Below are 57,334 nucleotides of genomic sequence, written 5' to 3'. Positions count from 1 at the left end.
CGGGCTTGAGGAAACCGGAGGACCAGACATATGAAGGCCATCACCTACAGCCGGTTCGGCGGTCCCGACGTCCTGGAGTACACGCCGGACGCCCCGGATCCCACGGTCGGGCCCGACTCCGTGCTGATCAAGGTGCGGGCGGCGTCGGTCAACCCGGTGGACTGGAAGTGCCGCGAGGGCCACCTCGCCGGCCTCCTGGACGCCGTCTTTCCGGTGACCCCGGGCTGGGACGTCTCCGGGGTCGTGGTCCGCCCGGGCATCTCCGTCTCCGAGTTCGCCGTGGGCGACGAGGTCATGGGCTACGTACGCGAGGACTTCCTCTCGCGCGGCACCTTCGCGGAGTACGTCGCCGCCCCGGTGCGCACCCTCGCCCGCAAGCCCCGCAACCTCTCCTTCGAGGAGGCGGCCGGGCTGCCGTTGGTCGGGCTCACCGCCTATCAGGTGCTCGCCAAGGCGCTCGGCGTCCGCACGGGCGAGACCGTCCTCGTGCACGCGGCGGCGGGCGGGGTCGGCTCCGTCGCCGTCCAGCTGGCCCGGCGCCATCTGGGCGCGGCGCACGTCATCGGCACGGCGAGCACGCGCAACCACGACTTCGTGCGCGAACTGGGCGGCGACCCGGTGACGTACGGCGAGGGGATGGCCGACCGCATCCGGAAACTGGCCCCGCGAGGCATCGACGCGGTGTTCGACACCGTCGGCGGCGACACGCTGAGGGACTCCGTGGACCTGCTCGCTCCCGGGGGCCGCCTGGTGTCGATCGCGGATCCGGAGGTCGTCGGCTTCGGCGGGCGCTACTACTTCGTACGCCCCGACGCCGCGGATCTCGCGCACCTCGCCGACCTGGCCGAACAGCAGGTGTTCTCGCTGCATGTGTCCGACACGTTCCCCCTGGAGCGCGCGGCGGAGGCGCACAGGCTCAACTCGGAGGGCCGTACGAAGGGCAAGATCGTCGTCACCGTGGACTGGGCCGAGGAGGCCCAGTAAGCCGATAGGGATCAGTCCTGGGAGCCAAGGGAACTGCCCTGAGCCTCACAGGACAAGCAGCGTCCCGCACACCGCCAGGGCGACCGTGCACAGGGCCGCCGCGGCGGCGTGCCGGGCGGCGAGCGGCGGCGGACCGGTGCCGTCCGGCTCCGAGAGCGTGCGGATCCTGCGGTGGGCGACGGCCAGGAAGCACAGCCACAGGGCGCAGCACACCGCGCAGACGGTGACCCCGACCGCCGACGGCCCCCCGTGCAGCGCGGTCCTCCCGGCGAGCAGGGCGGCGACGGTGCTCGACAGCGTCGTACGCCGCCACGCCAGCCGGGTCCGCTCCGGTTGCAGCCCGGGATCCCGCGCCCCCGCCACGCTCACCCCGGCCTCGTTCACCCGTTCCCCCGGGCCAGCACGACGACCACCATGGCGACCGCGACCACGGCGACCGCGAGGCTCAGCAGCGCCGGGAAGCGGGACACCGGCAGGTTCTCGCCCCGCCGCATCGCCCGCTCGCACCGCACCCAGTGGTTGACGGCCCGCAGTGAGCACAGCACACCGGCCGCCAGCAGCGCGAGGGCCAGCCCCACGCGCCAGGCCCAGCGCAGGTCGGGCAGGAACTGGTCCACGGCGAAGCCGCCGCCGATCAGTGCCAGCGCGGTACGCAGCCAGGCCAGGAACGTGCGTTCGTTGGCCAGGGAGAAGCGGTAGTCGGGGGTGCGGCCCTCCTCGCCGATCTCCTGGGGGGCGAACCACAGGCGGACGTTCCGTGCGAAATCGATCACGTGTAGGAACCTTACGGCTTCCCGGTCGAGCGGTACGCCTTGAGGTGCTCGTACGCCGCCAGGCCGTCCGGCACCCACTCCCACTCGCCCAGCCGCCGTTCCACCTCGTCCTCCGGCAGGAACGCGTGCCAGGCGACCTCCTCCACCTGCGGGTGGACGGGCAGGTCGCAGCGGACCTCGTACACCGCCGACCACCAGCTCCGGCCCGCGCCGTCGTCGTACAGGAACGTGAGGAGGGGCTCGGGGCGGGGCAGGCCCGTGACGCCGAGTTCCTCCTCGGCCTCCCTCAGGGCCGCGCCGTCGTACGACTCGCCCGCGCCCACGACGCCGCCGACGAACATGTCGTACAGGGAAGGAAAGACCAGTTTGGTGGGGGTGCGGCGGTGCACGAAGATCCGGCCTTGGGCGTCCCTGGCCTGGATGAAGACGCAGCGGTGGCGCAGCCCGCGCGCGTACGCCTCGCCCCGGGGTGCCTGGCCGATGACCTCGTCGTTCTCGTCGACGATGTCGAGGATCTCGTCAGCGGGAGTGTTCATGCCGTCCATCCAAGCCCATCCCGCGCCCCCCGCTCCTCTCCATTCCCGTGCGGTTCAGCGTGGCTGGAGGTCGCGCCCGGGTCTGCTCGGTGTGGTGCCGCTCGGCATCGCCGGGTGGAGGCCCAGGAGGATGATGCCCACGACCACCGCCGCGAGGCCCGCCGCCTCCCACGCCAGTGCCCCGGTGTCCGTCCGCAGCCGGTCGCCGAGGAGGCCGACGCCGCAGACGATGCCCGCCAGGGGCTGGGCGGCCGTGAGGGCGGGCAGGGACATGCGCAGCGGGGCGGTCTCGAAGGCGCTCTGGACCAGGACCAGGCCGGTGAGACCGAGGAGCACCACGGCGTACGGCTGCCAGCCGGTGAGGAGGTGGGGCAGGCCGCCCGCCGAGAAGCGCTCGCCGCTGACCCGCGTCAGGGCGTCCTGGACGCCGTAGAGGAGGCCCGCTGCCAGGGCCAGCAGTACGGGGCCGGCGCTGAGGCGGGAGCGTTTCGCGTACGTCGTCAGGAGCAGGGCGAGGCCCAGCATGGTGCCGATGATCAGCCAGTGGCGCCAGGGGTTCGTGACGGCCGTGCCGCCGCGCGGTTCGCCCGCCACGATGAACGCGGTCACCCCGCCCGCGAGGAGCGCGAGGCCGGCCCAGCCCTGGCGGCCCAGTGGCTGCTTGGTCTGCCGGCGGGAGAGCGCGAGCGCGAACAGCAGGTTCGTCGCGAGCAGCGGCTCCACCAGTGACACCTCGCCCTGGCTCAGCGCGATCGCGCCCAGCACCATGCCCGCCACCATCAGACCGATGCCGCCGAGCCAGCGGGGCATCCGCATCAGGTCCAGGAGCAGCCGCGGGGAGAGGAAGTCGCTCAGGGGTGCTTGGCGGGCCGCGTTCTGCTGGAGGACGAATCCCAGGCCCAGGCAGCACGCGGCGCACACGGCGAGAGTCAGAACCAGAACGGACACGCGGGGTACCTCGAAGACGGGGCAGATTGTGGGGTCTGGTAATAGCCGACTGTAGCCGCCCCGGGTCGGTCCCGCCCCGGAGATGTGACGGAATCGTGTGCGCCCCGGCCGCGACCGCGTTCCGGTGGTGACTCTGTCGCGACTCAACGTGATATCGCCGGGGATGGCGGTGTGTGCCGGGCTATGTCAGCCCTCAGGTCAACTGTCCGCTACCCATGGGTAATTGACACGCGTGGCATCCCTGACCGGCCTTGACGTGAAGCATTCGTGGAGGGTTTGCTGTCCGTGATCAATCGACGGCCGTCGTTCGACCACCGTCAGCTAACCGCGTCGTGTGAGGAAGTTCCCCGCGGTGTCTCCACCTCCACCACCCCTGGGCCGTGGCCGCAGACGCGCCGTCCAGGCCTTCGACGCCGCGCTCGACGACGCCGAACTCGTCGTCGCGCGCACCGCGCTGGCCCAGGGGCGCTGGCAGGCCGTCCGCGCGCTGCTCGCCACCACCGGCGACGACTGGGACCGCCGGGGGCACCGGGTCACCGTCCTCGCCCTGGAGTCCGGCACCGCCGCCTGGGCCCGCGACTGGCTCCTGGCCGAACCGGAGTCCGGCGACGCCGCCGTCCTGCTCGCCGCGGCCACCGTCCAGCGGAGCCTCGCCGGCAAGGACAAGCCGGACCTGGCCCGCGACGCCTGCCACTCCGCCGCCGCGCTCGTGCCCGATGACCCCACGCCCTGGCTCGGGCTGCTCCAGCTGGAGCGGAACGTGGGGGCCGAGGACGTCGTCGTACGACTGTTCGACGAGGTCCGGCGCCGCTCCCCGGAGCATCACCACGCCCACCATCTGATGATCGCGCGCCTCGCCGAGCGCTGCGCCACCGCCGGGCCCGACCCGCTGCACGAGGTGTACGACTTCGCCCACTGGGCCGTCGAACAGGCCCCCGCCGACTCGCCGTTGGCGATCCTGCCGGTCGTCGCACACGCCGAGCGCTACCGCGTTCTCGCCGCCGCCGGGCTGGAGTCCACCGACCCCGCGTCCTCCGGGCACTGGGTCGGGCGCCGGGCCCGCCAGGTGATGAAGGCCGCCTTCGACTGGTGGCTGGAGTGGGAGCGCGACGACCATCCGCGCCGCCTGATCGACCTCAACTTCCTTGCTCACGCCAAGTTCTGCGAGGGCCGGGGTGCGGAGGCCGCCGCCCTGTTCCACCGCATCGGCCCGCACCAGACCCCGGAGCCGTGGTCCTACCCGGACCGCGACCCGCACACCGCCTTCCGTGCCGCCCGCGCCGGCGCGCTCGGCACGGCGTAACGCCCCCGCGGCCGGCCACACCTCGCACCACGGAAATTTCCGTCGCCCCCGAAAGGACAACCCCGCGATGACGACGGGCAGTTCGAGCACGAGCAGACCAGGCGCCGACAGCGGCGGCATCAGTACGTTCAAGGGTCAGGACCGCGCACTGCGCGCCGACCGGCTCGGCACCGGAGGGCTGCTGCTCTCCGTGCTCGCCGCGACCGCGCCCCTCATGGTGGTCGCTGGTGTCATGCCCACCACATTCGCGGTGATGGGCATCGTCGGCCAGCCCCTCCTCTTCGTCGTCCTCGGCGTCGTTCTCGTCCTCTTCAGCGTCGGGTACGCCGAGATGAGCCGCCACGTCCACAACGCGGGCGCCTTCTACGCGTACATCTCGCGCGGCCTCGGCGGCACCGCCGGGGCAAGCGCGGCGATGCTCGCCCTCGTCGCGTACAACGCCCTCCAGATCGGCATCTACGGCATCTTCGGGTTCGAGGTGTCCGGGCTGTTCTCCACCTACCTGGACACCGAGATCGCCTGGTGGATACCGGCGTTGCTCGGCGTGCTGGCCGTGGGCACACTCGGTTGGCTGAAGATCGACGTCAACGCGCGGGTGCTCGGCGTGCTGATCGTCATCGAGGTCGCCCTCGTCGCCATCTTCGACATCGCCGCCGTCGCCGACCCGGCGAAGGAGGGCCTGTCGCTGCACGCCTTCAACCCGGACACCCTGACCGGCGCGGGCGTCGGCACCGCCCTGTGCTTCTGCATCGCCGCGTTCACCGGCTTCGAACAGGCCCCCGTGTACGCCGAGGAGACGAGCCGGCCGCACATCCTGGTCCCGCGCGTGATGTTCCTCGCCGTCAGCTTCGTCGCCGTCTTCTTCGCGATCAGCTCATGGGCGTACACCGTGGCCGCGGGCCCCTCCGCGATCGTCGGCAGCGCGCGCAAGGAGAGCGCCGGGCTGCTGTTCACCCTCACCGAGTCCCGCCTCGGCGCCACCTTCACGGACGTCCTGCACGTCCTGTTCGTCACCGGCATGTTCGCGGCGCTGCTCAGCTTCCACAACGTCGTCGCCCGGTACGCCTTCGCCATGGGCCGCGAGGGACTGCTGCCCGCCACCTTCGGCCGCACCACCGGCGCGAGCGGCGCGCCCGGCACGGGTTCGCTCCTGCAGACCGGCGTGGCCGTCGTGGTCGTGACCGCCTTCGCGGTCGCCGACGACGGGCCGGTGGGCGACCCGACCACTCCGGTCCTGAAGCTGTTCACCTGGCTCGGCAACATCGGCGCCCTGGGCGTGATCCTGCTGATGGCCGCCGCCTCCCTCTCCGTCATCGTCTTCTTCGTCCGCCGCGGCGCCGCCGCCGCACAGGCCCGGCGACTGGCCACGGCCGCGCTCTCCGGCATCGCGCTGCTCGTCATCGCCTTCTACACGGTCAAGGACTTCGACGTCCTGGTCGGTACGGGCCCGGACTCCTCCCTCACCTGGCTGCTGCCCGGCATCATCGCCGCCGCTGTGCTCGGCGGCCTGGTCCAGGGCCTGGTCCTGCGGTCCCGCAAGCCCGAGGCCCACGCGCGCATCGGGCTCGGCAACGAGGCGTTCCAACTGGAGAAGGCGGCGGACTCGGCCTCCTGAGCGTCATTTCCGGAGTCGGCGCCACTTCCGGCGGGGTTACGGAAGTCTGACGTGCACCCGCGATTCCTGGCTCGAAAGGGGTCGCGGGTGTTCGAATGGATACGTGAACTCCGAACGACCCGAAGAATCCGCCGATCCCGGACGGTCCGACCCTCCGCAGGACCGGGGTAAGCCCATCGGCCGCCGGGTCCTTCTCGGCACCCTCGGGCTCGGCGCCCTGGGTGTGGTCGCCGCGCCCGGTCTCCAGCGCGGCATGGAGTCCTTCCTCGCCGGCGCGGCGGAGAAGGACCCCACCGGCCTGACCGGCCTCCTCCCGAACGGCGGCGGCTTCCGCTACTACTCGGTGACGTCCTCCGTCCCCCGTAAGAACGCGGAGAACTACCAGCTGAAGATCGACGGTCTCGTGGACCGACCCGCCACCTACACCCTGGCCGACCTGCGCGCGATGCCCCAGACCAGGATGGTCAAGGACGTCCAGTGCGTCACCGGCTGGCGAGTGCCCGGCACCCCCTTCGAGGGGGTAAGGCTGTCCCGGCTCCTGGACGCCGCCGGAGTGCGCTCCTCGGCCGGCGCGGTCCGCTTCACCTGCTTCGACGGCGCCTACACCGAGAGCCTCACCCTCGACCAGGCCCGCCGCGCCGACGTCCTGGTGGCCCTGCGCATGCAGGACAAGGACCTCGGCCACAGCCACGGCGGCCCGGTCCGCCTCTACGTCGCCCCCATGTACTTCTACAAGTCCGCCAAGTGGCTCTCCGGCATCACGGTCACCGAGGACGTACGAGCCGGATTCTGGGAGAACCGTGGGTACGACATCGACGCCTGGGTCGGCAGATCGAACGGACGCGACGATGAGCCCACGAGCTGACGCCCCGGCGCACCCCACGTCCGAGGTGCGCCGCTTCGGCCGTTCCCAGAAGTGGGTGCACCGCGCGACGGCCGCGCTGATGGGCGTGTGCGTGGCGACGGCGGCCTGTCTGTACATCCCCCAGTTCGCGGAACTGGTCGGCCGCCGTGAACTGGTGGTCCGGGTCCACGAGCTGGCGGGCCTCGCGCTGCCGGTACCCGTGCTGGCCGGCCTCGCCTCCCGTGGCTTCCGCGCGGACCTCGGCTTCCTCAACCGCTTCGGCCCGCACGACCGGGTCTGGCTGCGCGCGGCCCTACGACGCGACAAGCGGCACTCCGCACGCCCGGCCGGCAAGTTCAACGCGGGCCAGAAGATCTACGCGTCCTGGATCGCGGGCGCCACCCTGGTGATGCTGGGCACGGGTCTGCTCATGTGGTTCACCCACCTCACCCCGCTGATGTGGCGCACCAGCGCGACCTTCGTCCACGACTGGCTGGCGCTCACCATCGGCATCGTCCTGGCCGGCCACATCGGCATGGCCCTAGCCGACCCGGAGGCCCGCAAGGGCCTACGAACGGGCTCCGTGAGCAAATCCTGGGCAACCCGAGAACACCCCCTGTGGCACCCCGAGAACAACAACCACGCCGACCCCGACTGACGCATCCCAGGGCCGCCAGAGGCGCCCTGAAGGGACGCGGGGAACTGCGCAACCACCCACGACGGACCCGCACCCGACCATGGCACCGCCAGCCCCCCGGGCGACGGGCGTGAGCGCTCTCTCCTCCGGCGCCAGGGCCGCCCCTATAGGGGCGCGGGGAACTGCGCGACCACCCACGACGGACCCGCACCCGACCATGGCACCCCCATCCCTACGCCCTGGCATCGAACGCCGAGTCACCACGAAGACGCCGCCGGCCGCGCCTCGGGCCCGTCGAGCTCGCCAAGCGCGGCCATGGCACGGCCGGCGATCTCCTCAGGGCCGCCGACCACACTCACCGCGACCCCCACCTCGTCCGCGTCGAGCGGCTCAAGCGCGGCGAACTGGGACTCAAGCAGCGCCGCCGGCATGAAGTGCCCCTGCCGGTGCGCCATCCGCTCCTCGATGAGCGCCCGGTCACCGGCGAGATGCACGAAGACCACGCCGGGCGCGGCGCCCCGCAGCCGGTCCCGGTACGCCCGCTTCAGCGCCGAACTGCTCACCACCCCACCGAGCCCGGCGCGGCCGTGCGCCCACTCGCCGATGGCGTCCAGCCAGGGCCACCGGTCGTCGTCGGTCAGCGGCGTACCGGCCGTCATCTTGCGGATGTTGGCCGCAGGATGGAAGTCGTCGCCCTCGGCGTACGGAACGCCGAGCCGGGCCGCGAGCAGGGGACCGATCGTGGTCTTCCCGGTGCCCGCGACGCCCATGACCACGACGACATGAGGGGTACGTGTCTGCTGCATGGACGCAATGAAACGCATGAGGTAAGACAAATTCAAGGCCCATGTTGAATAAGTCTGACTTTATAGAGGCGTGACGTGCCCAGTACTCTGAGTACATGAGCACACCGGGTCGAGGGCTGCACGGCCACGTACTGGAAACCCTCGGACCCGCGATCACCGCAGGCGAGTACCCCCCGGGCAGTGTTCTGCGCACGGACGAACTGGCGCAACGGTTCGACGTGTCACGCTCGGTGATGCGGGAAGCGGTCCGCGTCCTCGAGTCGATGCACCTGGTCGAGTCCCGCCGCCGGGTCGGCGTCACGGTCCGCCCCAAGGCCGAGTGGAACGTGTACGACCCTCAGGTCATCCGCTGGCGGCTGGCCGGCACCGACCGCCCGCAGCAACTGCGCTCCCTCACCGTCCTGCGCTCCGCGATCGAACCGGTCGCCGCCGGCCTGGCCGCCAAGTTCGCCACCGCCGAGCAGTGCGCGCGGCTCACGGAGTGCGCACTGGGCATGGTGGCCACCTCGCGCGGCCACCAGCTGGCGGGCTACCTCGTCCACGACATGGCCTTCCACCGGGCGATCCTGGAGGCTTCCGGCAACGAGATGTTCGCCCGCCTCGGCGATGTCGTCGCGGAGGTCCTGGCCGGCCGCACCCACCACGAGGTCATGTTCGAGGACCCCGACCCGGCCGCCGTCACCCTGCACGTACAGGTCGCGGAGGCGGTCCGCGAGGGCGACGGCGAGCGGGCGGAACGGCTCGCCCGGGAGATCGCGGTCGGGGCCCTCCAGGAACTGGACATCCTCGCGCCCTAGAAGGCCGAGCAGGCCTAGAAGCAACGCCGTACGGCGTTGGGCCTAGAAGTCCTGGGCGCCCTGTTCGCCCTCGTCGACGTCCCCGTCCACGTACACCCACGCCCCGTCGACCCGCTCGAACCGGCTCCGTTCCCGCAGGCATCCGCCCCGGTAGGAGGCCCGGAAGGTCACCGTGCCGATGGTGTGGAACGCCGTACCGTCGCCCGTCTCGAGGATCTCCAGGCCCGTCCACCGCATCCCCGGGTCGAATTCGACCCGGGCGGGACGGGTACGCGGATGCCAGGTGCGCAGCAGATACGGCTCGTCCCGCTTCACGAAGGCGCTGTATCGGGAACGCATCAGGGCTTCGGCGGTCGGCGCCGTCGCCTCACCCCGGAGGAATCGGCCACAGCACTTCTCGTACGTCTCCGCGAGACCGCACGGACATGGGGAGCTCTGAACAGGGGCGGAGGGTCGCTGGCGCCTGGGACGCGCGGTACGTCGGGACATGGCCGCCATTCTGCATCCCCACGCCCCCGACAGGGGCGCGGGGAACTGCGCGACGAGCCACAACGCACCCGCACCCAGCACTACGCAGTGGCGGACGGCGGATAAGAGGGCCGGGCAGGCACCCGTGGCCCTCCCCCCGACGGCGAAGGCGAGGGTGACGGTGACGGCGCCGGCAACGAAGGCAACGCCCCCTCATAAAGCCACGCGGCGAACAACTCGTCCAAGGACTCCGGAGTGAACCGGGACGCATACGCCGTGAACGTAGCCGTACTCACCGACCCACCCCGATGCAGCCCGGCCCACCCGCGCAGCATCCGGAAGAACGCCTCGTCGCCCAGAGCGCACCGCACCGCGTGCACGGCGAGCCCGCCCCGCTGGTACAACCGGTCGTCGAACATCAGCTTGCGCCCGGGATCGGCGAGCCGCAGGTCCTGCGGCCGCCCGGACAGCAACCGATGCGCGATCGCGGCGAGTTGCTGCGCACTGCGCCCCCCGGACCGCTCCGACCACAACCACTCCGCGTACTTGGCGAACCCCTCGTTCAGCCAGATGTGCCGCCAGTCCGCGATGGACACACTGTTGCCGAACCACTGATGGGCCAGCTCGTGCGCGACGAGGCGTTCCGAACTCCGGGCACCGTCCACATGGTTGGCGCCGAACAGCGACAACCCCTGCGCCTCGACGGGCACATCGAGTTCCTCCTCGGTCACCACGACGGCGTACTCACCGAACGGATACGGCCCGAAAAGCTCCTGGAACAGCTCCATCATGGCGGGCTGGCGCGCGAAGTCCCGGGAGAACTCAGGGAGCAACTCGGCCGGGATGTGCCCGTGTTGGGGCACACCGCCCAGCCCGGGGTCACCGAGCAGCACGGTCTGGTACTTCCCGATGGACAGCCCGATGAGATAGCTCGACGTCGGCGCCGACTGCTCGTACACCCACGTGGTGGTCGACGCCTTGGTCGTCCGGGTCAGCAGCCGCCCGCCCGCCACCACCGCGTACGCGGACGGCGTGGTGATCGAGATCTGGTAGGACGCCTTGTCGGCGGGCCGGTCGTTGCACGGGTACCAGGAGGGCGCCCCGATCGGCTGGCTCGCCACCAGCGCCCCGTCCTCCAGCTCCTCCCAGCCGAGCCCGCCCCAGGGACTGGCGACCGGCTTGGGATTGCCCGCCCAGTGCACCTCGACGGTGAACGCGGCCCCCGTCCGCAGCGGCTTCGCGGGGCGGATGCGCAGCCGGCCGCCCCGGAGCGTGTAGTGGGCGGCCTTGCCGTCCACCCGTACCCGGCCGATCTTGAAGTCGCCCAGGTTCAGCTGGAACTCGGCAAGCGGGGACCGGCCCGCTATGGCGTTGATCCGGGCCGTGCCCGCCAGCCGGTTCGGGCCGGGGCGGTAGTCCAGCGCGAGTTCGTACCGGTGCACCCGGTAACGGGCGTCACCGTTGGCCGGAAAGTACGGGTCCGAACCCACTGTCTGCTGAACGCTCACTGCTGAGTCTGCTCCCTGCGCTGTGCTCGAACGTGGTGCCGGAGATGAACCCATCCCCGCTCCGGTACCCGAACGAGCCGCGCCCACCGTTTCAGGAACGCCATGACTCGATCGGGTTGCCCAGCCAGCGGGTGTCGTCGGGAACGGACTCCGCCGCCATGACCAGCGACGCGGGACCCAGAGTGGACCGGGCCCCGACCGTGGAGCCGGGCAGGACGATCCCGCCAGGACCCAGCGTCGCGCCCTCACGGAGGACCACAGTATCCGTCCGCAAGATCCGGTCGTGGAAGAGGTGTGTCTGGAGCACGCATCCGCGGTTGACGGTGGACGCGTCCTCCAGGGTCACCAGGTCGGTCTCGGGCAGCCAGTAGCTCTCCACCCAGACCCCCTTTCCGATGTGCGCGCCGAGCCCCCGCAGCCACGCCGACAGCACGGGCGTACCCGGCACGGCACCGGCCAGCCACGGCACGGCGACGACCTCGACGAAGGTGTCCGCCAGCTCGTTGCGCCACACGAACCCGCTCCACAGCGGATGCTCACCGGCGCGGTGGCGCCCCACGAGTACCCACTTGGCGACGATGGACAGCAGACAGGCGAGAACGCCGACAGCGAGCAGTACCAGTCCGCCCACCAGCCAGAACCACGCGCCGAGCACACTGAACGCGGCCACCGTCAGCACGGCCAGTCCCGCCGAGCAGAACACCGGCACGATCCGGAACAGCTCCACCAGCGCCCGCGCCCACAGCAGATGCGCCGGGGGATCGTACGTACGGCTCTGGTCGCCGCCGCTCGCCGACCGGGGCAGCTTCATGGGCGGCAGGCCCAGGTACGAGCTGCCCTTCTTGGCCTTCTTCGGGGTGGCCGAGAGGACCCCGACCAGGCCCCCGTCGGGCACCGACCGGCCCGGCGCGGTCATCCCGGAGTTGCCCAGGAAGGCCCGCCGCCCGATCTCGGCCCGCCCGATCCGCAGCCAGCCACCACCGAGCTCGTACGGCGCGGTCAGCGTGTCGTCGGCCAGGAACGCGCCCTCGCCGACGGTCGTCAGGCTCGGCAGCGCCAGCACTGTCGACACCTCGGCGCCCCGCCCGATCCGCATCCCCAGCAGCCGCAGCCACACCGGCGTGATCAGCCCGGCGTACAGCGGGAACAGCGTCTCGCGGGAGCGGTCCATGAGCTGCGTGACCGTCCACGCCTGCCAGCCGATCCGGCTGTGCGTGGGATGCGTACCCTCACGCAGACCCAGACTCAGCAGCCGTACGGCGATCAGCAGCATCAGCGCGTACGCGAGACCGAACGCCAGGGTGGCCGGCACCAGCGCGAGCGCGATGCCCCGCAGAGCGGTCCCGAGCCCGGCGTCCGGGTCGACGAACAGGCCCGTGACCAGCAGCGCGACCGCGCCCGCCAGGACCGGCAGCGCGCTGAGCGCGAACCCGGCGAGGCCGTACATGGCCCGCCAGGCGCGCCCGCGCTGCGGACGCTCCTTGGGCCAGTTCCGCTTCGCCTTGCCGAGCTTCACGGCCGGCGCCCCGGCCCAGCGCTGCCCGGTCGGCACCGTCCCGACGACCGCCGAACCCGGCGCCACCTCGGCCCGCTTACCGACCCGCGCCCCCGGGAAGAGCAGGCTGCGCGTCCCGACGACAGCGTCGGCACCCACCTTGACCTGCCCGATCTCCAGCCGGTCCCCGTCGAGCCAGTGCCCCGACAGATCGACCTCGGACTCGACGGCGGCCCCACGCCCCAGTTTGATCATCCCCGTGACCGGGGGCAGCGAGTGCAGATCGACGTCCGCGCCGACCTTGCCGCCCAGCGCCCGCGCGTACCGCTCCAGCCACGCACCGGTCAGCGAGGTCGCCCCGCTGAACTCGGCGAGCCGCTCGGCGGTCCACAGCCGCAGATGCACACTGCCACCGCGCGGATACCGCCCCGGCTTCACACCGCGCAGCAGCAGCCGCGCCCCGCCGGCGGCGAGAGCGAGCCGTCCGGGTGGGGAGAAGAGCACGGCGGCACCGACGGTCACCGCCCACCACGAGGTCACCGGCGCCCACGGATAGGCCCCGAACCAGTGCAGTACGTTCCCGGCGGCGGCCAGCGCGACCGCCCACCGCAGGCCCATCAGCGTGAACAGCGGCACCAGCAGCAGCAGCTGCACGGCCTTGGCACGCAGGGGAACCGGCGCGATGACCCGGTCGGCGGCGTCGTCCTGCGCGGACTCCTCCAGATGCCGGGCGAGCTTGCGCAGCACGGGCTGCTGGTAGATGTCGAGGACGGCCGCGCTCGGATAGCGCATCCGCAGGCGCGTGGTCAGCTGGGCGGCGCCGAGACTGCTGCCGCCGATCGCGAAGAAGTCGTCGTTCGCGCTGCCCACGGGGATGCCGAGGATCTCGCCCCACTGCTCGGCGAGCCAGGCCTCGGTGCCGTACAGCTGGGCGGCGGGACCGGTCTCCATGCCCTCCAGCGGCCACGGCAGGGCATTGCGGTCGACCTTGCCCGACGTGCGCGTCGGCAGCTCGGCGACCGGCGCGAGCAGCGGCACCAGCGCGGCGGGCAGCTCGGCCCGCAGCCGCTCCACGGCGGCCGCCTGGTCCCAGCCGTCCTGCGTCACGACATAGCCGACCAGCAGCTGGTTGCCGCTGCGGGCGGTCCGTACGGCGGCGGCGGCACCGGCGACGCCGGGCAGCCCCTGGAGCGCCGAGTCGACCTCGCCCAGCTCGATACGGCGCCCGCCGAGCTTGATCTGCTCGTCGGCCCGCCCAAGGAAGATCAGCCCCTCGGGTTCGGCCTTCACGAGGTCACCGCTGCGATAGGCCCGCTCCCACCCGAGGGATTCGAGCGGCGCGTACTTCTCGGCGTCCTTCCCGGCGTCGAGATACCGCGCGAGTCCGACACCGCCGATGACCAGCTGGCCACTGGCGCCCATCGCGACGGGCTCCCCGGCCTCGTCGACGACCGCGAGCTCCCAGCCGTTCAGGGGCAGCCCGATCCGGATCGGTTCCGCGCCGGTGAGCAGGGAGGCACAGGCGACGACGGTGGCCTCGGTGGGCCCGTAGGTGTTCCACACCTCGCGCCCCTCCGTCACCAGCCGCTGCACCAGCTCGGGCGGACAGGCCTCCCCGCCGAAGATCAGCAGCCGTACGTCGTTGAGGGTCTCCGGCTCCCACAGCGCGGCCAGCGTGGGCACGGTGGAGACCACGGAGATCTCCTGCTCGACCAGCCAGGGCCCGAGGTCGGCGCCGCTGCGCACCTGGGAGCGCGGTACGGGCACCAGACAGGCCCCGTAGCGCCAGGCCAGCCACATCTCCTCGCAGGAGGCGTCGAAGGCCACGGAGAGGCCCGCCATGACCCGGTCGCCGGGTCCCACGGGATCGTCGGTGAGGAACAGCGCGGCCTCGGCGTCCACGAAGGCGGCGGCGCTGCGGTGGCTGACGGCGACGCCCTTGGGCTTGCCGGTCGAGCCGGAGGTGAAGATGATCCAGGCGTCGTGCTCGACGCCGGGCCGCCGCGCGGGCAGTTCGCTGCGGGCGCCCGGAACGGTGATCTCGTACGCGGCCCCGATGACGGCCCGTACACCGGCCTCCCCGAACACCAGCTCGGCCCGCTCGTCCGGGTCCTCGGCGTCCACGGGAACGTAGGCCGCCCCGGCGGCCAGCACGGCCAGGATGGCGACGTACAGCTCATTGGTGCCGGACGGCACCCGGACCCCCACACGGTCCCCGAGGCCGACGCCGGCGGCGCTCAGCCGGCGCCGTACGCTCTCCACCTCGGTGGCCAGCGCCCGGTAGGTGAGCGCGGTGGTGCCGTCGTCGAGGGCGGGCTCGGTCGGGTACGAACGTACGGCTGCGTCGAAGACGTCGACGAGCGTGCGCGGCGAGGCGGCGGGCCCCGCGGAGAAACGTGCAGTGTCGCCGAACCGCTCGCGGATCTCTTCGTCGAGCAGACCGAGAGCGTTGCTCTCGTGTATGGCTGCCATCAGTCCTCGCGTCTCGTTCCCGGAAACCTCCGGGTCGCTGGCGGGGCCCGCAGGAGTGCCTGGGGTTGTCCGATTCCAGCTCCGTTCCGTAACAAGCCGGAAATTTTAGTACGAGGCTAGGGTCGCGAGCACGCTTCTGCCAGGTGAGAGCGCCGCAAGGGGGTCCCGGCGGGGAGTGCCGGGGGCTTTGGCCGACGCCCTGACCTGGTGATCTTCATGGTCGCGCGAGCGGACGAGATATCGCCCACACCCGGCGAAAAACGGCTGACCGTTCAGCGCGCCGTCCACTTCTGGTTGGGCTGACCGTTGCACGTCCACAGCTGGAGCCGGGTGCCGTTGCTCTTCTTCTGGTCCTTCACGTCGACGCATTTGTTGGCCTGCGGATTCACCAGGTCGTTGGGCCCGGCGAGGATGAACCGCTGGGCCGGGTTGCCGCTGCATCTGGCCAGCTGGATGACCGCGCCCTCCGCGGAGGACCCCCAGGCCACGTCCATGCACAGGCCCATGGCGCGCACGGTGCCGTCCGACTTGAAGATCCACTTCTGCTGGGCCTTGCCGTTGCACGACCAGATCTCCAGCGGGGCGCCGTCCTTGCCCTTGTCGCCGACGACGTCGATGCACTTGTTGGACGCGTGGCTGAAGATGATCGCGCCGGGCACGACGGCGGGGGCCGGGGCGGGCTTGGTACCGCCGCCGCTGCCACCGCTGCCCGAACCGCCGCCGGTCGTCCTCTTGGGAGCGGATCCCGAACCGCCGCCCTTCGAACCGGAGGAGTGCTTGGACGTCTTGGGGCCGCTCCCGGAGCCCACGGGCCGGCTCTTGCTCCCGGTGCTTTCCTTGTGCTCGCTGGTTCCCTTGCCGCCTGAGTTCCCGCCCCTTCCGGCGCCCGAGGCAGCGCCGCCCGCCGCGTGCTTGTCGTCTCGGCTCGCTGGGCTCTGCGAGGCCTTCTTCGACGGCGTCGCCCGGTTCGCGTCCGGCGTCGGCTCGGCTGTCCCGACGGTGCCCGAAGTCACCGCGTCCAGCGGGTCGCTCAGTACGGTGTCCGCCGTACTGCCTCCGGCAGTGGTGCGGGCCGCGGTGTGGTCGTTGCCACGGTTGCTTATCAGGAACGGCACCGATATCAGGAGCGCGCCCGCGATGGCCGCGGCGGCCAGCATCGGCCGGGACGGCCGGCCCGGGTGGCCGGCCTGAGCTGCGGCGGCGCCGCCACCGTCGGAGTCGTCGCCGACGGTCACCACACCCGGCATGGCGACCGTGCCTGCCGTACCGGCGCCGACCGGAGCCTCACCCTCCGACTCCGCGTCCGCTCCGGGCGCCGGCTCCGGCTGTGACTCGGGGTCCGGCGCGGCCTCGGGGGCCGGCTCCGGGGAGGACACCGCTCCCGAGGCCGGCTTGGTCACCGGCGGGGCAACAGCCGCGGGGGCGGCTGCCGTTGAGGTCGGGTCCGGCGCCGGAGCTGCGGCACCGGAGTCCGGCTCGGCGGCTGCGGGCTGCCCTTGGGGAGCGTGTGCGGCGGTCATGACGTCCTCCTGGCGGAGCGGCAGTGGGGGGCCCGCTGGGGCATCGGGGTGCTAGGGCGTGCCAGGCGTCTCGAGGCAGGCGGGACTTTGCGGACACGGCCTAGGACCGTCGGCGATGACGGTCGACCCGGCCCAAGGGTATGCGCCACCGGTGCGGCACCCGTCGGGGAGATCCCCGAATACGGCCGTTCCAGGGGGAGTTGGACGTCGTGAAACGCAAAAAACCCCACAAAATGTGGGGTCTCGGCGACTGACGAGAGTAAGTGTCCGAGGGGGGACTTGAACCCCCACGCCCGATAAAGGGCACTAGCACCTCAAGCTAGCGCGTCTGCCATTCCGCCACCCGGACAAGGTGTCTGTCGCGCGGGGTTCCCCCCGTGGCGACGAAGGAAACATTACCAGGCTTTCCGGGGTGGCCGATCACCCCCTGTCGCGGCGTGAACGGTGTGTGACGGGCCTGGACCGGCCTTGGGGTGCGGCGGCCGGAGGGGGAGGATGAGGCGAGGACCACCAGCGGGAACAGTGGGAGGTAGCAGCGTGAGCGGGACGGGCAGGACGGACGCGGCGACGAGCGTCACCGGCGAGGACGAGGTCGTGGACCTCTGTCGCGAACTCATCCAGATCGACACCAGCAACTTCGGCGACCACTCGGGACCGGGCGAACGCAAGGCAGCCGAGTACATCGCCGAGAAGCTCGCCGAGGTGGGTCTGGAGCCGCAGATCTTCGAGTCGCACAAGGGGCGCGCGTCCACCGTGGCGCGTATCGAGGGTGAGGACCGGTCGCGGCCGGCGCTGCTCATCCACGGCCACACCGACGTCGTACCGGCCAACGCGGCGGACTGGACCCACCACCCCTTCTCCGGCGAGATCGCGGACGGATGTGTGTGGGGCCGGGGCGCGGTCGACATGAAGGACATGGACGCGATGACCCTCGCGGTCGTCCGGGACCGGCTGCGCACCGGCCGCAAGCCCCCGCGCGACATCGTCCTCGCCTTCCTCGCGGACGAGGAGGCGGGCGGTACCTGGGGCGCGCGGCACCTCGTGGACAAGCACCCGGACCTGTTCGAGGGGGTGACCGAGGCGATCAGCGAGGTCGGCGGGTTCTCCTTCACCGTCAACGAGAACCTGCGCCTGTATCTCGTCGAGACGGCGCAGAAGGGCATGCACTGGATGAAGCTGACCGTCGACGGCACCGCCGGACACGGTTCGATGATCCACAAGGACAACGCGATCACCGAGCTGTCGGAGGCCGTCGGCCGCCTCGGCCGGCACAAGTTCCCGGTCCGGGTCACCAAGACACTGCGGCACTTCCTCGACGAACTCGGCGACGCGCTGGGCACCGAGCTGGACCCCGAGAACATGGACGCGACGCTCGCGAAGCTCGGCGGTATCGCCAAGCTGATCGGCGCCTCGCTGCAGAACACCGCCAACCCGACCCAGCTGGGCGCCGGTTACAAGGTCAACGTCATTCCGGGCCAGGCCACCGCGCACGTCGACGCCCGCTACCTCCCCGGCTACGAGGAGGAGTTCCTCGCCGACCTGGACCGCATCCTCGGCCCGAACGTGAAGCGCGAGGACGTGCACGCCGACAAGGCGCTGGAGACCTCCTTCGACGGGGCGCTCGTGGACGCCATGCAGACCGCGCTGGTCGCCGAGGACCCGATCGCCCGGGCCGTGCCCTACATGCTCTCGGCCGGCACCGACGCCAAGTCCTTCGCGGACCTCGGCATCCGTTGCTTCGGCTTCGCACCGCTGAAGCTGCCGCCGGAGCTGGACTTCGCGGGCATGTTCCACGGTGTTGACGAACGGGTGCCGGTCGACGCGCTGAAGTTCGGGGTGCGTGTGCTCGACCGCTTCATCGGGGCATCCTGAATCCAGCGCCAGGTCTGGCTTCCAGCCTGGGTTCCAGCCTGTGTTCCAGGGGTTTCGGCGGGGGCCCAAGGCCCTTGAAAACGCCCGGAATTACCCGATTGAACGACACTCCAATAATCGTCCGCACGTGCGTGGCTGACTGAGAAGAGTGAATGCGCTCATAGGGTCGTAGCCCTAATGCCCCCTCCTCGTTACTGGTGATGCGGTCCGCTACTCGGGATCGCATTGCCAACAAGGAGGAATAATGATCAAGAAGGTCGTCGCCGCTGCGGCTGCCACTGGTGGTCTGGTTCTCGCGGGTGCGGGCCTGGCCGTCGCCGACGCGGGTGCCCAGGGTGCTGCCGTGCACTCCCCGGGTGTCCTGTCCGGCAACGTTGTTCAGGTTCCCGTTCACGTCCCGGTGAACGTCTGCGGCAACACGATCTCCGTGATCGGGCTGCTGAACCCCGCCTTCGGCAACACCTGCGTCAACAACTGATGCTGCGCCTCACCTCATGAGGTTCTGACTCCCAGTGAGTCTGAGCCTGTCGGCCCCGGAACGCGTTATGCGTGCCGGGGCCGACAGGTCGTTCCGGACAGTTCGCGACAGATCATTTGAAGGCAGGGATGTAGTAATGCGACAGGTCACCCGCAAGGGCCTGATGACCATGGCCGCCGCGACGGGCGTGATGGCCGCCGCGGGCGGCGCCCAGGCGCACGCCGACTCGGGTGCGAACGCCGCCGCCTCGAACTCACCCGGCGTGCTGTCGGGCAACTCGGTGAGCGCGCCGGTGAACGTGCCGGTCAACGCCTGCGGCAACACCGTGAGCGTCGTCGGTCTGCTCAACCCGGCGATGGGCCACAAGTGCGCCAACGGCGGAGGCGGCCACGGCTCCCCGGGCGGACACGGCAACCAGGGCAACCACGGCGGTCACGGAAACCAGGGCAACCACGGCGGTCACGGAAACCAGGGCAACCACAGCGGCCAGGGAGGCCACGGCTCGTCCGGTGGGTACGGCGACGAGGGCGGGCACGGCGGGTACGGCTCGCCCTCCGGGTACGGCGGTCACGACGGCTATGGCGGCCACGGTGGCTACGGGGACTCGGGCGCCCCGGGTGGCTTCGGGTACCCGGGCAGCCCCGGCGGCTCCGGCGACTGGCACGGTTGGGAGGGCTCGTACGCCGGCGGATACGCCACCGACTCACCGGGCGTCGCGTCGGGCAACCACGTGGAGGCACCGGTCGACGCACCGGTGAACGTCTGCGGCAACTCCGTCAACGTGATCGGCATCGGCAACGCGGTGGCGGGCAACGACTGCGCGAACACCGGGGACCACGCGGGCGGAGGCCACCCGGCGCCGCCTCCGGAGACCCACGGCCCGTCCACACCCCCCGGCGGCGGTCACCAGACCACGCCCCCGCCCGGACCGAGCGGCCACGAGCAGCCCGGCAAGCCGCAGCAGCCGCAGAGCCCCCAGGCTCCGGCCGGCCCCGCACATCCGGGAACCCCGGCCCAGCCCGCCACCCCGGCCCGGCCGGCTTCCCCGGTCGCACCGCCCGGCATCTCGCACGGTGTGACCCCGCCGGCCGGCCCCACGTACGTCGACCAGAGCGGTGTACGGACCGTTCCGCAGCCCCGGAGCGGCGCCCAGCTCGCGCACACCGGCGGTGACCTGCCGCTGGGCCTCGCCCTGCCGGTGGGCGCGGGCATGCTGCTCGCGGGCACCGTCCTCTACCGCAAGGCACGCCCCTCTGCGTAGACACGTACGCGTGCGCAACGGAGCGGGCCCCGCAGACGCGGGGCCCGCTCCGTTTTCGCCGCCTCATCTCACCAGGTGGCCCGCACCTGGCGGATGATGCGGCGCCGCATCCGCACTCTGCGACTGCCGTCGTGCAGCAGGCTGAGGCGGTCCAACTCCCAGTGTCCGTACTCGGCATGGTCCGTGAGCAGACGTGTGGCTTCCTTGCGAGTGACCCCGCGCGGTACGTACACGTCGACAAATTCGTATTCCGGCATCGCATCTATTGTGCGGGCAGAGCCCTGGTACGGATAGCGTCTGCACTATGTCTGATGCTGCGCAGCCCACCGCTGCCGAGGTACGCGCCGCCGCCGAGGCGGTCAAGACCGCGCTCGACCGCCACCTGGCGGCGGTCGAACGCCGGTCGGGGGAGGACGACCCCGATGTCTATGAGGCGTTCAACCAGCTGGCCGCTGCCGCCGAGGTGTACGACGAGCTGCTCTACGACCGATATGACGAGGTCACCCCCTTCGAGATCCCTGGTTCCGACGACGCGCTGCCGCCGTACGCGGGCCCCGAGGAGCCGAACGCGCTGAGTGTGCTCATCCGCCGCGACTACGCCGTGGTGGAGCCGCAGCGGCTGCTGGCGCAGGCGCAGCGGGTGGAAGCCGTGGACGACGACGGTGCGGGCGCCGACGTCTCCGGCACGGTGCACGGGGCGCTGGGTATTTTGTTCGGCGAGTTCGAGCCGGACGAGATCGCCTCCCGGCACAAGGAGTTCGGCCTGGAGGAGGGCGACTCCACGCTGTGGGTGACGGCCGCGGACGAGGCGGCCGACCCCGGCGAATGGCTGGAGGCCCCCTTCGACCAGGTCGACGCGGAGCGGGTGGTGTGCCGATTCGATGTCAGCGCTGTCTTCGACGACGACGCGGACATCGTCGAGGACGACGACCTGCTGGAGGACGAGATCGATCCCGACCTGGTGGCAGTGGGCCTGGACGAGGACGAGGATTTGGAACCACTGGACGCCGATCACCGGCGATAGCCGGCGATTGGTTGCCTCGGCAGCGGCGGTCAGGGGAGGCAGAGCTTCCCCTGACCGCCGCTTCCGTTCGTCCCGGTTCGGCCTGCCTCGCTCAGACAGCCGGCGGCACCTGGGCTCTGAACAGGCCCGGCAGCCGCGTCGTACGGGCCTTCGCCGGGACCTCCGCGACCGCGCGGGCCAGCGCCTGGTCCACGCCGTGCACGACGGACAGATGCCGCTCCGCGCGGCCGAAGGCCGTGTAGACCCAGGGCCGGGTCAGCGACGAAGCCGTGTCCCCGGGCAGCACCACCACGGCGGCCGGCCAGTGCAGCCCGACCGCCTGGTGCGCGGTGAGCGCCCACCCGTGCCGCACGCTCAGCTCGACCCGCTCCTTCGGTACGACGACGGGGACGCCGCCGCACTCCAGGTGCAGCCCCTCCGCGTCGGCCTTGACGACCTGCCCCGGCACCGTGCGCCCCGGCGCGGGGGAGTACGCGATCCGGTCGCCCGGGTCGAAGCCGCCGAAGCGGCCCGGGCCGGGGTTCAGCCGCTCCTTGAGCGCGGAATTCAGCGCCCGGGTGCCGGCCGCGCCGCCGTGCCCCGGTGTGATCACCTGGGTCTGCTCGGCCGGTACCCCGAGGGCCCTGGGCACCGAGTCCGCGACGAGCTGCACGGTGCGGTGCACCGCCTCGCCCGCGTCCCGCACGGGGACGATCACGACCTCCTTGCCGGGCGCCTCGACCTGGGTGAGCTCGCCGACGGAGACACCCGAGACGAGTTCGCCGATCGGGCCGGGGTCGGGCGTGCGCGAGACGACGTGCGGGCAGGTGCGCGCGGCGACCAGGTCGGCGAAGACCCGCCCCGGCCCGGCCGACCACAGGACAGCCGGATCACCGCTCAGCAGCAGTCTGGCCCCGTCCGGCAGTGACTCCACGACCATCGCCGCGCTCTCCACGTCGAGCTGCGGCGCGTCCAGCACGACCAGCAGATCGAGCAGGAACGCCCCGTCGGCGTCCCGCCCGGGCCCTTCGGTGCCGGCCAGCAGCCCGGCGACGGTGACGACGGACTCCGACTCCGGGTCCGGGTCCGTACCGGAGTGGGTCTCGGGTGCGAGAAGGGCCGCGAAGCGGCGGCGGCCGACGGGAGTGTGGGCCGCCGCGCAGACCCGCAGGCCCAGCGAACGGGCCGCGGCCACGAGGGCGGCCGGTTCGGCGCGCGCCGCGTCACCGCCGGTGTGCAGCACGAGCCCGTGTCCCGCGACGGCACGGATCAACTCGGCCGCGGAACCGCGCCCCGAGGACCCGGCCGACGACTCCCAGTCCTCGGGCGCCTCCTTGGGCAGCGAGTTGACGATCCGGGCCAGCCCGTCGGCGAGGCTCTCCTCGGCCAGCGCGTACCGCTCCAGCCCGATGAGCACACGTACGGGACGTTCCTGGGCCTCTTCGGCCTCGTCGTCCTCTCCGTCCGCCTCTCTGTCCGCAGCGGCCTGCCCGGCGGCTTCCTCGATCGCGTCCTGGAACTCCAGGGCCTCGCCCTCCGCGACCGTGCTCTGGACGGCGGTGTCCGGATCGGGCACCCCGCGCTGGGTGAGCGCGGCGGTGAGCGCGGCGGCGTCCAGGACGGTGTGTCCGGCCAGGGCCGCCTGCTCCAGCAGCCACAAGGTGACCGCCCGGCCCCGCCGCTCGTCGTCCGGGGCGCACTCGGCGCCGAGCAGGGCCCGCGCGAACCCGTCGGCCTGCTCGGGCCGCACCCCGGCGACCCGGAGCAACTGCCAGGGATCGGCGCGCAGTTGCCCGTCCGCGCCGTCGCCAAGGGCCGAGACGACCTGCGGCGCGAGCGTGTCCGGTGCGCCCCCTTCGGCCAGCACGCCCCGCACGGCCTCGACGGCTTCCGGCGGCGCGGCGACGGGCGCGGCGGGCTGGGGCTGCCGTACGGGAGCGGGCGATGCGGAAGGGGAGGGGGCGGCCGCGGGGCGCGTGGCAGGGGCGCCGGTCGTGGTCCTGGCGTCCGGCGCCGGTGCGCGGAAGGCGATGGCCGCCGCGGGCTTCTCCCCGCTTTCCACGGCCCGGACGGCCGCCATCAGGTCGGCGGCCGTGCCGCTCAACTTGGTGCCGCTCGCGATCGGCCCCTGCTTCTCGGCTTTGCGCCGCTCGATCCGCTCCCGGAGTTCCCGCTGCGCGGCCAGCTCGGCCTCCGCCTCGGACGGCTGCTTGGCGTCACCGGCGACGGTCTCGGCGCTTTCACCGGTCCCGGCTTCCTCGGCCGACGCATCGTCCGCCGCGTCCTGGGCGGCCTCCTCGGCGGCGCCCGGGGTGCCCGGCTCGGCTTCCTCCGTGGTGTCGGGCTCCGTGCTCACAGCGTGCTCCAGTCGTGATCGGGATAGCGGTGCACAGGCGCTGACACGTCGTCGAGCGCCCGGCAGATCTCGTCAGGAAGACTAAGGGTCTCCACTGACAACGCGGCCGTCAGCTGCTGCGCGTTGCGCGCGCCGACGATGGGGGCGGCCACGCCCGGCCGGTCACGGATCCAGGCGAGCGCCACCTGCAACGGCGTCACCGCCAGTCCGTCCGCCGCGGTCTGTACCGCGTCCACGATGCGGCTCGCCGTGTCGTCGAGATACGGCGCGACGAAGGGCGCGAGGTGTTCCGAGGCGCCCCGGGAGTCCGCAGGGGTCGCGTTGCGGTACTTGCCCGTGAGGACGCCGCGTCCGAGCGGCGAGGAGGGCAGGAGCCCGATGCCCAGGTCGAGGGCGGCGGGCAGGACCTCGCGTTCGATGCCGCGCTGGAGCAGTGAGTACTCCAGCTGCGTGCTGGACAGCCGCGTACGTATGCCCGGTGCCGCGAGCTGCCAGGTCGCGGCCTTGGCGAGCTGCCAGCCGCAGAAGTTGGAGACGCCGGCGTATCGGGCGCGTCCGCTGCTGACGGCGAGGTCCAGGGCCTGGAGTGTCTCCTCCAGGGGGGTGTCGGGGTCGTAGGCGTGGATGTGCCAGACGTCGACGTACTCCGTGCCGAGGCGGGCGAGGGAGGCGTCGAGAGCGGCGAGGAGATGACCGCGGGAGCCGTCGACACGGCGGTCGGGGTCGGGGACGCTGCCCGCCTTGGTCGAGATGACCAGGTCACGGCGCGGGACGAGCCCTTCCATGAGCTGCCCGAGCAGGTACTCGGCCTCTCCGTCGCCGTACACGTCCGCGGTGTCGACGAGGGTTCCGCCCGCTTCCCAGAACGTCTTCAACTGGTCCGCGGCGTCGTGCTCGTCGGTGTCCCGACCCCAGGTCAGGGTGCCGAGCCCGATCCGGGACACGCGCAGGCCGGTACGGCCGAGATGCCTCTGCTCCATGAACGCCGAGATTACTGGCCATAACTGACCCAGTGGGTTGCCTGTGGACAACGGTTTCCCGGGCCGAGGAGACGTACGCCCCACCGCCACCTCCCCACCTACGCGCTAGGGTCGGTCGCACAAGGGACGTTACTGATCGGTAAGGGGAATCGGCCATGCAGCTCGGGATCAACCTCGGCTACTGGGGTGCCGGAATGGACGGCGACAATCTGGCCGTCGCGCAGGAGGCGGACCGCCTCGGATACGCCGTCTGCTGGGCGGCCGAGGCCTACGGGTCGGACGCGGCCACCGTGCTCACCTGGGTCGCCGCCCACACCGAGCGCATCGACGTCGGCTCGGCCATCTTCCAGATTCCGGCCCGTCAGCCCGCGATGACCGCGATGACCGCCGCCACCCTCGACTCGCTCTCCGGCGGCCGGTTCCGGCTGGGCCTCGGCGTCTCCGGGCCGCAGGTCTCCGAGGGCTGGTACGGCGTCAAGTTCGACAAGCCGCTGGCCCGCACCCGCGAGTACGTGGAGATCGTCCGCAAGGCGATGAGCCGTGAGCGGCTGTCCCACGAGGGTGAGCACTGGACGCTGCCGCTGCCCGGCGGCCCGGGCAAGCCTCTCAAGCTGACCGTGCACCCCGAGCGCGAGCACATCCCGCTCTACATCGCCGCGATCGGCCCCAAGAACCTCGAACAGACCGGCGAGATCGCCGACGGCGCGCTGCTGATCTTCCCGTCCGCCGCGCACCTCGAGGACACCGCCGTCCAGTACCTGCGTGCGGGCCGCGAGAAGGCCGGCAAGACCCTGGAAGGGTTCGACGTCTGTCCCACGCTGCCGCTCGCCGTCGGCGACGACAAGGACGTGGCGAAGCTCGCCGACACCTTCCGGCCGTACACCGCCCTGTACGTGGGCGGCATGGGCAGCCGTAAGCAGAACTTCTACAACCAGCTCGCCCAGCGCATGGGCTACGAGAAGGAGGCCGCCGAGATCCAGGACAAGTACCTGTCCGGCGACAAGGCGGGCGCCGCGGCCGCCATTCCGCACGACCTGATCGACCAGACCACGCTGCTCGGCTCGGTGGACCGGATCGCCGACCGGATGCGGGCCTACGCGGCAGCCGGTGTCACCACGCTCACCCTCGCCCCGGCCGGCCTCACCCTCGACGAGCGGATCGCCTCGCTCCGGGCGGGCACCGACGCCCTGGAGCGCGCCGGACTCGCGTAGGCGGCAAGGGGGAAAGTTCCGCGGCCGTGGTGGGGGCTCGGGGGTCCACCCCGCCACGGCCGTCACGGAGCACAACGCGCCGCGGCCCCGGCGGTTACGCCCTCCGAGCCCTCGTACTGACGTCCCGCCGTGCCCCCTGCCGGCCATCCGTTCGGCGCAGTCGCCCGCCTCCTGTGTTGCGGCACCTCCGGCCTCGCACTTGACTCGTTCTTCGCGAAGCCCCGCAGATCGGCGAGAGGTGCCCTGATGCTTTCGGCCAGGAGTCTGTTCCAGGAGATCCTCGACAACGACGACTCCTTCCGTCTCTTCTGCTCCATCGCGGCCAGCGGTGAATCCCAGGGCGGCTGGGAGAACGCCCGTATCGCCGCGCTCGTCCCGGCGAGCGAACGCGCGCTCGCCCCCAGGATCACCCGCCACGGCGCGGACGAGGACAAGCACGGGCGGATCTTCAGGGCCCTCATGAAGAAGCGCGGCCTGCACCCCGTCGACGTCCCGGCCGACACCGACTACACGATGCTCCTGGAGCGGCAGGGCATCGGTCTCGCGCACGACAAGCTCAGAGGCGACGAACCGCTGACCGTGCGGGACGTCGTCACCTACCTCGCCCACAGCCGCGTGACCGAGCAGCGCGCCTCCGAGCAGATGGAGCTGCTGCGCAGGTACTTCGGCGACCATCCCGACCTCGGCCGCGCGGTGCGGATGATCTCCGACGACGAGGACAACCACCTCGCCTACTGCCACGAGGAACTCCTGCGCTTCGCCGCCGCCGGCCACGGCCGCACCATCCAGCGGACCCTGCGCGCGTGCGCGCTCGCCGAGATCCGCGTCTACCGGGACGTCAGCCTCGCGGTCATGGCCCACATGGGACGCGTCCTGGGCTGGCCGCGCTCCAAGGCGGCCGTGCTCGCGGCGGCCATCCACGCGGTGTACGTCTACGAGCGCGCCCTCGGCTGGCGCCGCATGGTCTCGCTGCGGATGCCCGAGCGCCGCGACGCGCTGAGCGGCCCGGTGACCACGGCACCCGAGTTCGCCTGAGGGCGGCGTCGGCCCTACAGCCAGCCCCGGCGCTTGAACATCCGGTACAGCAGGACCTCCACCAGGACCATCGCCACGAGCAGCGCCGGGTACGACCAGATCCAGCGCAGTTCCGGCATGTGCCGGAAGTTCATGCCGTAGATCCCGGCGACCATCGTGGGGAACGCGGCCATGGCGGCGAACGCGGAGATCTTCCGCATGTCGTCGTTCTGCCGGACACTCATCTGCGCGAGGTGCGCCGACAGCACATCGGAGACCAGGCGGTCCAGGCCCTCCACGGACTCGTTCACGCGCGTGAGGTGGTCGCTCACGTCCCGGAAGAAGGGCTCGGCCTTCTCGTGGACGAAGGGCACGCGCGTGCCGAAGAGACCGGTGCCCGCGAGCCTGCCCAGCGGCGCGGCCAGCGGGCCCGTGGCGCGGCGGAACTCCAGGATCTGCCGCTTGAAGGTGTAGATCCGGGACGCCGTGTGACGCGAGCCGCCGTCGGCCGGCGAGAACACCTCCGTCTCCAGCTCCTCCAGGTCGGTGCCCAGCTCGTCCGCAACCTCCACATAGTGGTCGACGACGGCGTCGGCGATCGTGTAGAGCACCGCCGTGGGGCCGTGCCGCAGCATCTCCGGCTCCGCCTCCAGCCGCTGCCGTACGGCGGCCAGAGGCGCCTCCTCGCCGTGTCGCACGGTCACCACGAAGGAGTCGCCGATGAAGACCATGATCTCGCCGGAGGAGACGACGTCGGACTTCGGCTCGTACCCGACCGGCTTGAGCACCATGAACAGCGAGTCGTCGTACACCTCCAGCTTCGGCCGCTGATGCGCGTTGAGCGCGTCCTCGACAGCCAGCGGGTGCAGCCCGAACTCCTCCGTGACCTGATCGAACTCGCCCTCCGTGGGCTCGTACAGCCCGACCCAGACGAACGCGTGACCGGCCCCGTCCACACGGCACTCGTCGAGGGCCTCGGAGAAGTCCGCCGGGCCGTCCGTGCGGCGCCCGTCGCGGTAGATGGCGCAGTCGACGATCACGGTGCGCATTCTCCCGCCGTTCGCCCGGAAACGCATCCCCCCCCTGCCACCGGGGGCCCTGCGCCTACCCTGGGCCGCATGCCCACGCTGATCCTCGTCCGGCACGGACGGTCCACCGCCAACACCTCTGGTGTGCTCGCCGGCCGCACACCCGGCATCGCCCTCGACGAGCGGGGCGCCGCGCAGGCCGCCGCGCTGCCCGGACGGCTCGCCGAACTGCCGATCTCCGAAGTCGTCACCAGCCCCCTCGAGCGCTGCCAGGAGACGATCCGGCCGCTCCTCGAAGCCCGGCCGGAACTGCGTGCGCACACCGAGGAGCGCATCTCGGAGTGCGACTACGGCGACTGGTCCGGGCGCAAGCTCGCCGAGCTGATGGACGAGCCCCTGATGCAGATCGTCCAGGCACACCCGTCCGCCGCCGCCTTCCCCGGTGGCGAGTCCATGCGGGCCATGCAGACGCGCGCGGCCGAGGCCGTACGTGAGTGGAACGCGCGCGTGGAGGCCGATCACGGCGCCGACGCCGTCTACCTCATGTGCTCGCACGGCGACGTCATCAAGTCCCTTGTCGCGGACGCGCTCGGGCTTCATCTCGACCTCTTTCAGCGGGTGGCCGTCGATCCGTGTTCCATCACGGCGATCCGTTACACCCGTCTCAGGCCATTTCTCGTTCGCCTCGGGGACACCGGTGATTTCGCCGTCCTGGCGCCGCGCGAGGAACCCCCGGGCGAGGACGCCGCGGTCGGGGGCGGTGCGGGCGCACCGTGATCGTCGGCAGCAGTAGGGTGAAGCGGTCGCGGCAGCGCCGCCGATGCCGAAAATCAGTCGATCCATCATTCGATCCAATGGAGACAGGACGTGTCCCGTCAGGTGTTCCTCTACGATCCCCCGGACCGCTTCGTGGCCGGTACGGTCGGGCTGCCCGGGCGCCGTACGTTCTTCCTCCAGGCAACCGCCGGCCCCCGGGTGACCAGCGTGGCCCTGGAGAAGACCCAGGTCGCCGCGCTCGCCGAACGCATGGACGAACTGCTCGACGAGGTCGTACGCCGTAGCGGGGGCAACGCCCCGGTCCCGGCGGTGGCCCCCACCGAGGTGTCCGACACCCGCCCCCTCGACAGCCCCGTCGAGGAGGAGTTCCGCGTCGGCACCATGGCGCTCGCCTGGGACGGCGACGAGCAGCGCATGATCGTCGAGGCGCAGGCCCTGGTGGAGCTGGACGCCGACTCCGAGGAGGACCTCGTCGAGGCCGAGGAACGCCTCCTCCAGGACGAGGAGAACGGCCCCCCGATGCTGCGCGTCCGGCTCACCGGCGCACAGGCCCGCGCGTTCGCCAAACGCGCCCTCGACGTCGTCAACGCCGGCCGGCCGCCCTGCCCGCTGTGCAGCCTCCCGCTCGACCCGGAAGGACACGTATGTCCGCGCCAGAACGGATACCGCCGCGGAGCGTGACGACCACCCGCACGCCCGCCGAACTGCTCGCCAAGGGCGAACTGACGGTACGCGGGCGCATCCAGGAGGCGTCGAACGCCGCGCTGTACTGCACGGTCTCCTACGAGGGGCAGGAGGCCGCCTGCGTCTACAAACCCGTGGCCGGTGAGCGGCCCCTGTGGGACTTCCCCGACGGCACCCTCGCCGAGCGCGAGGTGGCGGCGTACGAGGTCTCCGAGGCGACCGGCTGGGGGCTCGTACCGCCGACCGTGCTGCGCGAGGGGCCGTACGGCGAGGGGATGTGCCAGCTGTGGATCGACGCGGTCGCGGACGACGGCGACGGGCTGCTCGCCCTGGTCGACAGTGAGGAACCCGGGCCCGGGTGGAAGGCCATCGCCTTCGCCGAGGTGGGCGAGGGGAAGACGGCACTGCTCGTGCACGCCGACGACGAGCGGCTGCGGCGCCTCGCCGTGCTGGACGCCGTGATCAACAACGCGGACCGCAAGGGCGGGCATCTGCTGCCGGGTGACCAGGGGCGGCTGTACGGGATCGACCACGGGGTCACCTTCAACGCCGAGAACAAGTTGCGGACATTGTTGTGGGGGTGGGCCGGTGAGCCGCTGACGCCGGAGGCGGTCGAGGTGCTGACCGGGCTGAAGAGCGCGCTGGCCCAGGGCGGGGCGCTGGCCGTGCGGCTGGCGGAGCTGGTCACCGGCGACGAGCTCGAGGCCACGCGGGTACGAGTGGACGCGTTGCTGTCGTCCGGACGGCATCCGGAGCCCAGCGGGGAGTGGCCGTCGATCCCCTGGCCGCCGGTGTGAGGGCGCGTGGGGCTGAGCACGCGCGCGTGACCAGCCCTGTCGAGCCCTTCGGTTAGGGCACTGAGAGGAATCTCGCAAGACCGCCTTCCCGGCCGTCTGGACCCGGTCCGGCTCGTATACGGAACATCCGTCCGGTTACGCTCATGACATGCATGCCTGGCCCGCTTCCGAGGTCCCCGCCCTGACTGGTCAGGGCCGCGACCTGAGGATCCACGACACCGCCACCGGTGCCCTGGTGACCCTCGACCCCGGTCCCGTCGCCCGTATCTACGTCTGCGGCATCACTCCGTACGACGCGACCCACATGGGTCACGCGGCGACCTACAACGCGTTCGACCTCGTCCAACGCGTGTGGCTCGACACCAAGCGGCAGGTTCACTACGTCCAGAACGTCACCGACATCGACGACCCGCTGCTCGAGCGGGCCGTGCGCGACGGGATCGACTGGGCGGGACTCGCCGAGAAGGAGACCGCGCTCTTCCGGGAGGACATGACCGCTCTGCGGATGCTCCCCCCGCAGCACTACATCGGCGCCGTCGAGGCGATACCCGGCATCGTCCCGCTCGTCGAGCGACTGCGGGACGCGGGCGCGGCCTACGAGCTCGAGGGGGACGTCTACTTCTCCGTCGAGGCCGACCCGGACTTCGGCAAGGTGTCCAACCTGGACGCCGACGCGATGCGGCTGCTGTCCGCCGAACGCGGGGGCGACCCCGACCGGCCGGGCAAGAAGAACCCGCTCGACCCGATGCTCTGGATGGCCGCCCGGGAGGGCGAGCCGAGCTGGGACGGCGGTTCGCTGGGCCCCGGTCGCCCCGGATGGCACATCGAGTGCGTCGCCATCGCCCTCGACCACCTCGGTATGGGCTTCGACGTGCAGGGCGGCGGCTCCGACCTCGTCTTCCCGCACCACGAGATGGGCGCCTCGCACGCCCAGGTGCTGACCGGCGAGTTCCCCATGGCCAAGGCGTACGTCCACGCCGGCATGGTCGCCCTCGACGGCGAGAAGATGTCCAAATCCAAGGGCAACCTCGTCTTCGTGTCCGCGCTGCGCCGCGAAGGCGTCGACCCGGCGGCCATCCGGCTCGCCCTGCTCGCCCACCACTACCGGGCCGACTGGGAGTGGACCGACCAGGTTCTCGAGGACGCCGTGGCACGGCTCGGACGGTGGCGGGCCGCCGTGTCCCGGCCCGACGGGCCGCCCGCCGACGCGCTCGTGGAGGAGCTGCGCGAGGCTCTCGCCGACGACCTGGACGCCCCGGCCGCGCTGGCCGCCGTGGACGGCTGGGCGGCCCTCCAGGCGGAGCGCGGCGGTACGGACGAGGGCGCCCCCGGCGTCGTCTCCCGCGCCGTGGACGCCCTGTTGGGCGTCGCGCTGTAGCGGAGGACGCGTAGGGAGCGTACGGAGTGGGGCGCCGGGGCGGCGGGTTCAGCCGCCCGGCGCCCCCGTCGCGTTCCCGGCCCTCGGCATTGCGGAGGCGAGCCCTCCGTTGCTGTCGAAGTGCTGTCGACTCCCTGGGGAACCTGTGGCGCGAGTGAACATGTGATCTTGTGGCAGGGCCAGTTGACCCGCAGGACCGGCCAACCCTCGGTCCCTTCCTGGAAGGAAACCCCCGTGGCACCCATACACGGTTCCTCCGCTCGCCACGTCAGCCGTCGCGGACTCCTCGCGGCGGGTGCCGCCGCCACCGTCTCCGCCGCCCTGGTCGCCTCCCCGGCCGCCGCCGCCCCGAAGGCCCTGCCGACCCTGATACCGCTGCCGGACGGCTTCTTTCCGGAAGGCATAGCCACCGCCGGCCCCTACGCCTACCTGGGCTCGCTCACCGACGGTTCGATCTACCGGGCCGACCTGCGCACCGGCGCCGGCGAGATCATCTCGCCCGGCGCCGGCACAGCGTCCGTCGGGCTCGAACTCGACGGCCAGGGGCGCCTGTTCGTCGCCGCCCGCGGCGAGGGCGCCCGGGTCGTGGACACCCGTACCGGGGCGGTCCTCGCCTCGTACGCCTTCCCCACCAGCACGCCCATCTTCATCAATGACGTGTTCCTGACGCCGCACGCGGCGTTCTTCACCGACTCCCTGAACCCGACTCTGCACGCGCTCCCGCTGTGCCCGGGCGGCGCGCTGCCGGGCGCCGACGAGGTCGTACGGATCCCCCTGGGCGGCGACTGGAACCAGCTGCCCGGTGACGTCCTCCAGGCCAACGGCATCACCGCCACGCCCGACGGAAAGGCGCTGCTCGTCGTTCAGTCCGGCGTCGGCGCGCTGCACCGGGTGGACCCGCGCACCGGGGTCACCCGGCTCGTCGACCTGGGGGACGCCGCCCCGCTCACCGACGGCGACGGGCTGCTGCTCCTCGGGCGCATCCTGTACGTCGTGCAGAACATGCAGAACGCGATCGACGTGTTCACGCTGTCGGCGGACGGGAGCCGCGGGGTCTTCCGACGCCGCATCACCGACCAGGCCTTCGACGTGCCGACCACGGTGGCCGCGTACCGGAACCGGCTGTATCTGCCCAACGCCCGGTTCACCACGACGCCGACGCCCCAGACGACGTACGCCGTGGTCTCCGTGGAGCGCTGAGGGCCGCTGAGCGCCCGTACGCGGGCGGACACAGGGACGGGGAAGGGCCGGTGCGCGTCGTGCGCACCGGCCCTTCCCCGTATCCGACGCTCACTCCTCGGGGGAGTCCTCGTCGTCCGTGCTCGGCAGCTGGGGCGGCTTCGGCGGCTGCGGTTTCGGGCGGCCGGCCGGGTTGTCCCGGAGATACGACGCGCTGTCCGTGCCGTCCGCCGTGGCGTGGCCGCCGGAGGCCGGGCCGGGGCCCGCCGGGCCGGTGCCGTCACGGCGACGCAGATAGCGTTCGAACTCGCGGGCGATGGCCTCGCCCGTCGCCTCGGGCAGCTCGGCGGTGTCCCGGGCCTCCTCCAGCGTCTGCACGTACTCCGCGACCTCGCTGTCCTCGGCGGCCAGCTGGTCCACGCCGACCTGCCAGGCACGCGCGTCCTCGGGCAGCTCGCCCAGCGGGACACGGATGTCGATCAGGTCCTCCAGCCGGTTCAGGAGGGCCAGCGTCGCCTTCGGGTTGGGCGGCTGCGACACATAGTGCGGGACTGCCGCCCACAGCGACACGGCCGGGACGCCCGCGTGCGTGCACGCCTCCTGGAGGATGCCGACGATGCCCGTGGGGCCCTCGTACTTCGTCTCCTCCAGATCCATCCGCTGGGCCAGATCCGCGTCGGACGTGACCCCGCTGACCGGAACCGGACGGGTGTGCGGGGTGTCGCCGAGCAGGGCGCCCAGGATGACCACCAGCTCCACACCCAGCTCGTGCGCGAAGCCCAGCAGCTCGTTGCAGAACGAGCGCCAGCGCATCGACGGCTCGATGCCCCGGACCAGCACCAGGTCACGGGGCTTGTCGCCGCCGACCCTGACCACGGACAGCCTGGTCGTGGGCCAGGTGATCTTGCGCACGCCGTTGTCCAGCCACACGGTGGGGCGGTTGACCTGGAAGTCGTAGTAGTCCTCGGCGTCGAGCGCCGCGAACACCTCGCCCTTCCATTCCCGGTCCAGATGCGCGACAGCGCTGGAAGCGGCGTCGCCGGCGTCGTTCCAACCCTCGAACGCGGCCACCATGACTGGGTCGATCAGCTCGGGAACCCCCTCCAGCTCGATCACCCAGCGCCTCCTTCCGATGTGCCCTCGCTTGACCACCCAACCTTACGGCGTGCGGCGGGGGCGCCCGCAGCCCCCTGCACGGGGGAGTGAACGGATCACTGCCCCGATAGACACCCCGAAACACCACCCATGAGCCACCCCGCACCGCCCCGATCATTCATCCGAGCGGTCGAACAGCGCTGCGCGGGTGTCGCCGGCCGTCTCCCGATGTCGTCGGCTGACGCCGCCGCCGGGAGTTCGGCAACGACAGGGCCTAGAGAGTCGACCTCAGCCACTGCTCCACGCTGGCGATGTGCACCGTCGCCCACGAGCGCGCCGCCTCGGCGTCCCGGTCGCGCAGGGCGGCCAGGATCGCCCGGTGCTCGCGCAGGGTGCGGCCGACCGCGTCCTCCTGGGTCAGCCCGCGCCAGATCCTCGCCCGGGTGGTGGGACCTGACAGGCCGTCAAGGAGCGAACACAGCACCGAGTTGCCGGAACTCTGCACGATCCCCCGGTGGAACTCCAGGTCGGCGGCGACCAGTTCCTCCACCGACGGCTGTCCGCCCAGCCGTTCCAACTGGGCGGACAGCGCGTCCAATTGCTGCTCGCTGATGCGCGCCGCCGACATCGCGGTGGCGGCCGGCTCCAGGATGCGGCGTACGGCCAGGAATTCCAGGACCGTGTCGTCGCGGTGGAAGTCCACGACGAAACTCATTGCCTCGAGCAGGAGTTGGGGGTCCAGGCTGGTGACGTAGGTGCCGTCGCCCTGCCGTACGTCGAGAATCCGGATGAGCGACAGGGCGCGCACCGCCTCGCGCAGGGAGTTGCGGGACAGGCCGAGATCGGCGGCCAGCTCGCTCTCCTTGGGCAGCCGGTCGCCGGGGCGCAGCGACCCGGAGACGATCATTCCCTTGATCTTTTCGATCGCCTCGTCGGTGACTGCCATGGCGGGCCTCCCAATCGTTCAGACATCCGATGTCTCAGGCCATTATGACGGTTCAGTGGGCTGAACGGGGCACAAAAAGCGATGTCAGCCCGTACGAGGGTCCCCTACGGGTGGCCGGAAGGGTACCCACGTGCGGGTGCCGGATGCGCGGCGTCAGAGCAGTGCTTCCAGCTCCGCGAGCGCTGCGGCCTCGTCCAGGGTGGTCAGCTTCCGGTTCCGCATCAGCACCTGGCCGTCCACGACGGTGTCCCGGACGTCCGCCGAGTGCGCCGCGTACGCGAGCGTCGACCACGGGTCGTGCCGGGGCCGCAGATGGGGGCCGCTGAGGTCGAGCACGATCAGGTCGGCCCGCTTGCCCGGCTCCAGGGAGCCCAGCCGATCGCCCAGGCCCAGCGCCTTCGCGCCCTCGGCGGTCGCCATGCGTACGGCCTGTTCGGCGCCGACCGCCGTGGGGTCGCCGCCCGCCTTGTGGACGAGGGCCGCCTGCCGCACCGCCCCCAGCACGTCCAGCGTGTTGGAGCTGACGGCGCCGTCCGTACCGAGCCCGACGGTCACACCGGCGCTGAGCAGCCGGGGCACGGGCGCGATGCCGCAGCCGAGCTTCAGGTTCGAGACGGGACAGTGGGCGACGGACGTGCCGGTGCGGGCCAGCGCCGCGATCTCGGGGCCGGTGAGGTCCACGGCGTGGGCCAGCAGCAGGTCGGGGCCGAGGAGGCCGAGCGAGTCGAGCAGTTCGACGGGGCGCTTGCCGTGCCGCACCTCGACGGTGGCGACCTCGGTCGCGTTCTCGGCCGCGTGGATGTGCAGCAGGGCGCCGAACTCCCTTGCCAGCGCGGCGATTTCGACAAGCTGATCGGGGGAGAGGGTGTACGTGGAGTGGGCGAAGAGGATCGGACGGTGGCCGGGACGCGGGGTGCCACGGGCGGCCAGGTCCTGGCGGGCCCACGTCAGCCGGTCCTCGTAGGGGATGCCGTCGGGCGGCTGCGGTACGTCCATGAAGGTGGGGCCGGTGTGCAGCCGCCAGCCCGTCTCGCGCGCCACCTGCTCGGCCGCCTCGTGGAACCAGTACATGTCGAGCGCGGAGGTCACCCCGGCTCGTACGCTCTCGGCGACCGCGACCCGGACCGCCGCCGCCACGTTCCGCGGCGACAGCAGCTGCGCCTCCCACTTCAGCACGCGCTCCAGGAAGCCCTGGAGGGTGACGTCGTCGGCCCGGCCGCGCAGGAACGTCATCGCGAGATGGGTGTGCGTGTTGACCAGGCCGGGCAGGACGAGGCAGTTCGCGGCGTCAAGGGACTCGTCGGCTGTGAACCGGGTGGTCAGCTCTTCTGCGGGGCCTACGGCGACGATCTCGCCGTCCCGGACGGCAACCGCGCCGTCCTGTACGACGGTTCCGGCCTCGTCCACGGTGAGTACGTCACCGCCGTGCACCAGCAGGTCGATGCGCTCGCTCATGCGAGGGGCTCCTCGTCCTCGGCCAGCAGGCGCAGCGCCTCCAGCGACACGACCGCGCCGCGTTCGACGCCCTCCGCGACGACCTCCCGGTGGGGGTTGTAACCGCCGGTGGCGGTCTCGTCGACGAGTTCGTCGGCGTTCGCCCCGTCGACGACGACCACTCCGCCCGCGACCAGTCCGCGCAGCGAGGCCGTCACCAGCAGGGCGCTCAACTCCATCTCGATGGCGGCGAGTCCGGCGCCCTCGTAGGAGAAGAGGGGGAGCAGACCGGGCTGGAAGGCGGCCCGTGTCCACACGATGCCCCGGTGGTGCGGGGCGCCCGCCTCGCGCGCCGCCCGCTGGAGCGCGAGCACCGCCTCGGGGGAGGAGACCGCCGGGTACTCCGGGGGCAGCAACTGCTGGGTGACGCCGTCGTCGCGGACGGCCGCCTCGGCGATGACGAGGTCGCCGTCGCCGATTCCCGGCTTCATCGCACCCGCCGTACCGAACCGCAGGAAGGTCCGCACACCGGCGTCCGCCAGCTCCTGGAACAGCAGGATGGCACCCGGGGCGCCCACCCCGTGCGAGGCGACCAGCACCGGCACGCGCTTCCAACTCCCCGTGAACACACGGTATTCGCGGTGGTACGACAGCTCCCGCGCGTCTTCCAGCCTGGCGCTGACGAGAGCGGCGCGCTGCGGGTCGCCGACGACCAGCGCTCGCGGCGGCAGCCCCGTGCGGGGTATTCGGGTGACGGGCGACAGATCCTGGGTCATGAAACGGCTCCAGCGGAAGGGGAAGTGGAAGAGGAAGGGGACGTGTCAGGGGTGCGGTGACGGCGTCGGGCCGTCGTCAGGAAGAGGGCGCCGAGTGTGACGACGTACGGCGCGGCGTCGGTCGCCTGCTGCGGCAGACCCAGGCCCTGGAGACGGAAGCCGGCCGCTTCCGCGAGCCCGAACAGCAGCGCCGCCAGCAGCACACCGAGCGGCAGCGCCCGGCCCAGCATCACCGCGACCACGGCGATCCAGCCGCGCCCCGCCGTCATGTTCTCGGAGAACAACGTGACGTTGCCGAGGGCGAGTTGGGCCCCCGCGAGCCCGCACAGCACACCGGAGACGAGCACGGCCCCGTACCGGTACCTGACCGGACTCACCCCGAGCGTGGCCGCCGCGTCGGGCGCCTCGCCGACCCCGCGCAGCCTGAGCCCCCACACATGCCGGGACAGCGTCAGCGCGGCCGCACCGACCGCCGCCCACGCCAGATACGCGAGCGGCGAGAAGCCACCGACCAACGGCAGCCCGGCCAGTGACGGATCGTCAAAAGTGCCCTGCACGCCGAAGACGGTACGGAGGAGGAAGCTGGTCAGGCCAACTGCCAGGAGATTCAGGGCGATTCCCAGCACCACCGGGTCGCCGCACAGGGTCACCGCGCCCACGGCCAGGATCAGGGAGTACGCGGCGGAGGCGAGGGCCGCCGCCAGCACGCCGAGCCAGGGGCTGTCGGTGAACCAGCTGGTGGCCACGGCGGTGAAGCAGCCCATCAGCATCATGCCCTCGAGGCCGATGTTGAAGACGCCCGCCCGTTCGCAGATCGCCCCGCCGAGCGCCGCCAGCAGGATGGGCGTCAGCGCGCGCAGCGCCGACATGAGGAGATCGGAGTCGAAGAACATCAGGTCAACTCCCCTTGCCGGACGGGGTTGTTCTCACGGTGGCTCTCAGGGTCGTTCTCACGGTCGTTCCTACGCTCGTTGTCGTGTTCGCGGGCGAGGCGCGGGAAACGCAGCCGGGCCGCCAGGAACACGATCACGATCGCCTGGAGCACCTGGGTCAGCTCGCGCGGTACCTCGGTCGTCCGCTCCATCGACAGGCCGCCCACCTGGAGCACGGCGAAGAAGAAGGAGGCGAGGACCGTCCCGACGGGCGCGGCGCCGGCGAGCAGGGCCGCCGTCAGACCCGTCCAGGTGTAGCCGGACGCGGTGAGCGAGCCGTCGAGGAAGCGGTACGGAAAGCTCAACACCCCTATGGCGCCCACGAGTCCGGCCAGCGCTCCCGACACCGCCATCAGTCGGAGCGTCAGGCCCCCGCGCTCGACGCCCGCGTATGCGGAGAACCGGGAGCTGAGGCCGGTCATCCGCATCTCGTAGCCGAACGCGGTGCGCCGGTCGGTGAACCAGTACGTGGCTGCGGCCAGGACGACCAGCAGCAGCCCGACCGTCACCGTCGACGAACCGAACGTGGGCAGCGCGACCCCGTCCGGCAGTTGCCGGGTCTGAGGGAGGCTGGAGCCCGGTTCCTTGAGCGGGTAGCGGGCCAGCCAGGAGGCGAGGGACGCCGCCGGATAGCTGAGCAGCAGGCTGCTCACCAGCAGCGGTACGCCGAACCGGTTCTCGCACAGGGCGGCGAGGGCCGCGTACCCGGCACCGGCCGCCATGCCCGCGAGCAGCGCGAGGACGACGGTGAGCGGCGCGGGCAGCGGCGAGTACAGCCCCGTCACGGCCGCCGCCATCCCGCCGAGCACCAACTGCCCGTCCCCGCCCAGGTTGATGAGCCCGGCGCGCAACGGCACGGCCAGCGCGAGGGCCAGGCCCAGGACGCTCGTCAGGGTGGTGAGCGTCGCCCCGATGCCGTCGGCGCCGAGCGAACCGCTGAGCACCGCGCCGTACGCGGCGACCGGATCCGCGCCGGTCCCGACGAGGAACAGGCCGCCGATGACGACTCCGGCGAGCACCGAGAAGGCGACGGGGGAGCGGACGGCTTTCGTGATGTGGTTCATGTGGTTCATGTCAGTCCCCGACCTCTACCGGGGCCGGCGGAGCCGGACTGCCGGCGCCGCCGCCCGCCATGGCGAGGCCGAGCGTCCGCTCGTCCGCCGCCTTCTCGTACGACGCCGTCACGCGGCCCTCGTACATCACCAGGACCCGGTCGGCGAGCCCCCGGATCTCGCTGAGCTCGGCCGAGACGAGCAGGACGGCGTGGCCCGCGTCGCGGTAGGCGATCAGCTGGTCGTGGATGTTCTGGACGGCGCCGATGTCGACCCCGCGCGTGGGCTGCTCCACGAGCAACAGCGGGGCGTCGTGGGCGAGTTCGCGCCCGATGAGCAGCTTCTGCAGGTTGCCGCCGGACAAGGAGGACGCGGGCACCTCCGGGGACGCCGCCTTGATGCCGAAGCGCTCGATGAGACGCCGTGCGTGACCTCGTACAGCGGCGGGCGGAAGCAGTCCGCGGGAGGACAGCGACGTACGGTGGTGGCCCATCGCCAGGTTGTCGGCGACCGACGCGGCAGGCGCCGTACCCACGGCGTGCCGGTCCTCAGGGACGTAGGCGAGGCCCTTGGCGCGGCGCTCGGTCGCGGAGGCGTGCGTGATGTCGCCGCCGAGCAGCGCGACCCGGCCGGCGGACACCGGACGCAGTCCGGCCAGCGCCTCCACCAGCTCACTCTGGCCGTTGCCCGCGACGCCCGCGATCCCGACGATCTCACCTGCGCGCACGGTGAGTCGAACGTCCCGTACCCCGTCCGTGGCCAGGTCGGTGACGTCCAGAATCACGTCGCCGGGGGTGCCCGGGGCGTGGACGCGGTCGAGTTCCACGGCGCGGCCGGTCATCGCGGCGGCGATCTCGTCGGCGGACGTCTCGGCGGTGACCAGCCCGGCGACGACCCGGCCGTCCCGCAACACCGTGACGCGGTCGCTGCCTTCGAGTACCTCACGCAGCTTGTGCGTGACCAGGATGACCGAACGTCCTTGTGCGGCAAGGGACTTGAGGACCGCGAAGAGGGCGTCCGCCTCGGTCGGCGTCAGGACGGCGGTCGGCTCGTCGAGGATGAGCGTCCGGGCGCCCCGGTGCAGCAGCTTCAGGATCTCGACGCGCTGGCGCAGCCCCACGGGCAGGTCACCGACCCGGGCGTCCGGATCGACCGCGAGCCCGTGCTCCTCGGCCAGTTCACGCACCCGGCGGCGGGCCGCACCCCGGTCCACCAGGCCGAAACGGCGCGGCTCGGCGGCGTACACCACGTTCTCGGCGACCGTCAGCGAGTCGAACAGCTTGAAGCTCTGGTGGACCATGCCGAGCCCGGCGGCCATCGCGTCGCCGGGATCGGCGAAGAAGACCTCGCGCCCGTCGACCCGGACCGAACCGGCGTCCGGGCGCTCCATCCCGTAGAGGACCGACATGAGCGTCGACTTGCCGGCACCGTTCTCGCCCATCAGGGCGTGGATCTCGCCGCGCCGGACGGTCAGGTCGACGGCGTCGTTGGCGAGCGTGCCGGGGAACCGCTTGGTGATTCCCCGGAGTTCGACCGCCGCCGTCTGCGCGTCAGCCGGCGACGGAGGGGTCATCGACCGTCAGCTTTCCGGACACGATCTGGTCGCGCAGCGCCTCGACCTTCTTCAGGACGTCGGGGTGCTGGGCGATCACGCACTGGGACGAGGCGACGCCCTTCTCCAGGCCCGTGAGGCTGATGCCGCCCTCCTTCAGGCCGTACGAGGCGGTCGTCCCCGTCTGGCCGCCGAGGACCTGCGAGATGCCCTTCTCCACGGCGATGTCGGTGCGCTTGATCACATTGTCGACGACCGTGCCGGGAGCCGAGGGGCACTGGTTGACGTCGACGCCGTACGCGAACGCGCCCTTGGCCTTCGCCGCCTCGAACACGCCGTAGTTGCCGGCCGCGGCAGCCGCCATCAGCTGGTCGTAGCCCTTGGACAGCAGGTCGTTCGCCTGCTCCTTGGCACGCGCCGAGTCGTCGAACGGGGACTGGCCGCCGACGAAGCGGGTACCGGTCTCCGTGTTCGGCGCGACCTGCTGGGCGCCGGCCGCGAACGGGTCGCTGAAGCGGCGGAACACCGGAGTGTCCATCACGTCCACCGCGCCGACCTTGCCGCTCTTGCTGAGCAGCCCGGCCTCGGCACCGGCGAGGAAGACGCCTTCGTGCTCGCGGAAGACCCCGCAACTGACGTTGCCGAACGCCTTCGTCGTGCACGCGTCGATCATCAGGAACTGCTGCTTGGGGTGCGCCTCGGCCTGCTGCGCGACCAGGTCCGCGAACTCGAAGCCGACCAGCACGACGACGTCGGGCTTCGCGTCGACGGCGGCCTGCACGTTCTGCTGCTGGGAAGCGGTGTCCGAGGACTCGAACACCTTCTCGGTCCCGTTGTGCGCCTTCGCGGCCGCCTTGACGCCGGTCACCGCCAGCTTGAGGAACTCGTTCTGCCCCACGGCGTCCGGTGTGACAAGCGTGAACGACGCGCTGCCCGCGCTGCTGTCGGAGGACGCGTCGTCCTTCGCGGCGGCGTTGCACGCCGTGGCACCGGCGACGAGCAGCGCCGTCATGGCGGCGAAGGGGAGCGTACGGCGGGATCTGCGAGGCATCGGGGAGACCTTCCGGAGCTGCGTACGGCACAGCCCGCGCTCTGCACTGAGCACGGGGCGCGGAGACAAAGGGGAAGCGCGACGGCGCCGCCGAAGGTGACGGATCAGCGTTGACAGCCGTCGCTCGCACAGTGGCCCTGGTCGAGGAAGCGGCGCATGGTCAGCAGCATGCGTCCTCCTTCACATGGGCCCCAACGGGTGCGGGTGCTGGACTCTAACACCCGGGCCCGCGGCAGTGGTCCGGCCGTCTCGAACTGTGGTTCACCGAGGTCATGTACGGTGTCGCGCACCGCCGGAACTTCAGGAGTGTCCCGCTATGCCCCAGGACCTGCGCGCCGTCGGCTGGACCGGAAACAGCCTGGCGCTCATCGACCAGACCCTCCTGCCGCACCGCTACGAGACCAGGGACGTCCGCGATGTGGACACCCTGGTGGACGCGATCCAGCGGCTCGTCGTGCGCGGCGCCCCCGCGATCGGCGCGGCGGGCGCGTACGGGGTCGCCCTCGCGCTGCTCCAGGGCGAGCATGAGGGCTGGACGGAGGAGCAGGTGCGCAAGGCCGTGGCCCGGATCCGCTCGGCCCGGCCGACCGCTGTCAACCTCATGGCGTGCGTGGACCGGGTCATGACCCGCTTCGAGGAGGGCCTGGCGGCGGTACTCGACGAGGCCGCCGCCGTCCAGCGCGAGGACGTCGAGGGCAACCGGGCGATGGGCGCGCACGGCGCCGACTGGCTGCTGAAGCGCGTCGCCGACGGTGTGGGCGAGCGCCCGCTGCGCATCCTGACCCACTGCAACACCGGCGCGCTCGCAACGGCCGGATGGGGTACGGCACTTGGCGTCATCCGCGAACTGAACGCACGAGGCCGGCTGGAGGTCGTGTACGCCGACGAGACGCGCCCGCTGCTCCAGGGGTCGCGCCTGACCGCCTGGGAGCTGGTCCAGGAGGGCATACCGCACTATGTCCAGGCCGACGGGGCCGCCGCAGGAACGATTCTTCGCGGTGAGGTCGACGCGGCGATCGTCGGCGCCGACCGGATCGCGGCCAACGGCGACACCGCCAACAAGGTCGGCACGGTCGGGGTCGCACTGGCCTGCGCGGACGCCGGAATCCCGTTCCTGGTGGCGGCGCCGACGACCACGGTCGACCTGGCGACGGCCACCGGCGCCGACATCCACATCGAACTCCGGGGCGAGGACGAGGTGTTGGAGTGGTCGGGCGTCCGCACGGCTCCCGCCGAGTCACGCGGCCACAACCCGGCGTTCGACGTCACGCCGGGGCGGCTGGTGACGGGACTGATCACCGAGCGGGGAGTGTTGGAGGTTTCCGCCGGTGAACTCCCGGGCGACCGCCTGAAGTAGCGAGCCCCGCGCCCCCAACAGGGGTGCGGGGCTGCGGCCTTGTGCGCCCCCGACAGTGGTGCGGGGCTGTGACCAGCCTCGACCGGCCCGCCTTCGGCTACCGTCCGTCCTGCGGAGCGCTGAGCTCCAACTCCAGCAGCCACTCCACGACTTCGGTGTGGTGCCGGGCCTGACGGGGGTTGTCCCCCCACACGTACAGCCCGTGCCCCGCGACCACCACGGCCGGCATCCGCGGGTCGCGCGCCGCCTCCAGACGGTCGCCGAGCACCTTCATGTCCTGGCTGTTGCCGATGACCGGCAGGGTCACCTCGACGTCGTGGGCGGGCACGCCCACACCCTTGAGCATCTCGATGTCCTGGAACACGATCCCGCCGGGCGCGCGCCGGCCCATCGCCACGGACGCCACGGTGTGCACGTGCACCACAGCACCGGCCCCCGTCAGCGCGGCGACCCGGGCATGCAGCTCGGCTTCGGCGGACGGCTTGCCGCCGTTCACCGCCGCGCCCCGCGCGTCCACCAACACCACGTCGGCGGGCGTGAGTTCACCCTTGTCGTGGCCGCTCGCGGTGACCGCGAGAAGCAGTGGATCGCGGGACAGCACCACGGACAGGTTCCCGGAGGTGCCCCGCATCCAGCCGAAGGAGGCGAAACGGGCGGACTCGGCGGCGAGCACCGCCCCCGCCTCCTCGAGGTCGAGCGCGTTGATGCCGGCGGTCACGTGATGCTCCTCGTCGTGCTGATGCTGATCTCGTCGAACGTGCCCGCCCGCGCGTGGTCGCCGACGCCCTGCTCGTAGTACGGCTCCCCGGGCCGACTGATCCCGGCGGTCCGCCACCCGGCGGCGCGCGCCGCGTCCAGCTCGCCCGGCCGGTCGGAGAGGAAGAGGAGACGGCCCGGGTCCGTGGTACCGGTGGCCTCCGCGATCCGGCGGTAGGACTCCGGCTCCTGCTTGGGCCCCGCGTTCTCGGTGTCGTACAGGCCCGAGACGAGCGGCAGCAGGTCGCCCTCCGGGGTCGACGCGAACCACGCGCGCTGCGCGGCGACCGACCCGGAGGAGTAGACGTACAGCCGCAGACCCGCCGAGTGCCAGGCGCGCAGCGCGGGCAGGACGTCGTCGTAGAAGTGCGAGACGAGGTCGCCGCGTGCGAAGCCCTCGGACCAGATGACGCCCTGGAGCGTCTTGAGGGGCGTCGCCTTGCGGTCCTCGTCGAGCCAGGCGTTGAGGGTCTTCTCGACGAGTACGGCGTCGGCGCCGGGCTCTCCGATCAGCTCACGCACCTGCGCGACCGCCCGCACCACCTCCGGATCACCGCTCCGCTCCGAGAGCAGTGCTCCGAAACGAGAGCGCGAGTACGGATACAGCACGTCGACGACGAACCCCGTGGCGCTCGTGGTGCCCTCGATGTCGAGCACCACGGCGTCCACCTCGAACACCGTTCCCGGCAGGGTCACGCGGCGGCCCTGTCCTGCTGGAAACCGGCGTCGATCGTGTCGTAGTCCGGGAAGCGGGAGGCGATGGTCGAACCGGTGAAGTTGCCGATCCAGCCGTCCTCCTCGTGGAAGAAGCGGATCGCGGTGAAGGCGGGGCTGGTGCCCATGTCGAACCAGTGCGTCGTACCGCGCGGCACGCCCAGCAGGTCGCCCTTCTCGCAGTACACGGCGTGCACTTCGCCGCCCACGTGCAGATAGAAGATGCCGGAGCCGGAGACGAAGAAGCGGACCTCGTCATCGTCGTCGTGCGTGTGCTCCTGGAGGAACTTCGCGCGGGCCGCCTTCGCCTTCGCCGGGAACTCCGGGTCGTCGCTGGGGTGCAGACCGAGGACGTCGACCGTGGTGAAGCCCTCCTCGGCGTTCAGCCTGTCGATCTCCGGGCCGTACGCGGCGAACACGGTGTCGCTGTCGGCGTCCGCCGGTACGTCCTCGCGGATCGGCCACTGCTCGTAGCGCACACCGATCGGGGCCAGCGCGGCGGCGATCTCCGCCGGGTCGGAGGTACGGCGCACGACGGTCTCCGGGCCGGACTCGGGCCAGGTCGTCAGCAGGGTCATGGGAGCAACTCCAGAGGTTCAAGGGGGGAATGGAGTGTGGAACGCGAGCGAGAACGAACGCAGCGAACAGGAACAGCAGCAAGGGCGGAAGCAGGAGCAGCAGCACGAGCAGGAAGGGGAGGAGGCGGCGGGCCGGTCGTCCGGTCGTCAGTCACGACAGCCGCGACACAGCGCGTCGGGGCAGTGTCGTACCGCCGTCGCGCAGGGTGTCGTCGTCATCGGAAGCCTCACTGTCCCGGGTCGGGTGCCGGTTCCGTGATGGTAACTCCCGGCGAAGGGCCAGCAGAATGTGACGAATCCGGCGTTCCATATGCTGAGATCCAGTGTCCAAGCCTTTGACGAATGGCTTGAAACGTTCTCATGATCTCCCTATGAAGACGCTGCTGCTCGTGCGGCGGCTGTACGTGGACTTGCTCCGGTCGACCACAGCCCGCTGTCGCTGACCTGCCCCGGAGTACCCGAGACGCCCCCCGGCCGTGGCGCGGAACCCACCACCCCACGCCGCCCTTTCGCGCCCGGGACCAGGACACTCCCGTCGCCTGACGCCTGACGCCTGACGCCTGACGCCTGACGCCTGACGCCTGACGCCTGACGCCTTCCGGCCATCGCGCCCCGTCACCCCCTCTTCCTCCCGTACCGCCCCGCACCTGGAGTCCCGCATGTCCCGCACCCGCCTCCCCCTTGCCGCGCTCTCGCTGGCCTCCGTCTCGGCGCTCCTCCTCGCGGGCTGCTCGCAGTCGACGAACGCCTCCAAGAACACCGGCGACCCGGCCGCCGCCGCGTCCGCCGCCACCGGAAAGAAGCCCGCACCCTTCGACAAGGGCACCGTCAAGGTCGCGCTGGTCCGCCAGAGCGGCGCCGGCGACTACTTCGAGCAGTGGGGCAACGGCGCCAAGGCGCAGGCCAAGGCCCTCGGTATCGACCTGACCGTGTACGACGCCCAGGCCGACAACGCCAAGCAGGCCACCGACCTGTCCTCGGCGATCAACTCCGGCGCGCAGGCGATCATCGTGGACCACGGCTTCCCCGCGACGATCCAGCCCGAGCTGGACAAGGCCGTGAAGAAGGGCGTCAAGGTCGTCGTCTACGACGTCGAGACCGCGACGAAGGGCGTCGTCAGCACCAAGCAGGACGACGCGAGCATGGCCCAGGCCGTCCTCGACGTGATGGCGAAGAACCTCGGAAAGAACGCCAAGGTCGGCTACGTCAACGTCGCCGGCTACGCGGCCCTCGACAAGCGCGACAGTGTCTGGAAGTCGACGGTCGAGGCCAATAGCTGGAAGCAGGCATTCAAGGTCGGTAAGGTCACCGACTCCACCGCCACGGACAATGTGCCGCTGGTCTCCGCCGCGCTCACCCAGCACTCCGACGTGACGGGTGTCTTCGCCCCCTACGACGAGCTGGCGAAGGGCACCGTCCTCGCCGTGCAGAACAAGAAGCTGCAGGACAAGGTGAAGGTGTTCGGCGCGGACGTCTCCAACGCCGACATCCAGAACATGACCGCCCCGGACAGCCCGTGGGTCGCCACGGCCGGCACCGACCCGTCCGCCGTCGGCGCCGCGGTCGTCCGTACGGCCGCCCTGGAGCTGGCCGGCCAACTGAACAAGTCCTCGGTCGAGTTCCCGGCTGTCGCGATAACCCAGGACTTCCTGAAGAGCAAGAACATCCAGAACATGGACCAGCTGCGCGCCGCGCTGCCCGCGCTGAACCTCTCCCGGGTCAGCACGGCCGACTGGATCGCCAATGTCGCCCACTGAGGCGGCCGGGCCCTCCGAACAGTCACCCGCGGTCGGTCTGCGGGACGTCAGCATGGCCTTCGGCGGCAAGACCGTTCTGGAGTCCGTGTCGCTGGACATCGCACCGGGCAGCGTCGTCGCGCTGCTCGGTGCCAACGGGGCCGGCAAGTCCACGCTCATCAAGATCCTGTCCGGCGTCCACACGGACCACGGCGGCGAAGTGACGGTGAACGGGACCCGCGCCGCCCTCCAGTCGCCGCTCGCCGCCCGCCAGTTGGGCATCCAGACGGTGCACCAGCGGATCGGTGAGGGCATCGTTCCCGGGCTCACCGTCGCCGAGAACCTGGTGTTCGAGGAGCTGGCCCAGGCCCGCGGCAACCCCTTCCTGAACGGGCGCCGCCTGCTGGCCCGCGCCCGCGCGATCCAGTCGGCCCTGGACCTCGGCTGGAGCGACGCCCTGCTCAGACGGGACGTCACCGAACTCGGCATCTCCGAACGCCAGTTGCTGATCCTGGCCCGAGCCCTGGCCACCCGCCCGAGGCTCCTGGTCCTGGACGAACCGACGTCCGCGCTCTCCGCGGCGGAGGCGGAGCGCCTCTTCACCCTGGTCCAGCGGATGCGCGACGACGGCATCGCGGTCCTGTACGTCTCCCACCGACTCGGCGAGATCGACGCGCTGGCGGACCGACTGGTCGTCCTGCGAGACGGCCGTCTCACCGAGGACCAGGTCAGGCCCTTCGACTGGGACAGCGCCCTGCGCGCCATGCTCGCCCAGGCCCAGGAGGCGACCACCGCCCGCCCCCGCGCCGAGTCCGCGCCCGGCGAGACCCTCCTGTCCCTGCGCGGCGTACGCCTCCTGGACGGCCGTACACCCCAGGACCTGGACCTGCGAGCGGGCGAAGTCACCGGCGTCGTCGGCCTGTTGGGCGCCGGCAAGACGGAACTGGCCCGCGGCCTCTTCGGCGCGGAACCCTTCACCACCGGAGCCGTGGAGCTGGACGGCAAGCCGTACACGCCCCGCCGCCCCGCCGACGCGATCCGGGCCGGCGTCCACCTGGTCCCCGAGGACCGGCACGCGGACGCCCTGGTCCCCGGCTGGTCGCTCGCCCGGAACATCTCGCTGCCGTTCCTCAAGTCCCTCTCGACGGCGGGGCTGATGAACCACGTCAAGGAGGACGCCCTCGGCCGCGACACCATCGACGCCCTCGGAGTCGTCGCCCGCGACGAGCACAGCACCGTAGAGGAACTGTCCGGCGGCAACCAGCAGAAGGTCGTCGTCGGCCGCTGGCTCGCCGAACGCCCCCGCGTCCTCATCCTGGACGAGCCGTTCCGAGGCGTGGACATCGGTGCCCGGCGCGACATCGGCCGCCGCGCCCGCGCCCTGGCCGCCGAGGGCGCCGCGGTCCTGGTCCTGTCCGCCGACGTCGACGAGATCCTGGAGGTCGCCGACCGGGTCGTCGTCCTCGCGGCCGGCGAGATCCACCTCGACTCGTACGGCGAGGACGCGGAACGCGACCGCGTCATCCGGACCATCTCGGCGTCGGTCTGATGTCCGCCGCCGTCTCCTCCTCCCGCGCCCGCCCGCCGATGCCTGTCACCCCAGGAAGTACGCCATGACCACCACCCAGAGCGCCCCCGTGAAGACGGCGACCCCGTCCACGCCCGCCGCCGGTCCGCGCATCCAGAACGCGGTCATCAAGTACGGCTTCATCTTCGTCACCGTCACGCTCTTCACCTACTTCGCCCTGAGCGAGCCGTCCTTCCGCGACTCCGCCACCCTCCTCGACACCCTCAGATACGTCTCCGTCGCCGCGATCCTCGGCCTCGGCGTCACGCTCACCATGGCGGTCGGCGGAATGGACATGTCGGTCGGCGCGGTGGCCGGGCTCGGGGTGACCGTCGCCGCGAAGACGATGATCACCTACAACCAGGTCGGCGCGGTCGCGATCATCGCGGTGATCGTCGCGGGCGCCCTCGCGGGCCTGCTCAACGCCCTGCTCATCGTGGGCCTCAAGATCCCCGACATGCTGGCCACGCTGGGCACCATGTTCGTCATCCAGGGCACCAAACTCATCCTGGTCGACGGCCAGTCGATCACCCCGGGCATGACCCAGTCCGACGGCACGACAGCCCCCGGCAGGTTCACCGAGGGTTTCCTGCGCATCGACCGGGGCACGTTCCTCGGCATCCCCGTCTCCGTGGTCATCTTCGGCGTCCTGACGGTCGTCGCCTGGGTCTTCCTGGCCCGCACCCGCTGGGGCCGCGTGCTGTACGCGATCGGCGCGAACCCCGAGGCATCCCGGCTGGCGGGCATCCGCGTGGGCGCGTACCGGGCGCTGGCGTACGTCCTTTCCGGCGTCCTCGCCTCGGTCGGCGGCCTGATCCTGGCGGCGCGCATCGGCCAGGGCGATGTCTCGGCGGGCACGTCCCAGCTCCTCGAAGCGGTCGCCGTCGCCCTGGTCGGCACGTCCGTCCTCGGCCGGGGCCGCCCGAACGTGTGGGGCACCGCCCTGGGCGCGGTCCTCATCGGCATCATCACCACCGGCCTGACCATCAAGGGCCTGCCCTACTACACGCAGGACGTGGTCGAGGGCGCCGTCCTCATCCTCGCCCTGGTCTTCAGCTTCACCCTGTCCAAGCGCCGCACCGCATAAGGAAGTTCACGATGGGCTACCGCATCCTGGAGCCGGCCGACATCCCCGCGTACCTGAACGAGCGCGGCCACTGGGCGAACCCGGCGGACATCGAGGTCCGCGAGGTCTCCGACGGCAACATGAACCGCGTGTTCCTCGCCAGGTCCACCGACGGCACCCGCAGCCTCGCCGTCAAGCAGGCCCTGCCCTGGGTCCGGGTGGCGGGCCCGTCCTGGCCGATGAGCCCCGAGCGCGCCGACGCCGAGGCACGGGCATACGAGCAGGTCGCGAAGGTGGCCCCGGACAAGATCCCGGCGATCCTCGGGTATGACCCCGAGCACTACGCCCTCGTCATGGAGGACATGTCGGACCTGGAGGTCCTGCGCACCCTCCTCAACGAGGGCGCGTCGTACGGCCCGCACACCTCCGCCCGGATCGGCGAGTTCGTCGCCCAACTGACGTTCGCGACCAGCGACTTCGGCATGGCGTCGGCAGACCGAAAGGCGCTGCTGGCGGCCTCGGTGAGCCCGGAACTGTGCAAGATCACGGAGGACGTGGTCCTCGCTGAGCCGTACATCGAGCACGAACACAACCACTGGCACGAGGACTTGGACGACCTGGCGACGGAGTTCCGCGCCGACGCCAGACTCCGCACAGAGGTCGCCGACCTCCGCCACACCTTCATGACCAGCGCCCAGGCCCTCCTCCACGGCGACCTGCACACCGGCAGCGTCATGGTCGGCGGACGCCAAGGCGCCCCGGTGGTACGAGTCTTCGACCCCGAGTTCTCCTTCGTCGGCCCGATCGGCTACGACCTCGGCCTGTACTGGGCGAACGCACTGGTCTCGGAGCAACGGGCCCGCGCCCTCGGCTCCCTGACCGACCACGCCGACCAACTCGCCCTGTCCTGGCACGCGTTCGAGACCGAGTTCCGCAACCTGTGGCCGACCCGAACCGACACGTTCTTCGACGACGCGTACCTGGACCGCTTCCTGCGCAGAATCTGGACGGACTCGGTGGGCTACGCGGGCACGGAGATCATCCGCAGAATAATCGGCTTCGCCCACCTGACAGACCTGACAACCCTCCCGAACCCGGTACCGGCCTCCCGCAGGGCCCTTTTGATCGGCCGCGAACTGATCGTCCGCAGGGACGAGTTGACCACCCCGAACGATGTAAGGGCGGTAGCGGAGAGCTTTTAGGGGCGCGGGGCTGTATCTGATTTGCGGCTCCGCCGCGCGGGCGCGACAAGCCCCCACACACCCGCAGACAAAACACAACGAAGAAGGGGCGGCCCCTCAACAAGAGGAGCCGCCCCTTCAACGCCGTACCGCTTACTTCTTGTCAAGCAGACCCTGAACCTTCGCCCGGACCTCGTCTGTAGCCAGCCCCCGAATCGTCAAGGTAGTCCGACGCCGCAACACGTCGTCAACCGTCTCCGCCCACTCGTTGTCCCGCGCATACACAACCTGCGCCCAGATCTCCGGCGCATCAGCATGCACACGCTCACCCAGCTCAGGGTTCTCGTTCACCAGCCGGGCGATGTCGAACGCCAGCGACCCGTAGTGCGTGGCAAGGTGCCTCGCCGTGTCGGCACCCATGCGCGGGCCGGGCGCGGGCCCGTCCACCAGCAGCCGGTGCGCGACCGCACGCGGGTTCGCGACCCCCGGCAGCGGCATCTTCTTCGGCAGCCGGGAGATCGGCTCGAAGTCGTCACCCAGCGGACGGCCCGGCAGCGTCTCCAGCTTCTCCATGACCGTACGGCCGATGTGCCGGAAGGTCGTCCACTTGCCGCCCGAGACGGACAGCATCCCGCCCCTGCCCTCGGTCACGACCGTCTCCCGCTTGGCCTTCGCCGTGTCACCGGGGCCACCCGGCAGCACCCGCAGACCCGCGAAGGAGTACGTGATCAGATCGCGGGACAGCTGCTGGTCGCGGACCGAGAACGCGGCCTCGTCGAGGATCTGCGCCGTGTCCTTCTCGGTGACCGCGACATCCGCCGGATCGCCCTCGAACTCCTCGTCGGTGGTGCCGAGCAGGAGCATGTCCTCCCAGGGGAGGGCGAAGGTGATGCGGTACTTGTCGATCGGGGTGGCCAGCGCGGCCTTCCACGGAGACGTCCGCTTCAGGACCAGGTGCGCGCCCTTCGACAGCCGGATGGACGGCGCCGCGTCCGGGTTCTCCATCTTGCGCAGGTGGTCGACCCAGGGACCGGTCGCGTTGAGCACGAGCCGCGCGCTGACGCCGAAGTCGTCACCGGAGACACGGTCGCGCAGCTCGGCACCGGTGACCCGGCCCCGGGTGAAGCGCAGGCCGGACACCTCGGCGTGGTTGAGCACGACGGCGCCCGCCTCGACGGCCGCCCGGACCGTCATCAGCGCCATGCGCGCGTCGTTCATCTGGCCGTCGCCGTACACGGCCACGGCCTTGAGGTTCTCGGTGCGCAGCTCGGGCACGTCCTGCGCGGCCTTGGCCGGCGACAGCAGGTGGCCGACGCCGTCACCGAACGCCGACAGGGCGGAGTAGGCGAAGACGCCCGCTCCGAGCTTCGCCGCGCCGTGCGGCCCGCCCCTGTACACGGGGAGGTAGAACGTGAGCGGATTGGCCAGGTGGGGGGCCACCTGACGGGACACCGCACGGCGCTCGAAGTGGTTCTCCGCCACCAGCCTCACCGCGCCGGTCTGCAGATAGCGCAGACCGCCGTGGAGAAGCTTGGAGGAGGCGGAGGAGGTGGCGCCGGCGAAGTCACCGGCGTCGACCAGAGCCACCCGCAGACCGGACTGCGCGGCATGCCAGGCCGTCGAGATGCCGAGGATGCCACCGCCGATCACGAGAAGGTCGTACGTCGCCTTGGAGAGCTGCTCCCGGGTCTCGGCGCGGCTCACTGCTTTTGAATGGAACACAGCCGTGCCGAAGGACGGGTGCGTACCGAGGGCAGGCACGGACTGGAGGGTGGGCTCACTGGTCATGTGGGGTTCTTACTCCTCGACAGAGCTGTCTTCGAGCCAGCCCATGGACCGCTCGACGGCCTTGAGCCAGCTCTTGTACTCACGGTCGCGTTTGGCCGCGTCCATGTTGGGGGTCCACTCGGCGGCCCGGCGCCAGTTGGCGCGCAGGTCGTCGGTGCTGGTCCAGAAGCCGACGGCGAGACCGGCGGCGTAGGCGGCACCGAGGCAGGTCGTCTCGGCGACCATCGGGCGCACCACCGGGGCGTCCAGGAAGTCCGAGAGGGTCTGCATCAGCAGGTTGTTGGAGGTCATGCCGCCGTCGACCTTGAGGGCCGCGAGCTCGACGCCCGAGTCCTTGGTCATGGCGTCCGTGATCTCACGGGTCTGCCAGGCGGTCGCCTCGAGCACGGCGCGCGCGAGGTGCGCCTTGGTGACGTACCGGGTCAGGCCGGCGATCACACCACGGGCGTCGGAGCGCCAGTACGGGGCGAACAGACCGGAGAAGGCCGGCACGAAGTAGGCGCCGCCGTTGTCCTCGACCGAGGACGCGAGCGTCTCGATCTCGGCGGCGGTGGAGATCAGGCCCATCTGGTCGCGCATCCACTGCACCAGCGAACCGGTGACCGCGATCGAGCCCTCGAGGGCGTAGACCGGGGCCTGGTCGCCGATGCGGTAGCCGACCGTGGTGAGCAGGCCGCTGTACGAGTTGATGATCTTGTCGCCGGTGTTCATCAGCATGAACGTGCCGGTGCCGTACGTCGACTTGGCCTCGCCCTCGGCGAAACAAGTCTGGCCGAACAGGGCCGCCTGCTGGTCGCCGAGCGCGGAGGCGACCGGGATGCCGCCGAGCAGGTCGCCGAGCTTGCCGCCCGTGACCTCGCCGTACACCTCGGCGGAGGAACGGATCTCCGGGAGCATCGACAGCGGGACGCCGATCGACTCGGCGATCTTCGGGTCCCACTCCAGCGTGTGCAGGTTCATCAGCATGGTGCGGGAGGCGTTGGTGACGTCGGTGACGTGGTGACCGCCGTTGACACCACCCGTCAGATTCCAGATGACCCAGCTGTCCATGGTGCCGAAGAGGATGTCCCCGGCCTCGGCGCGCTCGCGCAGGCCCTCGACGTTGTCGAGCAGCCAGCGGGCCTTGGGGCCGGCGAAGTACGAGGCCAGCGGGAGGCCGGTCTCACGGCGGAAACGATCCTGCCCGACATTGCGGCCGAGCTCCTTGCAGAGCGCGTCGGTACGGGTGTCCTGCCAGACGATGGCGTTGTGGACGGGCTCACCGGTGTTCTTGTCCCACAGCAGCGTCGTCTCGCGCTGGTTGGTGATGCCGATGGCCTTGATGTCGTCGCGGGTGACGCCGGCCTTCGCGATGGCTCCGGCGACCACCTCCTCGACGTTCGTCCAGATCTCGATGGCGTTGTGCTCCACCCAGCCCGGCTTCGGGAAGATCTGCTCGTGCTCCTTCTGGTCGACGGAGACGATCCGGCCGTCCCGGTCGAAGACGATGCAGCGGCTGGAGGTGGTGCCCTGGTCGATGGCCGCGATGAACGGGCCGGCGGTGTGCGCGTCGTCGGTCACTGTGTGCTCCTGAGAGGTCCGTGGGTAAGGGGCTGGCTTACGGCGTTGTTGCTCAAGGCTGCGCCTGCTGGTCTGGCGGTGCCGGCTGCTCTAAGCAAAAGCGACGTTGTAGATGCCTGCAGCGATCGCGCCGCCGATCAGCGGACCGGCCACCGGGATCCAGGCGTAGGACCAGTCGGAGCCGCCCTTGTTGGGCAGGGGCAGAAGAGCGTGCACGATGCGCGGACCGAGGTCACGGGCCGGGTTGATCGCATAGCCGGTCGGGCCGCCGAGGGACAGACCGATGGAGACGACGACGAGCGAGGTGATCAGGGCACCCAGGACCCCCAGGCCCTTGCCACCGTCGTTGAGGCCCTGCGTGAGGACGGCGAGCACCAGCACGATCGTGCCGATGACCTCAGTGGCGACGTTCTGCCAGGCGACGCGGATCTCGGGGCCGGTGGAGAAGATACCCAGGACCGGACCGGCCCCCTTTTCCCGCGCCTCGACGGCCTTCTTGCCCGGAGTGCCGACGATGTCCTTGTCGGTCAGGTGCGCGAGGAACTGGCCGTAGTAGGCGACCCAGACGAGTGCCGCGCCGATCATGGCGCCGAGCAGCTGCCCGCCCCAGTAGATCGGGACGTCGCTCCAGGCGATGCCGTCCTTCTTGAGCGCGAGCGCGAGAGTCACGGCCGGGTTGAGATGGGCGCCGGAGAGCGGCGCCGAGGTGTAGACGGCCGTCAGTACGGCGAAACCCCACCCGAAGGTGATGGCCAGCCAGCCGGCGTTGCGGGCCTTGGAGGCCTTCAGCGTGACGGCGGCACAGACACCGCCACCGAGCAGGATGAGTATGGCGGTACCTATGGTCTCGCCGATGAAGATGTCGGAGCTGGACACCCGCGACTCCTTTGTCCTTCGTCCAGGGGGGAGCTGCCGGCCCTTGGCGTTGTCACACTCTAACGCCTATTGCCGGTCGGTGTTCGACAATGTCGACCGATGGACGGGAGTCTTGCTCCGGAGTTACGGGCACGTCAAGAGCTCTGTTATCGAAAACACGATCGTTATTGATCGCCGCGAGCTATCGACCTTGAGTCGGTCGCGAGCCGCGTTCGCCCGCACACGCCACGCACACGAAAAGACCGGAACATCCAGTATGTCCCGGTCTGCTTTGGTCGAAAATTCAGACTTTGCGCGAGGGTTCGTGCGACGGGTTCGTACGAGGGGTTCAGAACCGCCCGGCGCCCAGGTCCCGTGACACCGCGCGGGCGCAGTCCCGCACGGCCGCGATCAGCTCGGGGCGCAGCTCACCCTCCCGGCAGAGCCGCTCCACGGCGCCGGTGACGGCCACGGCGCCCACGGGCATCCGCCGCCGGTCGTGGATGGGGGCTGCGATGGACGCGACACCCTCCCAGGTCTCCTCGACGTCGGCCGCGTACCCACGCGCGCGGGTGAGGTCCAGGACCCCCTCGAAACCCTCCAGGTCGCTGATCGTCCGGTCGGTGAACGACGTGCGCTCCGCCTCCAGGACCTCACTGTGCGCGACCGGGTCGTAGGCCGACAGGACCTTGCCCAGAGCTGTGGAGTGCAGGGGCTGCATGGCCCCGACCTCCAGCACCTGCCGGCTGTCGTCGGGGCGGAAGACGTGGTGCACGATCAGCACGCCCCGCTGGTGCAGGACGCCCAGATGGACGCTCTCGCCGCTCGAGCGGGCCAGGTCGTCGGTCCACACCAGGGCACGCGCGCGTAGCTCGTGGACATCCAGGTAGGTGGTGCCCAGGCGCAGTAGTTCGGCGCCCAGCTGATAGCGCCCGGAGGCGGCCTCCTGTTCGACGAAGCCCTCGTGCTGGAGGGTGCGCAGGATGCCGTGGGCGGTGCCCTTGGCGAGGCCGAGCGACGAGGCGATGTCCGAGAGGCCGAGCCGACGCTCGCCGCCCGCGAGGAGCCGCAGCATCGCCGCCGCCCGTTCGAGCGACTGGATGTTCCGTGCCATCGCCGTCCTGCCTCCGTCCCCTTCGACCGCCCGCAACCGGCGTTCGCTGCCGCCGTTCGGCAATGTCGAACACTACCGTTCCATGTCGACCACCTGCCAATGGCTGGCCGACACCTGTTACATCCCGCGTACATCCGGGTGGATGCCGGGCATACACCCAGCGGCTTTCGGCCACGAAACGCGCGCCACGTACGTCCGTCCCGTGGACGCCCCGACCATACGGCCCCACCCCGGGCTACCCTGGCCGCGTGCGCCTTCCCAAGGGGGCGCAAAGCCGACAGCCGTCGCACTCCAGGGAGCCCTTACATGGCCGCCTCGTCGTCCGCCCCTTCCAACGACAGCAGGACCCGTGTGTCCGCCCTCAGGGACGCACTTGCCACCCGTGTGGTGGTAGCCGACGGTGCGATGGGCACCATGCTGCAGGCGCAGGATCCGACGCTGGAGGACTTCGAGAACCTCGAAGGCTGCAACGAGATCCTCAACGTCACCCGCCCCGACATCGTGCGCACCGTCCACGAGGCGTACTTCTCGGTGGGCGTCGACTGCGTCGAGACCAACACCTTCGGTGCGAACCACACGGCGGCGTCCGAGTACGACATCGCCGAGCGCGTGCACGAGCTGTCCGAGGCCGGCGCCCGCATCGCCCGCGAGACCGCCGACGAGTTCGGCGCCCGCGACGGCCGCCAGCGCTGGGTGCTCGGCTCGATCGGCCCCGGCACCAAGCTGCCGTCTCTCGGGCACATCAACTACCTCACCCTCCGTGACGGTTTCCAGGCGAACGCCGAGGGCCTCCTGGCCGGCGGCGCCGACGCCCTGATCGTCGAGACCACGCAGGACCTCCTCCAGACGAAGTCGTCGATCGTGGGCGCCCGACGCGCCATGGAGGCGACCGGACACGACGTGCCTCTCCTGGTCTCGATGGCCTTCGAAACCACGGGCACGATGCTCCTGGGCTCGGAGATCGGTGCCGCGCTCACCGCGCTCGAACCGCTCGGCATCGACATGATCGGCCTGAACTGCTCGACCGGCCCCGCCGAGATGAGCGAACACCTGCGCTATCTGGCCCGCCACTCGCGCACCCCGCTGCTCTGCATGCCCAACGCGGGCCTGCCGATCCTCACCAAGGACGGCGCCCACTTCCCGCTCGATCCCGAGGGCCTGGCCGACGCGCAGGATGCCTTCGTCCACGACTACGGCCTGAACCTGGTCGGCGGCTGCTGCGGTACCACCCCGGAGCACCTGCGCAAGCTCGTGGAGCGCGTACAGGGCGCCACGCCCGTCGAACGCAGCCCGCAGCCGGAGGCGGGTGCCGCTTCGCTGTATCAGACGGTTCCGTTCCGTCAGGACACGGCGTACATGGCGATCGGTGAGCGGACGAACGCGAATGGTTCGAAGAAGTTCCGTGAGGCGATGCTGGAGGCGCGCTGGGACGACTGTGTGGAGATGGCGCGGGATCAGATTCGTGAGGGCGCGCACATGCTCGACCTGTGCGTCGACTAT

51 protein-coding genes and 1 tRNA gene are annotated in these 57,334 nt (G+C 71.1%); 23 read left to right on the top strand and 29 right to left on the bottom strand.

What is annotated here, in order from left to right:
* Positions 1-30: 30 nt before the first annotated feature.
* On the top strand, positions 31-984 hold the full coding sequence (locus ADL01_RS14110) for an NADP-dependent oxidoreductase (RefSeq protein ID WP_053742321.1): 954 nt from the start codon (positions 31-33) through the stop codon (positions 982-984).
* A gap of 45 nt (positions 985-1,029) precedes the next feature.
* Here the strand turns inward: ADL01_RS14110 and ADL01_RS14105 are convergent, their stop codons facing one another.
* From ADL01_RS14105 to ADL01_RS14090, 4 genes are read right to left on the bottom strand one after another with little or no spacing between them, the layout of a single operon-like run.
* Positions 1,030-1,368, bottom strand: coding sequence for a DUF202 domain-containing protein (locus ADL01_RS14105; protein ID WP_053742320.1), 339 nt, complete (start codon positions 1,366-1,368; stop codon positions 1,030-1,032).
* Positions 1,365-1,757, bottom strand: coding sequence for a YidH family protein (locus tag ADL01_RS14100; protein ID WP_053742319.1), 393 nt, complete (start codon positions 1,755-1,757; stop codon positions 1,365-1,367). Before ADL01_RS14100 ends, ADL01_RS14105 begins: the two co-directional genes overlap by 4 nt.
* An 11-nt stretch (positions 1,758-1,768) precedes the next feature.
* The gene (locus ADL01_RS14095; protein WP_234354625.1) at positions 1,769-2,293 is read right to left on the bottom strand and encodes an NUDIX hydrolase; all 525 of its coding nucleotides are present in this window, start codon (positions 2,291-2,293) and stop codon (positions 1,769-1,771) included.
* 54 nt (positions 2,294-2,347) lie between these two features.
* Positions 2,348-3,241 (bottom strand): DMT family transporter, encoded by an 894-nt coding sequence (locus ADL01_RS14090; protein ID WP_053742317.1) that lies wholly within the window; start codon positions 3,239-3,241, stop codon positions 2,348-2,350.
* A gap of 352 nt (positions 3,242-3,593) precedes the next feature.
* Between ADL01_RS14090 and ADL01_RS14085 the strand changes: the two genes are divergently transcribed.
* From ADL01_RS14085 to ADL01_RS14070, 4 genes are all read left to right on the top strand, one after another.
* Positions 3,594-4,544 carry a hypothetical protein gene (locus ADL01_RS14085; RefSeq protein WP_053742316.1) on the top strand — a complete coding sequence of 317 codons (951 nt, stop codon included), beginning with the start codon at positions 3,594-3,596 and terminating at the stop codon, positions 4,542-4,544.
* A 67-nt stretch (positions 4,545-4,611) separates the two neighbouring features.
* Positions 4,612-6,159, top strand: a complete 1,548-nt coding sequence (locus ADL01_RS14080; protein ID WP_053742315.1) for an APC family permease — start codon at positions 4,612-4,614, stop codon at positions 6,157-6,159.
* Positions 6,160-6,262: 103 nt separating this feature from the next.
* Complete coding sequence (locus ADL01_RS14075; RefSeq protein ID WP_053742314.1) at positions 6,263-7,024, top strand: molybdopterin-dependent oxidoreductase; 762 nt, start codon at positions 6,263-6,265, stop codon at positions 7,022-7,024.
* Positions 7,008-7,661, top strand: a complete 654-nt coding sequence (locus tag ADL01_RS14070; RefSeq protein ID WP_053742313.1) for a cytochrome b/b6 domain-containing protein — start codon at positions 7,008-7,010, stop codon at positions 7,659-7,661. The genes ADL01_RS14075 and ADL01_RS14070 overlap by 17 nt, the downstream gene beginning before the upstream one ends.
* Positions 7,662-7,897: 236 nt before the next feature.
* Here ADL01_RS14070 and ADL01_RS14065 read toward each other — a convergent pair whose 3' ends face one another.
* Positions 7,898-8,446, bottom strand: coding sequence for a gluconokinase (locus ADL01_RS14065; RefSeq protein ID WP_053742426.1), 549 nt, complete (start codon positions 8,444-8,446; stop codon positions 7,898-7,900).
* Between the two features lie 95 nt (positions 8,447-8,541).
* Here ADL01_RS14065 and ADL01_RS14060 point away from each other — a divergent pair, with 95 nt between their 5' ends.
* Positions 8,542-9,243 (top strand): FadR/GntR family transcriptional regulator, encoded by a 702-nt coding sequence (locus tag ADL01_RS14060; RefSeq protein WP_053742312.1) that lies wholly within the window; start codon positions 8,542-8,544, stop codon positions 9,241-9,243.
* Positions 9,244-9,285: 42 nt separating this feature from the next.
* On the opposite strand, the gene ADL01_RS14055 is transcribed toward ADL01_RS14060, so the two are convergent.
* The 5 genes from ADL01_RS14055 to ADL01_RS14035 form a co-directional block, all read right to left on the bottom strand.
* Entirely contained in the window at positions 9,286-9,732 is a 447-nt protein-coding gene (locus ADL01_RS14055) for a YchJ family protein (protein WP_078960512.1), read from the bottom strand.
* Between the two features lie 80 nt (positions 9,733-9,812).
* On the bottom strand, positions 9,813-11,219 hold the full coding sequence (locus ADL01_RS14050) for a M1 family metallopeptidase (RefSeq protein WP_053742310.1): 1,407 nt from the start codon (positions 11,217-11,219) through the stop codon (positions 9,813-9,815).
* Positions 11,220-11,310: 91 nt separating this feature from the next.
* Complete coding sequence (locus ADL01_RS14045) at positions 11,311-15,186, bottom strand: Pls/PosA family non-ribosomal peptide synthetase (protein ID WP_053742309.1); 3,876 nt, start codon at positions 15,184-15,186, stop codon at positions 11,311-11,313.
* Between the two features lie 272 nt (positions 15,187-15,458).
* Positions 15,459-16,706, bottom strand: a complete 1,248-nt coding sequence (locus ADL01_RS14040) for a ricin-type beta-trefoil lectin domain protein (protein ID WP_107090886.1) — start codon at positions 16,704-16,706, stop codon at positions 15,459-15,461.
* 264 nt (positions 16,707-16,970) lie between these two features.
* Positions 16,971-17,055: transfer RNA gene (locus ADL01_RS14035), tRNA-Leu, on the bottom strand.
* 146 nt (positions 17,056-17,201) lie between these two features.
* On the opposite strand from ADL01_RS14035, the gene ADL01_RS14030 reads away from it, so the two are divergent.
* The 3 genes from ADL01_RS14030 (at position 17,202) to ADL01_RS14020 (ending at position 20,317) form a co-directional block, all read left to right on the top strand.
* Positions 17,202-18,578, top strand: coding sequence for a M20/M25/M40 family metallo-hydrolase (locus ADL01_RS14030; RefSeq protein ID WP_405766281.1), 1,377 nt, complete (start codon positions 17,202-17,204; stop codon positions 18,576-18,578).
* 244 nt (positions 18,579-18,822) lie between these two features.
* A complete protein-coding gene (chpH, locus tag ADL01_RS14025; RefSeq protein WP_053742306.1) occupies positions 18,823-19,056 on the top strand; it encodes a chaplin ChpH in 234 nt (77 codons plus the stop codon).
* 136 nt (positions 19,057-19,192) lie between these two features.
* Positions 19,193-20,317, top strand: coding sequence for a chaplin (locus ADL01_RS14020; RefSeq protein ID WP_053742305.1), 1,125 nt, complete (start codon positions 19,193-19,195; stop codon positions 20,315-20,317).
* Positions 20,318-20,385: 68 nt separating this feature from the next.
* Here the strand turns inward: ADL01_RS14020 and ADL01_RS14015 are convergent, their stop codons facing one another.
* On the bottom strand, positions 20,386-20,574 hold the full coding sequence (locus ADL01_RS14015; RefSeq protein ID WP_053742304.1) for a DUF5703 family protein: 189 nt from the start codon (positions 20,572-20,574) through the stop codon (positions 20,386-20,388).
* Between the two features lie 47 nt (positions 20,575-20,621).
* Between ADL01_RS14015 and ADL01_RS14010 the strand changes: the two genes are divergently transcribed.
* Complete coding sequence (locus ADL01_RS14010) at positions 20,622-21,341, top strand: hypothetical protein (protein ID WP_053742303.1); 720 nt, start codon at positions 20,622-20,624, stop codon at positions 21,339-21,341.
* A 91-nt stretch (positions 21,342-21,432) separates the two neighbouring features.
* Here the strand turns inward: ADL01_RS14010 and ADL01_RS14005 are convergent, their stop codons facing one another.
* Both ADL01_RS14005 and ADL01_RS14000 read right to left on the bottom strand, forming a co-directional pair.
* The gene (locus ADL01_RS14005) at positions 21,433-23,676 is read right to left on the bottom strand and encodes a helix-hairpin-helix domain-containing protein (protein WP_053742302.1); all 2,244 of its coding nucleotides are present in this window, start codon (positions 23,674-23,676) and stop codon (positions 21,433-21,435) included.
* On the bottom strand, positions 23,673-24,656 hold the full coding sequence (locus ADL01_RS14000) for an aldo/keto reductase (protein WP_053742301.1): 984 nt from the start codon (positions 24,654-24,656) through the stop codon (positions 23,673-23,675). The genes ADL01_RS14005 and ADL01_RS14000 overlap by 4 nt, the downstream gene beginning before the upstream one ends.
* A gap of 155 nt (positions 24,657-24,811) precedes the next feature.
* Here ADL01_RS14000 and ADL01_RS13995 point away from each other — a divergent pair, with 155 nt between their 5' ends.
* Together ADL01_RS13995 and ADL01_RS13990 are read left to right on the top strand one after the other, a co-directional pair.
* On the top strand, positions 24,812-25,867 hold the full coding sequence (locus ADL01_RS13995; RefSeq protein ID WP_053742300.1) for an LLM class F420-dependent oxidoreductase: 1,056 nt from the start codon (positions 24,812-24,814) through the stop codon (positions 25,865-25,867).
* A gap of 246 nt (positions 25,868-26,113) precedes the next feature.
* Positions 26,114-26,902, top strand: a complete 789-nt coding sequence (locus tag ADL01_RS13990) for a ferritin-like domain-containing protein (protein ID WP_053742299.1) — start codon at positions 26,114-26,116, stop codon at positions 26,900-26,902.
* Between the two features lie 14 nt (positions 26,903-26,916).
* Here the strand turns inward: ADL01_RS13990 and corA are convergent, their stop codons facing one another.
* On the bottom strand, positions 26,917-27,921 hold the full coding sequence (gene corA / locus ADL01_RS13985; protein ID WP_053742425.1) for a magnesium/cobalt transporter CorA: 1,005 nt from the start codon (positions 27,919-27,921) through the stop codon (positions 26,917-26,919).
* Positions 27,922-27,999: 78 nt separating this feature from the next.
* Here corA and ADL01_RS13980 point away from each other — a divergent pair, with 78 nt between their 5' ends.
* The 5 genes from ADL01_RS13980 (at position 28,000) to ADL01_RS13960 (ending at position 32,745) form a co-directional block, all read left to right on the top strand.
* Positions 28,000-28,686 (top strand): histidine phosphatase family protein, encoded by a 687-nt coding sequence (locus tag ADL01_RS13980; RefSeq protein ID WP_053742298.1) that lies wholly within the window; start codon positions 28,000-28,002, stop codon positions 28,684-28,686.
* Positions 28,687-28,776: 90 nt separating this feature from the next.
* Positions 28,777-29,367 (top strand): DUF3090 domain-containing protein, encoded by a 591-nt coding sequence (locus tag ADL01_RS13975; protein ID WP_053742297.1) that lies wholly within the window; start codon positions 28,777-28,779, stop codon positions 29,365-29,367.
* Entirely contained in the window at positions 29,331-30,167 is an 837-nt protein-coding gene (locus ADL01_RS13970; protein WP_053742296.1) for an SCO1664 family protein, read from the top strand. The genes ADL01_RS13975 and ADL01_RS13970 overlap by 37 nt, the downstream gene beginning before the upstream one ends.
* A 148-nt stretch (positions 30,168-30,315) precedes the next feature.
* Positions 30,316-31,545 carry a cysteine--1-D-myo-inosityl 2-amino-2-deoxy-alpha-D-glucopyranoside ligase gene (gene mshC / locus ADL01_RS13965; protein WP_053742295.1) on the top strand — a complete coding sequence of 410 codons (1,230 nt, stop codon included), beginning with the start codon at positions 30,316-30,318 and terminating at the stop codon, positions 31,543-31,545.
* A 234-nt stretch (positions 31,546-31,779) separates the two neighbouring features.
* Positions 31,780-32,745, top strand: coding sequence for an SMP-30/gluconolactonase/LRE family protein (locus ADL01_RS13960; RefSeq protein ID WP_053742294.1), 966 nt, complete (start codon positions 31,780-31,782; stop codon positions 32,743-32,745).
* 90 nt (positions 32,746-32,835) lie between these two features.
* Here ADL01_RS13960 and ADL01_RS13955 read toward each other — a convergent pair whose 3' ends face one another.
* The 8 genes from ADL01_RS13955 to ADL01_RS13920 form a co-directional block, all read right to left on the bottom strand.
* Positions 32,836-33,840, bottom strand: a complete 1,005-nt coding sequence (locus ADL01_RS13955; protein ID WP_053742293.1) for a PAC2 family protein — start codon at positions 33,838-33,840, stop codon at positions 32,836-32,838.
* Between the two features lie 253 nt (positions 33,841-34,093).
* Positions 34,094-34,765 (bottom strand): FadR/GntR family transcriptional regulator, encoded by a 672-nt coding sequence (locus ADL01_RS13950; RefSeq protein ID WP_053742292.1) that lies wholly within the window; start codon positions 34,763-34,765, stop codon positions 34,094-34,096.
* Positions 34,766-34,918: 153 nt separating this feature from the next.
* Positions 34,919-36,220, bottom strand: coding sequence for an amidohydrolase (locus tag ADL01_RS13945; RefSeq protein ID WP_053742291.1), 1,302 nt, complete (start codon positions 36,218-36,220; stop codon positions 34,919-34,921).
* Entirely contained in the window at positions 36,217-36,975 is a 759-nt protein-coding gene (locus tag ADL01_RS13940; RefSeq protein ID WP_053742290.1) for a nucleoside phosphorylase, read from the bottom strand. Before ADL01_RS13940 ends, ADL01_RS13945 begins: the two co-directional genes overlap by 4 nt.
* Complete coding sequence (locus ADL01_RS13935; RefSeq protein WP_053742289.1) at positions 36,972-37,868, bottom strand: ABC transporter permease; 897 nt, start codon at positions 37,866-37,868, stop codon at positions 36,972-36,974. Before ADL01_RS13935 ends, ADL01_RS13940 begins: the two co-directional genes overlap by 4 nt.
* Positions 37,868-38,971 (bottom strand): ABC transporter permease, encoded by a 1,104-nt coding sequence (locus tag ADL01_RS13930; RefSeq protein ID WP_234354624.1) that lies wholly within the window; start codon positions 38,969-38,971, stop codon positions 37,868-37,870. The genes ADL01_RS13935 and ADL01_RS13930 overlap by 1 nt, the downstream gene beginning before the upstream one ends.
* Positions 38,972-38,981: 10 nt before the next feature.
* Positions 38,982-40,532: an ABC transporter ATP-binding protein gene (locus tag ADL01_RS13925; protein WP_053742288.1), complete on the bottom strand. Its 1,551-nt coding sequence runs from the start codon at positions 40,530-40,532 to the stop codon at positions 38,982-38,984.
* The gene (locus tag ADL01_RS13920) at positions 40,510-41,562 is read right to left on the bottom strand and encodes a BMP family ABC transporter substrate-binding protein (RefSeq protein ID WP_053742287.1); all 1,053 of its coding nucleotides are present in this window, start codon (positions 41,560-41,562) and stop codon (positions 40,510-40,512) included. Before ADL01_RS13920 ends, ADL01_RS13925 begins: the two co-directional genes overlap by 23 nt.
* 316 nt (positions 41,563-41,878) lie before the next feature.
* Here ADL01_RS13920 and mtnA point away from each other — a divergent pair, with 316 nt between their 5' ends.
* Positions 41,879-42,919 carry an S-methyl-5-thioribose-1-phosphate isomerase gene (gene mtnA / locus ADL01_RS13915; RefSeq protein WP_053742286.1) on the top strand — a complete coding sequence of 347 codons (1,041 nt, stop codon included), beginning with the start codon at positions 41,879-41,881 and terminating at the stop codon, positions 42,917-42,919.
* 97 nt (positions 42,920-43,016) lie between these two features.
* Here mtnA and mtnB read toward each other — a convergent pair whose 3' ends face one another.
* From mtnB to ADL01_RS13900, 3 genes are read right to left on the bottom strand one after another with little or no spacing between them, the layout of a single operon-like run.
* Complete coding sequence (mtnB, locus tag ADL01_RS13910) at positions 43,017-43,637, bottom strand: methylthioribulose 1-phosphate dehydratase (RefSeq protein WP_053742285.1); 621 nt, start codon at positions 43,635-43,637, stop codon at positions 43,017-43,019.
* Positions 43,634-44,371, bottom strand: a complete 738-nt coding sequence (gene mtnC / locus ADL01_RS13905) for an acireductone synthase (protein ID WP_053742284.1) — start codon at positions 44,369-44,371, stop codon at positions 43,634-43,636. The genes mtnB and mtnC overlap by 4 nt, the downstream gene beginning before the upstream one ends.
* Entirely contained in the window at positions 44,368-44,967 is a 600-nt protein-coding gene (locus tag ADL01_RS13900) for a 1,2-dihydroxy-3-keto-5-methylthiopentene dioxygenase (protein ID WP_053742283.1), read from the bottom strand. The genes mtnC and ADL01_RS13900 overlap by 4 nt, the downstream gene beginning before the upstream one ends.
* A 659-nt stretch (positions 44,968-45,626) precedes the next feature.
* Here ADL01_RS13900 and ADL01_RS13895 point away from each other — a divergent pair.
* The 4 genes from ADL01_RS13895 (at position 45,627) to mtnK (ending at position 50,538) form a co-directional block, all read left to right on the top strand.
* Entirely contained in the window at positions 45,627-46,724 is a 1,098-nt protein-coding gene (locus ADL01_RS13895) for a substrate-binding domain-containing protein (protein WP_053742282.1), read from the top strand.
* On the top strand, positions 46,711-48,252 hold the full coding sequence (locus ADL01_RS13890) for a sugar ABC transporter ATP-binding protein (RefSeq protein WP_053742281.1): 1,542 nt from the start codon (positions 46,711-46,713) through the stop codon (positions 48,250-48,252). Before ADL01_RS13895 ends, ADL01_RS13890 begins: the two co-directional genes overlap by 14 nt.
* Positions 48,253-48,316: 64 nt before the next feature.
* Positions 48,317-49,357, top strand: coding sequence for an ABC transporter permease (locus tag ADL01_RS13885; RefSeq protein WP_053742280.1), 1,041 nt, complete (start codon positions 48,317-48,319; stop codon positions 49,355-49,357).
* An 11-nt stretch (positions 49,358-49,368) separates the two neighbouring features.
* On the top strand, positions 49,369-50,538 hold the full coding sequence (gene mtnK / locus ADL01_RS13880) for an S-methyl-5-thioribose kinase (RefSeq protein WP_053742279.1): 1,170 nt from the start codon (positions 49,369-49,371) through the stop codon (positions 50,536-50,538).
* 132 nt (positions 50,539-50,670) lie between these two features.
* Here the strand turns inward: mtnK and ADL01_RS13875 are convergent, their stop codons facing one another.
* The 4 genes from ADL01_RS13875 to ADL01_RS13860 form a co-directional block, all read right to left on the bottom strand.
* Complete coding sequence (locus ADL01_RS13875; RefSeq protein WP_053742278.1) at positions 50,671-52,305, bottom strand: glycerol-3-phosphate dehydrogenase/oxidase; 1,635 nt, start codon at positions 52,303-52,305, stop codon at positions 50,671-50,673.
* A 9-nt stretch (positions 52,306-52,314) separates the two neighbouring features.
* A complete protein-coding gene (glpK, locus tag ADL01_RS13870; protein WP_053742277.1) occupies positions 52,315-53,865 on the bottom strand; it encodes a glycerol kinase GlpK in 1,551 nt (516 codons plus the stop codon).
* 90 nt (positions 53,866-53,955) lie between these two features.
* Positions 53,956-54,741: an MIP/aquaporin family protein gene (locus tag ADL01_RS13865; RefSeq protein WP_053742276.1), complete on the bottom strand. Its 786-nt coding sequence runs from the start codon at positions 54,739-54,741 to the stop codon at positions 53,956-53,958.
* Positions 54,742-55,069: 328 nt separating this feature from the next.
* Complete coding sequence (locus ADL01_RS13860; protein WP_053742275.1) at positions 55,070-55,834, bottom strand: IclR family transcriptional regulator; 765 nt, start codon at positions 55,832-55,834, stop codon at positions 55,070-55,072.
* Positions 55,835-56,140: 306 nt separating this feature from the next.
* On the opposite strand from ADL01_RS13860, the gene ADL01_RS13855 reads away from it, so the two are divergent.
* The coding region (locus tag ADL01_RS13855; protein ID WP_159049521.1) for a homocysteine S-methyltransferase family protein at positions 56,141-57,334 on the top strand (1,194 nt) is incomplete at its 3' end.

The sequence above is a fragment of the Streptomyces sp. NRRL WC-3618 genome (genome assembly GCF_001280005.1).
GTDB lineage: Bacteria > Actinomycetota > Actinomycetes > Streptomycetales > Streptomycetaceae > Streptomyces.
This window is presented reverse-complemented; position numbering and strand designations above follow the sequence as displayed.

Coding starts and splice junctions, on each gene's coding strand:
- ADL01_RS14110 (WP_053742321.1), top strand. CDS start 31: ATGAAGGCCATCACCTACAGCCGGTTCGGCGGTCCCGACGTCCTGGAG.
- ADL01_RS14095 (WP_234354625.1), bottom strand. CDS start 2,293: ATGAACACTCCCGCTGACGAGATCCTCGACATCGTCGACGAGAACGAC.
- ADL01_RS14080 (WP_053742315.1), top strand. CDS start 4,612: ATGACGACGGGCAGTTCGAGCACGAGCAGACCAGGCGCCGACAGCGGC.
- ADL01_RS14070 (WP_053742313.1), top strand. CDS start 7,008: ATGAGCCCACGAGCTGACGCCCCGGCGCACCCCACGTCCGAGGTGCGC.
- ADL01_RS14065 (WP_053742426.1), bottom strand. CDS start 8,446: ATGCAGCAGACACGTACCCCTCATGTCGTCGTGGTCATGGGCGTCGCG.
- ADL01_RS14060 (WP_053742312.1), top strand. CDS start 8,542: ATGAGCACACCGGGTCGAGGGCTGCACGGCCACGTACTGGAAACCCTC.
- ADL01_RS14055 (WP_078960512.1), bottom strand. CDS start 9,732: ATGTCCCGACGTACCGCGCGTCCCAGGCGCCAGCGACCCTCCGCCCCT.
- ADL01_RS14045 (WP_053742309.1), bottom strand. CDS start 15,186: ATGGCAGCCATACACGAGAGCAACGCTCTCGGTCTGCTCGACGAAGAG.
- ADL01_RS14040 (WP_107090886.1), bottom strand. CDS start 16,706: ATGACCGCCGCACACGCTCCCCAAGGGCAGCCCGCAGCCGCCGAGCCG.
- ADL01_RS14030 (WP_405766281.1), top strand. CDS start 17,202: ATGAGGCGAGGACCACCAGCGGGAACAGTGGGAGGTAGCAGCGTGAGC.
- chpH (WP_053742306.1), top strand. CDS start 18,823: ATGATCAAGAAGGTCGTCGCCGCTGCGGCTGCCACTGGTGGTCTGGTT.
- ADL01_RS14020 (WP_053742305.1), top strand. CDS start 19,193: ATGCGACAGGTCACCCGCAAGGGCCTGATGACCATGGCCGCCGCGACG.
- ADL01_RS14015 (WP_053742304.1), bottom strand. CDS start 20,574: ATGCCGGAATACGAATTTGTCGACGTGTACGTACCGCGCGGGGTCACT.
- ADL01_RS14010 (WP_053742303.1), top strand. CDS start 20,622: ATGTCTGATGCTGCGCAGCCCACCGCTGCCGAGGTACGCGCCGCCGCC.
- ADL01_RS14000 (WP_053742301.1), bottom strand. CDS start 24,656: ATGGAGCAGAGGCATCTCGGCCGTACCGGCCTGCGCGTGTCCCGGATC.
- ADL01_RS13995 (WP_053742300.1), top strand. CDS start 24,812: ATGCAGCTCGGGATCAACCTCGGCTACTGGGGTGCCGGAATGGACGGC.
- ADL01_RS13990 (WP_053742299.1), top strand. CDS start 26,114: ATGCTTTCGGCCAGGAGTCTGTTCCAGGAGATCCTCGACAACGACGAC.
- ADL01_RS13980 (WP_053742298.1), top strand. CDS start 28,000: ATGCCCACGCTGATCCTCGTCCGGCACGGACGGTCCACCGCCAACACC.
- ADL01_RS13970 (WP_053742296.1), top strand. CDS start 29,331: ATGTCCGCGCCAGAACGGATACCGCCGCGGAGCGTGACGACCACCCGC.
- mshC (WP_053742295.1), top strand. CDS start 30,316: ATGCATGCCTGGCCCGCTTCCGAGGTCCCCGCCCTGACTGGTCAGGGC.
- ADL01_RS13950 (WP_053742292.1), bottom strand. CDS start 34,765: ATGGCAGTCACCGACGAGGCGATCGAAAAGATCAAGGGAATGATCGTC.
- ADL01_RS13945 (WP_053742291.1), bottom strand. CDS start 36,220: ATGAGCGAGCGCATCGACCTGCTGGTGCACGGCGGTGACGTACTCACC.
- ADL01_RS13940 (WP_053742290.1), bottom strand. CDS start 36,975: ATGACCCAGGATCTGTCGCCCGTCACCCGAATACCCCGCACGGGGCTG.
- ADL01_RS13935 (WP_053742289.1), bottom strand. CDS start 37,868: ATGTTCTTCGACTCCGATCTCCTCATGTCGGCGCTGCGCGCGCTGACG.
- ADL01_RS13930 (WP_234354624.1), bottom strand. CDS start 38,971: ATGAACCACATCACGAAAGCCGTCCGCTCCCCCGTCGCCTTCTCGGTG.
- ADL01_RS13925 (WP_053742288.1), bottom strand. CDS start 40,532: ATGACCCCTCCGTCGCCGGCTGACGCGCAGACGGCGGCGGTCGAACTC.
- ADL01_RS13920 (WP_053742287.1), bottom strand. CDS start 41,562: ATGCCTCGCAGATCCCGCCGTACGCTCCCCTTCGCCGCCATGACGGCG.
- mtnA (WP_053742286.1), top strand. CDS start 41,879: ATGCCCCAGGACCTGCGCGCCGTCGGCTGGACCGGAAACAGCCTGGCG.
- ADL01_RS13900 (WP_053742283.1), bottom strand. CDS start 44,967: ATGACCCTGCTGACGACCTGGCCCGAGTCCGGCCCGGAGACCGTCGTG.
- ADL01_RS13895 (WP_053742282.1), top strand. CDS start 45,627: ATGTCCCGCACCCGCCTCCCCCTTGCCGCGCTCTCGCTGGCCTCCGTC.
- ADL01_RS13890 (WP_053742281.1), top strand. CDS start 46,711: ATGTCGCCCACTGAGGCGGCCGGGCCCTCCGAACAGTCACCCGCGGTC.
- ADL01_RS13885 (WP_053742280.1), top strand. CDS start 48,317: ATGACCACCACCCAGAGCGCCCCCGTGAAGACGGCGACCCCGTCCACG.
- mtnK (WP_053742279.1), top strand. CDS start 49,369: ATGGGCTACCGCATCCTGGAGCCGGCCGACATCCCCGCGTACCTGAAC.
- ADL01_RS13875 (WP_053742278.1), bottom strand. CDS start 52,305: ATGACCAGTGAGCCCACCCTCCAGTCCGTGCCTGCCCTCGGTACGCAC.
- ADL01_RS13860 (WP_053742275.1), bottom strand. CDS start 55,834: ATGGCACGGAACATCCAGTCGCTCGAACGGGCGGCGGCGATGCTGCGG.